The organism is Actinomycetospora sp. NBRC 106378 (assembly GCF_030269685.1).
Classification (GTDB): Bacteria; Actinomycetota; Actinomycetes; order Mycobacteriales; family Pseudonocardiaceae; genus Actinomycetospora.
This window is the reverse complement of record NZ_BSTT01000001.1, coordinates 1-54,963: the sequence shown is the minus strand read 5'-3', so window position 1 is coordinate 54,963 and position 54,963 is coordinate 1. Positions and strand designations below refer to the sequence as shown.

Here is a 54,963-nt window from a genome sequence, read left to right as displayed (position 1 = left end):
CCGGCGTGGCCCCGGCGGCGATCGCCCGCGCGTAGACCTCGTCGGTGTGCGCGGCGTCGCGCGTGACGGCGTAGCCCCCGAAGGTGCCGGGCCGGAGCGGCCACGCTCCACCGTCACTGCCCTCGCGCTCCTGGCCGAGCATGATCCCCCCGCCGGGCGGCCAGGCGAGCTCGGCGTGCTGGATCACGCCGTCGTCGCCGGCGTACACGACCGTCTCGGTGAAGCCGAACGCCGCGACGTAGAAGTCGACGAGGGCGCGCGCGTCGCGGGCGCGCAGGGTGGGCCAGACCTGGGGTGCGGGTGCGCTCATGCCGCCGACGATGTCCCCGGGACCGGCTCCGCGTCTTGGACGGATCCGACCAGCCCGCCGTGCACCTCCTCGGCGACCCAGCGCGTCGCGGAACACCCTGCGAACGCCCGGAACTCGCGGGCCAGGTGGGCCTGGTCGGCGTAGCCGTGGTCGGCGGCGACGCCCGCGAGGTCGAGGCGCCCGGCCCCGGCCCGCCGCGCGATCTCGCGCCGCACCCGGTGGAAGCGCGCCATCCGGCCCGCGACCGAGGGCCGCACCCCGAACTCGGCGGTGAAGCGGCGGGACAGGTGGTCGGGGCTCCACCCGACCTCGCGGGCCACCTCGCGGACCGGTCGTCCCTCCTGCACGCGGGCCCAGGCGCGACGCAGGTCGTCGGCGGTCCGGCGGCCGTCGTCGTGCGCGTGTCGCAGCCGCAGCAGGACGTCGTCGAGCGCGGCGAGGCGGGCGTCCCAGGTCGTGCCCGCGTCGACGCGTTCGCCCAGCTCCCCGCCGATCCGCCCGAGTACCTCCGCGGCCTCCACCGAGTGCCCGGCGAGCGCGGCGGCCGGGAGACCGAACAGGGCGCGCGCCGCGAGCGGGTCCACGGAGACCTGGATGCCGCGCTGGTGACCGGGGTGCACGATCGTGCCCGGGGTGTCGTGCAGCCCGGCGAGGCAGAGGCGGAAGTCCGTCGGGCCGCCGTCGGGACCGAGCATGCGCAGCGGCGCGTCGACGGTGACCACGAAGGTGAGGAACGGCGAGGGCAGGGCGCGGTGGATGCCCGCGGCGGTGTCCCGGATGTCGTAGACGTGGCGCGTGACGGACCTGCCCATCCGCACAGTGTGGCCGCAGGAGGGTGTGCCGAGCGCCACCATCGGGCAGGATCCTCGCATGATCTTCATTGCCGTGAAGTGGACGATCAAGCCCGAGTACGCGGACCGCTGGCCGGAGCTCTCGCGTGAGTTCACCGAGGCCTGCCGTCAGGAGCCGGGCAACATCTTCTTCGAGTGGAGCAGGTCGCTCGAGGAGGAGAACACCTACCAGCTGGTCGAGGCGTTCCAGGACGGCGCCGGCGAGGCGCACGTGAACTCCGACCACTTCAAGAAGTTCGTCGACGAGGCCCCGGACTACGTGGCCGAGACCCCCAAGATCATCAGCGTCCAGGGGGTCGACCAGGACGGCTGGGGCGAGATGGGCGAGGTGAAGCCGCGATAGGGGAGCTCGACCCGGTGGAGCTGACCGAGCTCAGCGGGATCAGCGACCTCGGCCTCGTCGACCTCGCGGCCGCGCTGCGGCGTCGCGAGGTGTCCTGCGTCGAGGTCGCGGAGGCGACCCTCGCGCGGATCGACCGGCTGAACCCGGCCGTGAACGCCGTCGTCGACCGCCGCGACCCCGATGCCGTCCTGGCCGAGGCCGCCGGGCTCGACGAGGAGGCGGCCGCGGGTCGGTGGCGCGGCGTGCTGCACGGAGTGCCGCAGGCGGTGAAGGACCTGGCCGAGGTCGCGGGGCAGCCGTTCACCGCGGGGTCGCCGGTGTTCCGCGACCGCGTCGGGGTGGTCGACGCCCCGCACGTCGCACGGATGCGGGCGGCCGGGGCGGTGTTCGTCGGGCGCACGAACACCCCGGAGATGGGGTTCGGCTCCCAGACCTACAACCCGGTGCACGGCGTCACCCGCAACCCGTGGGACCCGGCCCGCACGGTCGGCGGCTCGAGTGGCGGCGCCGCCGCCGCCCTCGCGTGCCGGATGCTGCCCGCGGCCGACGGCAGCGACTACATGGGCTCGCTGCGCAACCCCGCGGCCTGGTCGTCGGTGTACGGCCTGCGTCCCTCGCGTGGACGCGTGCCCGGCGTGTCGGGCTTCGTCGCGCAGCTCGGCGAGGCCGGTCCGATGGCCCGCTCCGTCGCCGACCTCGCGGCGCTGTTCGGGGTGATGACAGAGCAACCGAGCACGCCGATAGGGGATGCGCCCGTCGGTCCGCTCGACCGCGCCGACCCGCTGGACCTCACCGACCTGTGCCCGGCCGATCCGTCGAGGTTGCGCGTGGGGTGGCTCGGCGACCTGGGTGGTCGTCTGGCGTGCGAGGACGGGCTGCTGGACCTGGCGCGCCGCGGGTCCGTCGACGTGCTCGAAGGGCTGGGAGCGGCCGTCGAGGAGGTCGTCCCGCCGTTCGACCTCGACGCGCTGTGGGACGCGTTCCTGGTCTGGCGCGGGTGGAACGCGTGCGAGATGGCGCCGCTGCTGGAGCACCACCGGGGCGACCTGAAGCCCGAGCTCGTGTGGGAGATCGAGCAGGGCCTCGCGCTCACGGCGCTCCAGGTCCACCGGGCCGCCGCGGTCCGCACCGAGTGGTACCGCGCGGTCGTCGGGATGTTCGCGCGGTTCGACGTGCTCGTCGCGCCCGCCACCCAGGTGCACCCGTTCCCCGTCGAGGTGACCTGGCCGCGGGAGATCGCCGGCCGGACGATGGACACCTACCACCGTTGGATGGAGACGGTGGCGCCGTGGTCGATGGCGGGGGTCCCGGCGCTCGGCATGCCCGCCGGGTTCACGCCGGGTGGGCTGCCGGTCGGGGTCCAGCTGATCGGCCCACCGGGCGGGGACCGTCGGGTGCTCGAGGTCGCGCTGGCCCACGAGGCGGCCACGGGGTACGCCCGCGCCGTGCCGCCGGTCGTGTCCCGTTCCTCACGTCGGGTGTCAGTGGTGGGCCACGGCTGACCCCGGCGGGCGCCCGACGTCACACGGGCGCAACCTCCGGGCGTCGCGCAGCTGATCAGGTGTCCGACATGTCGGACACACCGGTGGGTGAGCAGTGGTCGACGACGCTGCGGGGAGCCCTCGGGCGCCGCGGCTTCCTCCTCGCGAGCGCCGGGGTCGCCGCGCTCGGGACGGCCGCGTGCTCGAGCGCGGCCCCCGCGCAGGCCCCGGGCGGCATCGCCGTCCTGCAGCCGCTCACCGGGTCGGTGCCGCCGAACTACGTGCCCGCCACGCCGCAGAACGTCCTCTGGGGCCGGCTGCCGACCCGCGGCACCCGTCCGGTGACGACCGTCGACAACGGGGCCACCGTCGTCGTCGACACGATCTCCCACGAGGGCGTCCTCGAGGACCAGGGCAAGGATCCGGTCGCGTACTTCACCGGGCAGGGCGTGGCCGCGGGGGACGTGCTCACCGACGCGGCGGCCGTGGCCCGGCAGACCCCGCACGACGGGCCCGGGCCGCACGTGATCACCGGACCGATCGCGGTCCGCGGCGCCGAGCCGGGCCACACGCTCGCCGTGGACGTCCTGGACCTCGCCCTGCGCGTGCCCTACGGCGTCGTCTCGAACCGCCACGGCAAGGGTGCGCTGCCCGGCGAGCTGCCCGAGCAGTGGGACGGCCGCCCGGAGTTCGCGCGCTGGTTCAACACCGGCGGCGAGGTCAGCGTCTTCACCCCCGCCTCCGCCGGGCCCACCGGTCTCGTGGGCACCCTCGGGCCGGCCACGTTCCCGCTGGCCCCGTTCCTCGGCGTCATGGGGGTCGCGCGGGACACCGACGCGCTCGTCGACTCGGTCCCGCCCACCGACGCCGGCGGCAACCTCGACGTCAACGACCTGGTCGTCGGCTCGCGGCTCTACCTGCCGGTCCGCGTCCCCGGCGCGCTGTTCTTCACCGGCGACCCGCACATGGCCCAGGGCGACGGGGAGGTCGCGCTGACCGCGATGGAGGGGTCGCTGCGGGCGACGCTGCGGCTCACCTCGATCCCGCCGGGCGGGCCCGCCCCGCGGGCGGCCTTCACCTTCCCGTTCGGCGAGACCCCGACGCACTGGGTGCCGATCGGCCTGTCCGACCCGGACGGTCCCGACGGCGGCGGCAACCAGACCTCGCTGGACCTCGCCATGCGCGACGCCGTGCGACGGGCCCTCGCCTTCCTCGTGTCCGACCGCGGCATGCCCGCCCCGATGGCCTACGCCTACCTCTCGGCGGCGGCCGACTTCCAGGTCTCCCAGGTCGTCGACCGCACCACCGGGGTGCACGCCCTCATCCGCAAGGCCGACTTCGGGGCGTGAGCGTGTCCCGTGCCTGACCTCAGGTGTCAGCGATGGGCCACGGCTGACACCGGGAGCTCCGCCTCGACCGGCCGCAGCAGGCGCGCCTGCCACGCGGCGTACGCGATGGTCACCGCCGCGACCGCGGCCGCCACGGCCAGCGCGACGGTGAACGCCGGGCCGGCCACCGCGGCGTCGACCCCGGCCGCGAGCGAGCCGCCGAGGGTCTCGCCGGGCACTCCGTCGGGGAGGCCCGCGCGGTAGACGGCCGCGGTGACGCTGCCGAGCACGGCGATCCCCAGCGCGCCGCCCAGCTCGAACCCGGTCTCGGAGATCGCCGAGGCGGCGCCGGTCCGGTCGGTGGGCGCGGAGGTCAGGACGAGGTCGGTGGTCAGGGTCTCCACCATCGCGACGGACAGGCCCGCCACCGTCATCCCGACGACGACCACGAGCGGTCCCGCCCCGACGGCGAGCAGGGCGAGCGCCGACCAGCCCACCGCGGCCACGGCGAGCCCGCCGACGACGAGGCGACGCACCGCGAACCGCCGGGCCAGGCGCGCCGCGACCAGGGCACCCGCCATGCCGGCGACGCTCCCGGGCAGCAGCCACAGCGACGCCTCGAGCGGCGACATCCCGACGACGAGCTGCAGGTACTGCGGCACCAGGACGAGCAGGCCGACCAGGGCGAACACGCACAGGGTGTTGGTCGCGACCGACACCGAGAACGCGCGGTGGGAGAACAGCGTGAGGTCGATCAACGGGTCGAGGAGGGTCCGCTGCCGGTGCACGAACACCCACCCGCAGGCGAGCCCGACGGCGGCGGCCAGCGCCCCCGTCGTCGTGGGCCCGTCGGTGGCGACGGACTTCACCGCGTAGACCACCGGCAGCATCGTCGCGAGCGCGAGGCCCGCGGAGAGCACGTCGAAGCGGCCCGGGTGCGGGTCACGGCTCTCCGGCAGCAGGACGGGGCCGACGGCGAGCAGGGCGAGACAGACCGGCACGTTGACCAGGAAGACCGAGCCCCACCAGAAGTGCTCGAGCAGCCAGCCGCCGATCACCGGGCCCGCCGCCGCACCGCCGGAGAACATCGCGGCCCACACCCCGATGGCCCGGCGGCGGGCGTCCGCTTCCGGGAAGACGGTCTTGATCAGCGACAGCGTCGAGGGCATCAGCGTGGCGCCGCCCAGGCCGAGCAGGGCCCGCGCCGCGACCAGGGCGCCGGCCGTGGGCGCGAACGCCGCCGCGACCGACGCGACGCCGAAGGCGGCCGTCCCGATGAGCAGCAGGCGGCGCCGGCCGATGCGATCGCCGAGCGAGCCCGCGACGACGAGCAGGCCCGCGAGCACGAACGAGTAGACGTCGACGATCCACAGTTGCGTCGCCGCGCCCGGCCGCAGGTCCTCGCTGATGGCGGGGAGGGCGGCGCCGAGGACGGTCATGTCGAGGGTGATCAGCAGGACCGGGGCGGTGAGCACCCCCAGGGCGAGGGCTCGCCTGGGCATGGGACGACTCCTGTTGCTTGACAGTCCGGACGGTACAGTAACGAAACTGTACCAGCTGGACGGTGTACGGTCCGACCCATGCCCCGACCGTCCCAGCGGGACCGCATCGTCGACGCCTACGTCGACCACGTGGTGAGCGAGGGTCCCGAGACGGTGACGCTCGAGGCGGTCGCGGCCAGGGCGGGGGTCTCCAAGGGCGGGCTGCTCTACCACTTCGGGTCCAAGGAGGCCCTCCTCGGCGGGATGCTCGAGCGGGTCGCCGCCCTGACCGAGGCCGACATCGCGACCGCGCGGGCGGCGGCCGCGGCCGGCACCGAGACCGTGGCGCACTACTACCTGCGCACCTCGGCCGACGACCCGGCGAGCGACAGCGACTTCTTCCGCGCGATGGTGGCGGTGCTCAAGGTCGCGGGCACCGAGGAGGCGGCCGCGACGACGGCCCGCGCCTCGATCTCGGCGTGGCGGGAGGTGCTCGCCGAGGAGACCGGCGACGAGCTGACCGCCGACCTGATCGCCGCGGTCGGCGACGGCATCTACCTGCGGGCGATCGCGGGGGAGCGCTCCACGCCCCTGACCCGGGACTGGGAGACGACCCTCGAACGTCTCGGGGTCCGCGCCCCGTCGGAGCAGTCCCCCTGACCCCGCGTGTCCGACCCCACGGTGTGCTCATGGACCGCTGCGGGTCACTCTGGAGTCGTGCACTCGTTTGACGAGGACGATCAGCGTCCCGACTCCGCCCGCGCCGACGGCGGACGCGCCCCGGTCGACCGGGGCTTCGCCTCGCTCGTCGGGACGCTGCGGTCCTCGGACCCGCGCTTCGCCCGCCGCGTCTCCGAGCCGCACCGGCTGCGCAGCGGCCAGATCATGACGCTGGTGGCGTTCGTCGTGACCGTGCTGGTCGGCCTCGTCCCGCTGATCCTCGGGATCCACCTGCAGGCGACGGCGCTCCTCACGGTCGGCGCGATCGGCACCGCCTTCGCCCCGGTCGTGGTGCCGCCGGTCGTCGGCGTGATCCTCTCCCGGCTCCGCCCGCTCTGGTGATCAGCGCTTCACGGCGCGCGTGATCCAGTCGAGGAGTTCGTTCTCCACGTCGTCGCGGTCGACCTCGTTGAGGATCTCGTGGCGGTCGTTCGGCCACATCCGGAACGTCACGTCGGTCAGCCCGGCATGGGTGTAGCGGTCCGCGAGGGCCTGGGCGAGGACCACCGGCCCGCCGACCGGGTCGTGCTCGCCGACCGCGATGTAGATCGGCAGGTCCTTCTGCATGGCGTCGAGGCGCTGCGGGTCGGCGACCCCGCGGCCGCCCGCGAACATGCCCGCGCCGCCCGCCGGGTCCAGGCCGAACCCGCACCACGGGTCGGCGACGTAGGCGTCGACCTGCGACTCGTCCCGCGAGAGCCAGTCGTAGTCGGTGCGCGCGGGTGCGAACGGCGCGTTGAAGGCCGAGAGGTCGATCGGCCCGCTCGTGTCGATGGCCGCCTCCAGCTGGTCGAGCAGTGACGTGCCGGTGAGCACGGCCGCGTCGACCTCCGCGGAGTGGTCCAGCAGCCACTGCTGCACCGCGAACGACCCCATGCTGTGACCGAGGAGCACCACCGGCACGCCGGGTGCGTCCTCGCGGCCGCGCTCGAGCAGGCGCCCGATGTCGGCGACCAGCTCGTCCCACCCGCCCTCGCCCAGGACGCCGGGCTCGGTGCCGTTGGCCTCGGCGGTCGCGCCGTGCCCGCGGTGGTCCTGCCCCTGCACGAGGAAGCCGAGCCCCGAGAGCCGGTCGGCCAGGTGCTGGTAGCGGCGCACGTGCTCGCCCATCCCGTGCGTGAGCTGCACGACGCCGCGGGCCTCGCCCTTCGGGAGCCAGCGGAAGGTGGCCAGGGTGTGGCCGCCCGCGGAGGGCACGTCGATGCGGGTGGGCTCGGTCATGCGGCTGGCTCCTCGTCCTCGGGCAGGTCAGCGGGTCAGGAGTCTGTCCCGCCCGAGGGCCGAGCGCCAGCGGTGGCTACGAGGAGGTCGTGGTCGGACCGGTCGTGCCCTGCTGGACCGACTGCTGGCTGGTCCCGTGCGGGCCGCCCGGGCCGCCGGGGCCACCGCCGAGCAGCGGTCCGGTGAGCGTCGAGACGCCCACCCCGAGCAGGAACGCGACGACGCCGATCGCGACCGCGATCCTCGCGCTGACGGTGCGTGCGGTCTTCTTGACGACGGGTGCGGGGGCAGGAGCCGCGTCGGCGGGGGCGCCGTACACGGCGTGGGTGCGGACGGTGTCGGGGTCGGTGCCGCCGACGGGCGTACGGGGAACGTGGGTCGACGTGGCGTCGTACCAAGCGGGGGAGTCCGGTGCGGTCATGATCAGCAGCGTGCGGCCCGGCCCTGGTCGGGTCGTGTGACGTCCCTGTGATCCCGGTGTGGGTCCCGGCGTCCGGTTCCGGTGCGGGGCGCGACGCGGAGCCGACGGACCCGTCGTCAGGAAGGGCGGTCCCGGCGGCGCCACCACGGCCGACGGCCCGGGGCCGGTACGGGGGAGGGCTCCGGGGTCCACGCGGCCCGGGCGGCCCGCCAGCGCTCGACGACGGCGTCCGCCGACGGGCGCCGGATCGGGACGCGGGGTCCGGCGGGGAAGCGCAGGAACGCCACGACGCGGCGGTCGAGGTCGGCGACGACGGCGCGGACGGCCGCCTCGTCGGCGAGGTCGCGCACGTCGTCGTCGAGCCGCTCGATGTCCTTGCGCAGCCGCAGCGACGGGGGCAGCAGCGCCTCGGTCGGCACGCCCTCGGCCCGCATCTTCGAGCGGACCCACCAGTGCTCGTCGTCGCGCGCGGGGAGGTCGAGGGGCTTCCCCGCCCCGGGCAGGTCGTCGAACGCGCCCTCCGCGGTGGCGCGGCGGATCTGCTCGTCGATCAGCGACTCGTAGCGCTCCCAGTACGTCTCGCCCGGCTCGCCCCGCACGCCTCCACGGTGCCCGAGCCGGGCGGGCCCCGCTACCGGGCGGTGAGCACCACCGTCTGCACGGCCCACGCGTTCAGCGGTGCCGAGGAGGTGAGCGAGACCGGGGCGGCCGCGTCGTCCGAGAGCGCCGGGCGGGCGACCAGGGCGGTGGTCGCCTTGACGACGTCGTCGGCCTTGACCGTCCACGCGTCGCTCAGCGGCTCCGGCGGCACGATGTCGGCGACGCCGGTGCCGGCGACGAAGTAGAGGACCTGGGTGGAGCTGTCCGCGGGCGCCGGGGCGGCGGTGACGGTCGTCCCGGAGCCGGTGGTCTCGCCGGGCACGGTGACCCCGGTGATGTTCGACCAGGCGCCGATGCCGCCGAGCAGCGTCGCCGGGGTGTCCGACGTGAACGTGACGGGGCCGGTGGCGTCCGTCGCGGTCGAGGTGAACAGCGACACCGAGCCGGCGCCGCCGGGCAGCGCGGTGGTCCGCAGCGCGGTCCAGCCCGCGGGCGCCTGCACCTGGCCCGCCCCGGACCGGAAGACCTGGGCGACCAGGGTGTCGCCCTCCTCCACGCCGGCCGGGGTGGACAGCGTCACCTGGGTCGCGGCGTCGGCCGTGGTGTAGCCGACGGCGCGGGAGAGCGGCAGCCACGGCACGGTCGCGGTGACGACGAGCCCGGCGACCAGGGCGATCGCGGCGAGCAGGCCGGCGCCACCCCAGAGGGCGGGCGCGGGCAACGAGCGGGCCGAGACGACGCCCACCACCACGAGCAGGCCCGCGAGTCCGGCGCTGAGGCCGAGCAGCGTCGCGGTCGACTCGGTGCGGAAGCCGCGCACCCCGAACTCCGCGACGGCGATCGCGATCCCCACCAGTCCGAGCACGGCCCCGAGGGCGACGACGGCGTTCTGCACGCCCGGGGGCAGCGTGACGGTCGCGACCACCACGGCGGCGACGACGACGAGGACGGCTGCGGCCGCCCACGCGACGGCGCTCCCGAGCGCCCCGGCGGCCACCACCGCCAGTACGGCGACCACGACGGCCACGCCGATCGCGACGGTCTTGCGCACGTCCACCCACTCCTCCCGGGGGCCCTGCGGGCCCTGCTCCGTCCGGCGGCACCTCGTCGACCGCTCCGACACCCTGTCGTTCCGGGAGGTTCCACCGTTTCGGACGCGCGGGGGTCCTCCCGGAGGGTCGAATCAGGTCACGGTTGCATCACGAAATCGTGAACAAGGGAGTGCGGTTCGATGGCGCACGCCCGATCCGGTAACGCAGGGTACCGAGTTTTCGTCACTCGTCCGTGGTGTGCCACCTGCGGCGATCCGCCCGGCCGCCGCTCCCCGGAAGCGGTTCCGGCATGGAGGTTCCCGACGTCAAGTGGTCGCGTCGGTGATCACTGCGGTCACCGGCGGCGTTACGGAACGTGGCTCTGCGGCGATGCCCCCTCCGAACCGACGTCGAAGTGGAGGCGGTAGTGCTGCGGGGCTATGCACGGGTGGCGTCGGCGACGGACGACGCCTCGGACCAGGTCGAGCGTCTGCGCGCCGCCGGGGTCGCCGCGGAGCGGATCCGCATCGACACCTCGGTGGGGACCCGCGGGGCGCGCCCGGAGCTCGAGGCGGTGCTCGGTGACCTGCGCGACGGCGACGTCCTCGTGGTCACCGGTCTCGACCGGCTCGCCTCGTCGGTCCTGCACCTCGTCCAGGTCGGGCAGCGGCTCCTGGCCGTCGGTGCTCACCTGCGCTCCCTGGAGGAGGACGTCGACACCACGTCCGACGGCGACACGGGGGTCCTCCCCACCCTCGACCTGCTCGCCGGGCTCCAGCGCACCCTCGTCTCCGCCAGCACCCGCGCGGGGCTCGACGCCGCCCGCGCCCGGGGCCGCCGGGGGGGCCGCCCGCCACGGCTGACCGCGGAGGCCGCCGCCCGGGCCCAGCGGCTCTACGACGAGGGCCGCTCGGTCACCGAGATCGCCGAGACCCTCGACGTCCCGCGCACCACCGTCTACGGCCACCTGCGCCGCCCGTCCTGACGACGGCGGACCTCACGCCGGGCGTACGCGCGCGGGCGTGTGCTGCGGCGGTGATCGTCCCGGGCGCGGGTCTGCCGCCGCTGACCGCCGCCCGCCTGCTCACCAGCTGGACCGCGGCCCCGGGCGTCCTCGGTGGCGTCGCGGTCCTCGGCGGGGGCTACGGCCTCGGCGTGCGGCGCCTCGGCGGGCCCTGGCCGGCGCGGCGCACCGTCGCGTTCGGGGCGGGTGTGCTCCTGCTGGGCGTCATCGGCTGCAGCGCGATCGCGGTCTACGACGACACGCTGTTCTGGACCCGGGCGCTCCAGGGCGTCGTCCTGCTCGTGGTCGCCCCCATGCTCCTCGCCGCCGGGGCCCCGCTGACCCTCGCGCGGGACACGCTCCCCGCACCCGCCGTCGCGACCCTCGGCCGGCTGCGGCGGTCGGGACCCGCGCGGGCGCTGTGCGCGCCCGGCATCGCGACGCTGGCCCTCGTCGCCCCACCGTTCGTGCTGTACCTGACGGGGCTCTACCCGCTGGAGCTGGAGAGCGCCGCCGTGAGCGGGCTCGTGGCCCTCGGGCTGCTCGCGGCCGGGCTGCTGTACGCGGTGAGCCGGCTGCAGATCGATCCGGTCCCGCGCACCACCCACCACGGCCTGACGCTCGGCATCGCCATCGCCGAGGTGGTCACCGACGGGGTGCTCGGGCTGGTGCTCTGGCTCGGGCCGCTGCTGGCCGTCGCGCACTACACGGGCGTCGACCGGACCTGGGGCCCGAGCCCGCGCGACGACCAGGCCATCGGCGCGGGCGTGTGGTGGATCGGCGGGGACCTCGCCGGCCTGCCGTTCCTCGCCGCGATCGCCGCCCGGTTCGCCGCGTCCGATGCCTCGGAGGCACGCCGGATCGACGCGGAGCTCGACGCCCAGGAGGCGGCGGGCGAGCGCGGCTCGGGGCTGTGGTGGGAGCAGCCCGGCCGGTGAGCTCTGTCCGGATGCTGCCCGGGCACGCAGGTCGGGCACGTCCCGCCGTCGGGACGGATCCTGGCGGAGGCTGAGCGGCGTGACCGCCGTCCCCGGCCGCCCGCGGCGCAGCCCCCTCGCCCCCCACGTCGTCACGCTGCGACGCACGGTGGCGGCGACGCTGCGGCGCCCGCTGGCGTCGTACTACCTCGTCGTCGGGCTGACCGTGGTGCTCGCGGGCCTGGGTCTCGTGATGGTGCTCTCGGCGTCGTCGATCGACTCGTTGACGCGTACCGGCAGCCCGTACGGCGTGTTCGTCCACCAGCTCGTCTACTGCGCCGTCGGCGGGGTCGCCTTCTGGCTGACCGGCCGCGTCCCGGTGCGGCGCTGGCGGGTGGCGAGCCCGTGGCTGCTCGGGGTGTCCCTGCTCGCGCTGGTCGCCGTGCTGGTGCCGGGCCTCGGGTCGTCGGTGGCCGGGGCGCAGAAGTGGTTCGTGGTCGGGGGCCTGTCCCTGCAGCCCAGCGAGCCCGCGAAGCTCGCGCTCGTGCTGTGGGGCGCGCACGTGCTGGTCTCGCAGCGCCGCGTCGCCGGGGTCCGGCGGCTGCTCCCCGTGGTCCCGGTCGGGGTCCTGACGGCGGGTCTGGTCGTCGTCGAGCCCGACCTCGGGTCGGCGCTGGGCATCGTCGTCGTGCTGTTCGCGCTGCTGTGGTTCGCCGGTGTGCCGGGACGCCTGCTCGGGCTGCTGGGGGCGGGTGCGCTCGGCGCGGTGGCGGTGCTCGCCGTGACCGCGAGCTACCGGCTGGCGCGCCTCACGTCGTTCCTCGGCAGCGGCGACGACTCGCTCGGCGCGGGTTACCAGTCGCAGCAGGCCCTGTACTCCCTGGCCGACGGCGGGCTGCTCGGCGACGGGCTCGGACAGGGCGCGGCGCAGTGGAGCTACCTGCCCAACGCCTCCAACGACTTCGTCTTCGCGATCCTCGGCGAGGAGCTCGGCCTCGTCGGCGCCTGCGCCGTGCTCGGCCTGTTCGGCCTGCTGGCGTGGGTGGGCCTGCGGATCGCGGCGCGGACGGTGGACCCGTGGAACCGGGTGGTGGTCGCGACGCTGACGGTCTGGCTCGTGGCGCAGGCCGTCATCAACATCGGTTACGTGCTGGGCCTGCTGCCGGTCACCGGGATCACCCTGCCCCTGATCTCGGCCGGCGGGACCTCGGTCATCGTCAGCATGGTCTCCCTCGGGCTGCTGGCGTCCGCCGCCCGCGACGAGCCCGAGGCCCGGGTGGCGCTGCGGCGTTAGGGTCCTCGGAGATCACTTCAGGAGGCAGACGTGGAGATCCTGGCCGGCGTGGACGGCGTGCGAGGGGCGATCGGGCGCGAGCTCGGCCCGGGGGAGTGGTTCACCGTCGACCAGTCCCGGGTGGACGGCTTCGCCGACGACACCGAGGACCACCAGTGGATCCACGTGGACCCGGAGAAGGCGAGGTCCAGCCCGTTCGGCGGCACGATCGCCCACGGGTTCCTCACGCTGTCGCTGCTGCCGCACCTCGCGAACTCCGCCCGCCGCCTCGACGGGGTGCGCATGGGCGTGAACTACGGGCTGAACAAGGTGCGCTTCCCGTCGCCCGTGCGGGTCGGCAGCCGGGTGCGGGCGAGGGTCACCATCGCCGAGGCCGAGGACCTGCCGGACAACGGGGTGCAGGTGGTCTCGACGGTCACCGTCGAGATCGAGGGCATGCCCAAGCCCGCGTGCATCGCCGAGTGGGTCACGCGCGCGTACTTCTGATGCCCGCCCGCCCGAGGATCCACCTCAACGCCTTCGCCATGATGTGCGCGGGCCACCAGTCGCCGGGGCTCTGGCAGCACCCGGCCGACGAGGGGTTCCGCTACACCGACCTCGACCACTGGACGTCCCTGGCGCGCCTGCTCGACGACGCCGGGTTCGACGCGCTCTTCCTCGCCGACGTGCTCGGGGTCTACGACGTGGCGGGCGGCTCGCGCGACGCGGCCGTCCGCGCCGGCATCCAGATCCCGCTCGGCGACCCGATGATGCCGGTCTCGGCCATGGCGGCGGTGACGTCGTCGTTGGGCTTCGGCGTGACGGTCTCCACGTCCTACGAGCACCCGTACGCCCTCGCGCGACGCTTCACCACGCTCGACCACCTGACGAAGGGCCGCGTCGGCTGGAACGTCGTCACCGGCTACCTGGCCAGCGCCGCGGCGAACCTGGGCCTCGGTGCGCAGGTCGCCCACGACCAGCGCTACGAGCAGGCCGACGAGTACCTCGAGGTGTGCCGGCGGCTCTGGGAGGAGTCGTGGGAGGACGACGCCGTCGTCCGCTCCGGCGGGACCTACACCGACCCGGCGAAGGTGCACGACATCGCCTTCCACGGCCGCTGGTACGACGTCCCCGGCCCCTTCCTCTGCGAGCCCTCCCCGCAGCGCTCGCCGGTGATCTTCCAGGCGGGCGCCTCGCCGCGCGGGCTGGCGTTCGCGGGTCGGCACGCGGAGGCGGTGTTCATCTCCGGGCCGTCCACGACGGTGCTCGCCGGCCAGGTCGACCGGCTCCGGTCGGCGGTGTCCGACGCCGGCCGGGACCCGGCCTCGGTCACGGTGTTCTGCCAGCTCGCCCCGGTGGTGGCCGCGACCTCCGCGGAGGCCGACGCGCTGTACGCGGAGTACCTCGCGTCGTTCTCCCTCGAGGGCGCGCTGGCCCTGTTCGCGGGCTGGACGGGGCTCGACCTCACCGGCATCGACCCCGACCAGCCGCTGCGCTACGTCGAGTCCGACGCCGGCCGGTCCGCCCTCGCCTCGTTCACCACCGACGACCCGACCCGCGAGTGGACCGTCGGCGAGGTCGCCCGCCACCTCGCCGTCGGCGGGCGGGGCCCGGTCGCCGTGGGCTCCGGTGCCGAGGTGGCCGACCAGATGGAGCACTGGGTCGACGAGACCGGCGCGGACGGGTTCAACCTCGCCTACGCCGTCGTGCCCGGGACGTTCGAGCAGGTCGCACACCACGTGGTCCCCGAGCTGCGGCGCCGGGGCCGGATGCCGGCGGTCCCCGTCGGCGGGACCCTCCGGGAGCGTCTGGCCCTGCGCTGACGCCCCCACCCTCGTGCCAGGAAAGCGTCGTTGCTGTCGCCCAGTGGCAGGAACGCCGCGTTCCCGACGGCGGGTGGGGCCGGGTCCTTGGGCGCACGCCGGGTGAGGCGCCCAGGGCGGGGGCCGGCGCTACGGGGGTGGCGACGCCTGCCAGTGGAGCACACAGTCCGGCTGGGTCGGTGCTCGGTGGTGGCGACCCCTGGGCGTGGCGCACACAGTCCGGCGGGGCCGGTGCTCGGTGGTGGCGACCCCTGCGCGTCGCGCACACACCTGCCGGCCCTGTCGCGGGTTCCGGCGATCGCCCGATGCCTTGTCGTTCTGATCCAGCGCGACAGGGAGAACGTGGTCGCGCGGATGACCACGACAAGCTGCACGGAATCGGCGCAGGAAGGGACGAGAGGGCACTCCGGCGGCGTTGGGCCCGCTCCTGTCGTGTGCGTGGCGCGCAGGGGTCGGACGAGTCGGTGGCCGGAGGGACCCGAGTGTGTGCGTGGCGCGTAGGGGTCGGACGAGTCGGTAGCCGGGCCGACCGGACTGTGTGCGGGACGCGCAGAATCCTCACGGGTCGCCCGGCCGACCGGCAGGTGCACACCGACGTGCCCGGTCCGGCGCGCGCCGGGAGCCGGGCACCACCCGTCGTCAGGAACGCGCGGCCTTGCCCAGTGCACCGCGCGCGATGATCACCTGCTGGATCTGGCTCGTGCCCTCGTAGATGCGGAAGAGCCGGACGTCCCGGTAGATGCGTTCGACCGGGACGCCGCGCATGTAGCCCGACCCGCCGTGGACCTGCACCGCGCGGTCGGCGATCCGCCCGACCGCCTCGGAGCAGAAGTACTTCGCGGTGGACGGGCCGGTGACCTTGTCGGACCCGTCGTCGTAGGCCTTCGCCGCCTCGCGGACCAGGGCGCGGCCGGCGTGCCAGTCGGTCACGGAGTCGGCGACGAGGCCCTGGACGAGCTGGTAGGTCGCGATCGCGTGCCCGCCCTGCTCGCGCTGGGTGGCGAACTCGACGGTCTCGTGCACGAGGCGCGCGGCCATCCCCATGCAGAGCGCCGCGATGTGCAGCCGGCCGTGCGCGAGGCACTTCAGCGCGGTGACGTACCCGCGGTGCAGACCCTCCTCGCCGCCGACGAGGTTCTCGGCGGGCACCCGGACGTCGTCGAGGTAGACCTCGCAGGTCCACGACCCGCGCTGGCCCATCTTCGCGTCGTGCTCGGAGAAGCTCACCCCGGGCGAGGAGGTCGGGACGAGGAAGGTGGAGATGCCACGGGCGGGCGCGGCGTCCGGGTCGGTGCGGGCGAACACCATGAGGACGTCGGCGAACGGCGCGTTGGTGATCCAGCGCTTCGCGCCGGAGATGACCCAGGAGTCGCCGTCGCGGACCGCCTTCGTGGTCAGCGAGGACGGGTCGGACCCGGCGTCGGGCTCGGTCAGCGCGAACGAGGCGACCACCTCGCCGGACGCGAGCCGCGGCAGCCACTCGGCCTGCTGCTCGGGCGACCCACCGGTGAGCAGGACCTGCCCGGCGATGCCATTGTTGGTGCCGAACAGCGAACGCAGCGACGGGGTGGTCCAGCCGAGCTCCATCGCGAGCTCGACCTCCTCGGCCATCGACAGCCCGATCCCGCCGTGCTCCTCGGGGATCGCGAAGCCGTAGAGGCCCATGGCCTTGCACGCCTCGCGGAGCTCGGCGGGGACCTCGTCGGTCTCCTCGATCTCGTCCTCGCGCGGCACGACCTGCTCGCGCACGAACTCGCGGACCGAGGTCAGGACGTCGGCGAAGTCGGACGGGTCCACGGCGGGGGCCTCCTGGGGGAACGACGGTGTCTACGGCATTCTCTCCCGCGCTCAGCCCGTCCGCGTGGTCGAGCTCCGTTGCGCTACGTCTCCGCAGGCCGCACGACCAGGTCGGTGATGTGCGCGTCACGACCGGCCGTGACCGCCGTCAGCACCGTCGCCGCCACCGACTCCGGCCGCAGGTACCGCGAGCCCTCGTAGGTGCCGCCCTCGTGCGCGACCACCGCGCGCTGCATGTCGGTGTCCACCCGCCCGGGGTGCACCGAGCAGACGCGCAGGTCGGGTTCCTCGCCGCGCAGCGCGTCGGCGAACGCGCGCAGGGCGAACTTCGACGCCGCGTACGAGCCCCAGCCGGGCCGCGCGGTGAGTCCCGCGCCGGAGTTCACGCACACCACGGTGCCGCGGGCCGCCCGCAGCGCCGGGAGCAGCAGGCGGGTCAGTTCGGCGACCGCGACGACGTTCACCTCGAACTGGCGCCGCCAGGTCGCGACGTCGAGCTCGGCGACGGTCCCGAGCAGGCCCACCCCGGCCGAGTGCACCAGGACGTCCAGCTCGTCGACGCGTTCGGTGGCCCCGGCGAGGGCGTCGGGGTCGGTGAGGTCCACCGGCCACGGCAGGGCGCGGTCACCCAGGCGGGCGGCGACCGCGCCGAGCGCCGTCGCGTCGCGGCCACCCAGCAGCAGGTCGTGGGTGGGCGCGAGGGCCGCCGCGACGGCCGCGCCGATACCGCGCGAGGCGCCCGTGACCAGGGCGAGAGGACGTTGCGGGATCACGGGAGAACCCTAACGACGCGGTTCACACCCCGATCCGGACGTTCCACCCCACCGTGTACGGCACGGCGCGGGCGCGTCACGAGGGGTGCCGGACGGCGTTGTGCCTGGCATCGCTCCGGAGACGGAGGGTGACGAGCAACGGCGTGGCGTTTCGTTCCCCAGCTGGCCCGCGCTCCGCTCGTCGGGAACTACCCCGAACGGTTCCCAGTGCGGTACCCGGCGCCTCGCCCCACGAGGCGCCGGGTCACCCCACCGGTCACCGCACGACGACGACCGTGTCGCCGACGGCGAGCGTCCGGAAAAACTGCCGGGCCACCGAGTCGGACAGGTGGATGCAGCCCGCCGACTGCCGCGACAGGCTCCCGGTGTGGAAGGCGATCCCGCCGTTGAAGAACACCGACCACGGCATCGGGGCGTCGTCGAACTCGCTGGAGCGGTGGTCCGCGTCCTTCCACGTCACGTGGAAGGTGCCGGTCGGGGTGCGCTCGCCGGGCCGCCCGGAGGTGATCGGGGCGCTCGCCACGACCTTCCCGTCCTGCACCAGCCAGGCCCGCTTCGCGGAGAGCGACACGCACGCGCCGTCGCCGGAGATCGAGCACGGCATCGGGTGGGCGGAGGACGACGACGGGCGGCTCGTGCCCGCGGTCCGGGCGCGGGAGGTGGCGGTGGCCTTCGTGGCCGCAGGCCGCGTCGGCGTCGTCACCGGGAGCGTCGTGACCCCGGCGGTCACGGGGGACACGGCGAGCGGTGCAGCGGCGACCGGTGCGGCCGCCGTGGCGACGGCCGCGGGCGACGCGGTCCCGACGTCGGCGAGCCCCAGCCCCGTACTGACTCCGATGGCGCCCAGCACGACGACCGCCGACCCGGCCATCCCGACCCTGGTCATCCGCATCGCGTTCCCCCGACCTCGCTCGAACCGTTGTGCTGTCGAGATCGCTCGGCTGGGCCACCCGTGTTAGCGCACTCCCCCGAAGGGATGATCGCCGTGCGTCCGACGAGGGTGCCGTAGAGCGAGTTACGGTCGTTAGGGTCGTGTGGTGACCGATCTGGTGGTGGTGGGAGCGTCGCTGGCGGGACTGCGGGCGGTCGAGGCCGTGCGGGGCGACGGGTTCGCGGGGTCGATCGCCCTGGTCGGCGCGGAGGAACACCTGCCCTACGACCGCCCGCCGCTGTCGAAGGAGCACCTCGGCGACGAGGACCCCCGCAGCCCCACGTACCGCGAGCGGGAGAAGCTCGAGGAGCTCGAGGTCGAGCTCGTGCTGGGTGCTCCGGCCGAGGCGCTCGACGTCGAGAACCGGACCGTGACGGTCGGCGGACGCGACATCGCGTACTCCGGGCTCGTGATCGCGACCGGGGCCGACGCCCGTCCGCTCCCCGCCTCGGTGTGCGCGCCGGACCTCGCGGGCGTGGTGACCCTGCGGACCCTCGACGACTCGCTGCACCTGCGCGAGCTGCTGCGCCGGGGGACGCCGCGCGTGACGGTGGTCGGGGCGGGCTTCATCGGGTCCGAGATCGCTGCGGTCGCCCGCACGCGGGGCCTCGAGGTGACGATCGTCGAGGCGCTGCCCGTGCCGCTGGTGCGCGGCGTGGGCGAGCGGATGGGCCGGGCGCTGACCGCGATCCACGAGCGGCACGGCACCACGGTGCTCACCGGCGTCTCGGTGGAACGGGTGACGGGGGAGGGGCACGTCGAGTCGGTCGTGCTCGGCGACGGCACCGAGATCCCCACCGACGTCCTCGTCGTCGGGATCGGCGCGGCGCCGAACACCGCCTGGCTGGAGTCGTCGTCGTTGACGGTCGACAACGGGATCGTCGCGGACGCGACGCTCGCGGCCGCACCCGGCGTCTACGCCGCCGGCGACGTCGTCCGGTGGCCCAACGCGCTCTTCGACGACGTGGTGAGCGGCCCGATGCGCCTCGAGCACTGGACCTCGGCCTCCGAGCAGGGTGCGCTCGCCGCCCGCAACGCGGTCGACCCGTCGGCCGCGAAGCCCTACGAGACCGTCCCGTACTTCTGGTCGGACTGGTACTCCAGCCGCATCCAGTTCGTCGGGGTCTCGCGGGCCGGCGACGGCCACCCCGAGGTGGAGACCGAGATCGTCATGGGGTCGGAGGACGACGGCGCCTTCGTCGCGCTCTACCGCAGCGGCGAGCGGCTCGTGGGGGCGCTCGCCGTCGACAAGCGCGCCGAGGTCATGCAGTACCGCCGGCTCATCCTCAACCGGGCGAGCTGGTCGGAGGGGCTGGAGAAGGCCGAGGAGCGCCGGCAGCGCGCGGCGAGGAAGGCCGCCGCGTCGTGAGGACGCCCGGCGTCGACCACCTGGTGCTCGCCACGGAGTCGCTGGAGCACGGCGTGCCCTGGCTGACCGACCGGCTGGGTGCCGGCCCGGCGGGCGCCGGGCGGCACCACCGCTACGGCACCCACAACGCGCTGTGGAACCTCGACGACGGCACGTACCTGGAACTGATCGCGGTCGACCCGGACGCGCCCGCGCCCGGCCGACCACGCTGGTTCGCGCTGGACCGGTTCGCGGGCCCGCCGCGGCTCGTGCACTGGGTCCTGCGGCTCGCCACGCTGCCGCCCTTCGCCGCGGAGCACGGCCGCACGTTGCGGCTGTCCCGCGACGAGCTCTCCTGGTCGGTCACGGTTCCCGACGACGGGTCGTTGCCGGTCGACGGGTCCGGCGTCTGGCCGTCGCTGATCGCCTGGGACGGCGGGCACCCGTCATCGGGACTGGCCGGCGCCGGGCTCGCGCTGTCCCGCCTCGTGCTCTCGACGCCGTCGGCGGGCGCCCTGCGCTCCCGCCTGGTCGAGGCGGGGCTCACCGGCCTCCTCGGCCACCGCATCACCGTGACACCGGGTCCGGTGGCGCTGCGGGCCGAGCTCACGACCCCGGGCGGGCCGGTCACGCTCTGAGGAGCCCGACGACGGCCGCGCCGACCAGCCCGCCGCTGGTGAGCGTGAACGAGACGACGCTGAGGACCTGGAACCACGTCCGCGTCGCCGCGCGGGGGGACCAGGCGAGCGGGAGGAAGAGCGTCGGGTTCAGCCAGGTCCCGATCACGATCGCGACGGCGAGCCACGTCGGCAGGCCGGGCACCGCGAGGCCGACGGCGATCAGGATGATCCCCATGATCACGTAGTCGAGGTGGGCCTGGAGGATGCGCCGGGGCTTGCGGACCCCGACCCGCTCCACGAGCTGCGGGGTGATCATGGTGGCCGCCACCGCCCAGCCCAGCACCGCGCCGAAGGCGAGCTCCACCAGACCGATGCGCGTCAGCACGTCCACATCGGTGATCCTGTCCTAGGTCAGAGGATCCCGTCGAGCAGTGCACGCAGGCCGACGAGGAAGACGCGGTCGAGATCGAACGCGTACGGCCCGGCCCGGCGGACCGCCGGTCCCGCCAGGCGCGCTATCCCCCGCGCCGTCGCCGGGTCGTGGTCGACGAACCAGTCGGCGTCGACGCCGGTGTCGGCCTCGGCGTCCCGTTCGGCCGCGAGCGTCAGAGCCATGCCGCGCACGTAGCCCGCGAGCACCATGTACAGGTCGAAACGACGCTCGGGGCCGGCCACGACGTGCTCCAGCGTCGACAGGTCCCACTCGGCGATCGCGAGCAGGGCGGGCACCGGCTGCGGACGGTGCAGCGAGATCGCGCGCGCCACCCACGGGTGCCGGGAGTAGACCGCCCACTGCCGACGGGCGGAGAGCTCGAGGCGCGTCCGCCAGTCGGCGTCCGGGGCCACCACCGGCCACGGCTCGGCGGCGAACACGTCGTCGAGCATGGCCATGACCAGGCCGTCCTTGCCGTGCACGAGTCCGTGGACGGTCATCGTCGGGACCCCGAGCTCAGCCGCCAGCCGACGCATCGACACGGCCGCCAGACCGTCCGCGTCGGCCAGCTCCACCGCGAGCGCCACGGCGTCCTCCCGGGCCGGGCCCGACCCCCGCGGCCGGACCCGTCGTCGGGACGGGGACGGGGTGGCGACCACCGTGCCCACCCGCGGGACGGACTCGACCAGCCCCTCCTCGCGCAGCAGCGCGAGCGCCCGCGACGCGGTGGCCGAGGCGACCCCGTACTCGGCGACGATCGCCCGGACGGAGGGGAGCCGGTCGCCGGGGGCGAGGTCCGCGGCCCGGGCCCGCAGTGCCTCCGCGACGCGGTGGGAGGGGAGATCGCTGTCCTGCGACACGGTGGTGCTCCTCGCCGTCGGACGGGCACGGTCACCGCTGTTCGTACACCGTCCACGAGGAGCTCGTCATGCACGTTCTCGTCTCCGGCGCCGGCATCGCCGGCTCGGCCCTCGCCCACCTGATGCTCGCCCGTGGCCACCGCGTCACCGTCGTCGAGGTCGCCCCACGACCGCGTCCCGGCGGCCAGGCCGTCGACGTCCGTGGTCCCGCCCTCGACGTGATGGACCGGATGGGTCTCGGCGACCGGCTCCGCGCCGCCCGGACCGACATGCGCGGCATGTCCGTCGTCGCGACCGACGGCACCGAGCTGATGCGGTCCACCACCACGACCCTGACCGGCGGTCCGCTCGACTCGCCCGACGTCGAGATCCTCCGCGACGACCTCGCCGCGATGCTCGCCGACGTCGCGGCAGGCGCCGAGTGGTGCTTCGGCGACCGGGTCGCGGAGATCGGGCCGGACCACGTGCGCCTCGCGGGCGGGCGGGTGCTGGAGCCCGACGTCGTGGTCGGCGCCGACGGCCTGCACTCCGGGGTCGGGCGCCTGGCGGGGATCGTCGACGCGTCGTGCCTGCGCCCGCTCGGCAGCCACCTCGCCGTCTACACGATGCCGAACGTGTTCGGGCTGGACCGCTGGCAGGTGTTCTGCCGCTGCCCGGCCGCGATGATCGGGCTCTACACGGCGCGCGACAACCGCGAGGTGCGGGTGAACCTCGGGTTCGAGGGAGCGGCCGACTACGACCACCGGGACCTCCCGACCCAGAAGGCGCTGCTCGCCGACGTGTTCGCGGACCACGGCTGGTGGGTGCCGCGCATGCTCGAGGGCCTCGCGGACGCCGAGGACTTCTACCTCGCGCCGATGACGCAGGTGGTCGCGCCGCGGTGGTCGGTCGGACGCACCGTGCTGCTCGGCGACGCGGCCTGGTGCACCACACCGCTGTCCGGGCAGGGGACGACGCTGGCGCTGGTCGGGGCGCACCTGCTCGCGCACGAGCTGGACACCCGCCCGGTCGCGGCGGCGTTCGCGGCCTACGAGGACCGGATGCGACCGGTGGCCGAGGCCGACCAGCGGCTCGCGATCGACAACGCCGCGCGCGTGGCGGACATGATGGACGACCCCGGGCAGGCGGCCGCGGGCGAGGCGTGGTCGGCGACCTCCGCGGCCACGACCCTGGTGCTGCCGTGAGTGCGCTCAGAGGCCGTGCGCCGTGCGGATGTGGTCGAAGATCAGGCTGGTCACGGTGCCCGCGACGTCGCGGTGGGAGTTGAGGGTGTCGACGAGGTCGCGCAGCGCTCCGGTCCCCGCCGTCGCGACGTGGAGCAGGTAGTCGTCGGCGCCCGCGACGAAGTAGACGTCGCGCACGGCGGGGAGGTGGCGGACGAACGCGGTGAACTCGCCCAGCCGGTCGCGGGAGTCGCTCTGCAGGCGCACCGAGATCATGGCCTGGAGCGGGAGCCCGACGGCGGACGGGTCGACGTCGGCGTGGAACCCGCGGATCACGCCGCGCTCGCGCAGGGCCCGGACCCGGGCGAGGCACGTGGACGCCGCGATGCCCACCGCCTCCGCGAGCGCGGCGTTCGTGGTGCGGGCATCGGCCACGAGCCGGGTCAGCAGGGCGCGATCGATCCGGTCGATCCCCCGCAGATCGTTCGGCGACGGCCCTGGCCGGACGTCGAAATCGTCGGGAAGTTCGTCCACGCGGCCAGGTTACAGAACCTTCTTCACGATTCTACCCAGGAAACAGCAGGACGTTCACACTGGGAGCCGAGGACGGACGGCGAGACGGAGGACGGTCATGAAGGTCGCGGTGCCCACCGAGGTCAAGGACAACGAGTTCCGGGTGGCCCTGACGCCCGGGGGTGTGCGTGAGCTGGTCGCCCACGGGCACGAGGTCCTCGTGCAGGAGGGCGCGGGTGTCGGCTCGGCCTTCGGCGACGACGAGTACAAGGAGGCGGGCGCCCGCCTCGTCGCCGACGCCGACGCGGTGTGGGGCGAGGCCGAGATGGTCGTCAAGGTCAAGGAGCCGGTCGCCCCGGAGTACCACCGCCTCCGTGACGACCTGACGCTGTTCACCTACCTGCACCTCGCCGCGTCCCGGGAGTGCACGCAGGCCCTGCTCGACGCGGGCACCACGGCGATCGCCTACGAGACCGTCACCCGTGACGGCGGACTGCCGCTGCTCGCGCCGATGAGCGAGGTCGCGGGCCGGCTCGCCCCGCAGGTCGGCGCGTACCACCTGATGCGCTCGCACGGCGGTCGCGGGCTGCTGCTCGGCGGCGTCCCCGGGGCGCCGGCGGCGCACGTCGTCGTCATCGGCGGCGGGGTGTCCGGCGCGGCCGCGATCCAGATGGCCGTCGGCATGCACGCGCGGGTCACCGTGCTCGACACGAACCTCGACACGCTGCGCGCCCTCGACGCCCGCTACGCCGGGCGCGTGCAGACGCTCTACTCGAACACCGACAACCTGGAGCGTGCGGTCCTCGACGCCGACCTCGTGGTCGGCGCGGTGCTCATCCCCGGCGCGCGGGCCCCGAAGCTCGTCGGCAACGACCTGGTCCGGCGGATGAAGGCGGGCGCGGTGCTCGTCGACATCGCGATCGACCAGGGCGGGTGCTTCGAGGACTCGCACCCGACCACGCACTCCGACCCGACGTTCGCCGTGCACGACACGCTCTTCTACTGCGTGGCGAACATGCCGGGCGCGGTGCCGAACACCTCGACGCACGCCCTGACCCACGCCACCACGCCGTTCGTGCTCGCGCTGGCCGACCGGGGCTGGCGCCAGGCGAGCGCCGACGACGCCGGGCTCGCCGCGGGCCTCGCGACCCACGCGGGTGAGCTCTACAGCCGCACCGTCGGCGAGGCGCACGAGCTGCCGGTGTCGTCGCTCGCCTGACGCGGACGCGGCACGAGCCCCAGACGGGCCCGGGCGTGCTCCACGGAGCGCTCCCGGGCGGCCCGCAGGGCCGCCGTCCGGGCCGGGCGGTCGGCCTCGGGGGCGCGCCGGTGGTGGGCGTCGGTCATACCGCGCAGTGCCGCGGCGAGAGCGCAGGCCGCGTCGACCGAGGCGAGGTCGAACACCGTGACGATCCCCGCGGCGCGCACCGTGAGTCGCCCGAGACGACCGCCCTCGGCGCGCTCGCGGACGGTCGCGTCGACCTCGAGGGCGCCGTAGCCGACGACCGTGTGGAACCGGCCGTCGCGCAGCACCACGCGGTCGGGGAGGAACGCGATCTCCCGGTCCGTCCCGGCGAAGGTCGGGACGGGCACGTCCGCGCGCAGGTGGCGGGGCCCGTCGCACCGGCGCACGACGGGGACGTGCACCCCGTGCGGGGCGACCTCCCAGACGGCGGGCTCCCACGAGGTGGAAGCGCAGCGCAGCCGGTCCCAGACGCCGACCAGCTGTTCGTGGCGGGCCGAGCGGTCGGTGTCGGGCAGCTCGTGCGTCGCCAGCACGGTGCGTCGGAGGCGGTCGCGCCGCCGGGCCACGGCGGTGACCGCGGCGAGGACCGCGAGGGTCACGACGACGGCGGGGACGGAGAGGTCGGTCCCCGCCGCCACGGCGGCGACCGCGACCACGAGGAGGAGCCCCGCGGTCACGACGACGGGCGTGCGCGGCCGGGTCCCGGCCGCGGCGTCGAGCTGGTGGCGCAGGGCGTCGACGTCGGCCTCGCGGAGCCCCTCCGGGGTGCTCGCCAGGTAGTGGGCGCCGCCGGCCTCGAGGCAGGCGTGGTGGCGGGCGATCAACACGGTCGGCCTCCGCGGCTCGGGGATCGTGACCGTATGTCGCCGTTCGGAGGCATCTCGTTACGTCAAGTGACATCACTCGATCGGCTGTCTAGCGTAACGGGACCCTCCACCCCCGGGTGTCATCCACGCGCCCGAACTGGATGTCGAGCAGGGCGTCGCGCAGCGCCAGGGTGTGCGGGCCCGGCGTCCCGGCGCCGACGGTGAACGCGCCGGCGGAGGAGCGGAAGGCGACGATCGGGCTGATCACCGCCGCCGTCCCCGTCGCGAAGACCTCCGTGACGGTGCCGTCGGCGCACCCGGCGCGCAGCTCCTCGACCGAGACCGGTCGCTCCACCGGCACGAGGCCGTGGTCGGGAGCGAGCTCGAGGACGCTGCGACGGGTGACACCGTCGAGGATGGTGCCCAGCGGCGGGGTGACGAGCTCGCCGTCCGCGGTCACGAGCACCACGTTCATCGTCCCCGACTCCTCGAGCCAGCGGTGCTCGCGGGCGTCGAGGAAGAGGACCTGGTCGCAGTCGTGGGCGCGGGCGAGCGACTGGGCGGCGAGCCCGGCGGCGTAGTTGCCGCCGCACTTCGCGTCGCCCGTCCCGCCCGGGGCGGCCCGCGAGAGCTCGTCGGAGATCCAGAGGGTCAGGCCGGCGTCGCGCCCGGCGAACAGCGGCCCGGCGGGGGAGGCGGTGACGAGGAAGCGGGCCTCCTCGGCGGCCCGGACCCCGAGGAACGCCTCGGTGGCGACGGTGAACGGGCGCAGGTAGAGCGAGGCGGGCGGGTCGGGCACCCAGGCCTCGTCCGCGCGCACGAGGGCGGTGACGGCGTCGACGAACGCCTCCTCCGGCAGCACCGGCAGGGCGAGCCGGCGGGCCGAGCGGGCGAAGCGGACGGCGTTGAGGTCCGGCCGGAACAGGGCCACCGACCCGTCGGGCTGCCGGTAGGCCTTCAGCCCCTCGAAGATCTCCTGGGCGTAGTGCAGCACCGCCGCCGCCGGGTGCAGCGACAGCGGCTCCGACGCGCGCACCCCGGTGTCGTGCCACCCCTGCCCGACCGTCCACGTCGCCGTCGCCACGTGGTCGGTGAACACCCGCCCGAAGCCCGGGTCGGCGAGCAGGGCCGCGCGCTGCTCGGCGGGCGTCGGGTGCGGCGTCGGCCGGTGGGAGAAGCCCAGCCGCGTCTCGGAGGTCGTCACCCGGGTGACGGTGACAGGGCGGCGTCGCGGGTGCCACTGGCACGTCGCGGGTAGTGGCAGGACGTGGGCAGCGTGGGCACCGACGACGAGCGCGATCGCGGCGCGCAGATCGACCGGTGGCTCGTCGGGAAGGCCCGGGAGGGCGACCCGCAGGCCTACGAGGAACTGATCCGCCGGCACCGCGACCGGATCTACCGGATCGCACTGCGGATCACCGGCGATGCCGCCGACGCCGACGACGTGACCCAGGAGGTCGTCATCCAGCTCTGGACGGCGCTCGCCGGGTTCGCCGGGACCTCGGCGTTCACGACGTGGCTCTATCGCGTGGTGGTCAACCGCAGCCTCGACCACCGGCGCCGCCACCGACCGACCCAGGAGCCGCGGGAGACCGACCTGGCCCCGGTGGCCGGGCCGGAGCGCTCGGTGGTCGCGGGCGAGGAGGTGCGTGCCGGGCTCGAGGCGATCGCGCGCCTGCCCGAGAACCAGCGCGTCCCGCTCGTGCTCTGTCAGATCGAGGGCCTGTCCTACGCGCAGGCCGCCGCGATCACCAAGACCTCCGAGGCGACCGTGCGCGGTCGGCTCGCCCGCGCGCGCGCCACCCTGCTCGCCGAGATGAGGAGCTGGTCATGACCGGGATCCCGACCACCTTGCCCTGTGGTCGCCCCACTGCCCCGCTGGTCGAGCAGGTCGCCGAGGGCCGGGCCGACCAGCTCGACGCCCACCAGCGCGACTGCCCGCACTGCCGCGCGGCGCTCGGGGAGTACGTGCGGCTCTGGGCGCCCGTCGCGGCGGTCGCGGCCGACCGTCCCCAGGCCCCGCCGTCGCTCATGGCGGCGGCGCTGCGCGCCGTGCGCGGCCCGGGCGACGAGTCCGAGTACGGCCGCATCGAGTCCCCGCAGGGCCACACGCGGGTCGCGGCCCGGGTCGTGGTCGCGCTCGCGCGCCACCTGGCCGCGCAGGTCCCCGGGGTGGAGGTGGCGCTCGGCGGGCTCGTGGCCGACGGCCACGGCGCGGGCGGCGAGGTGGTGCCCGACGTCGAGGCCGGGGTCGCGGGCGGGTCGACGGCCGTGCGGATCACGCTCGCCGCCGCCTACGGGCAGGACCTGCAGGCGCTGGGCGACCGGATCCGCCTCGTCGTGGCGAGCGGGATCCGCGAGGCGACCGGACTCGAACCCGTGGACGTGATGGTGCACGTCGACGACGTCTTCCTCTGAGCCCGCGCGGATGGCAGACCCGCCGACCAGACGCTACGTTGCAGGTTCAACGAACGGGGTGCCATGGTCGGGACGGTCGAGGTGCGTCGCGCCGCGGATCGCGGCGTGCTGCCCGGGGTGCCGGGTGTCGACTCCCGCCACTCGTTCTCCTTCGGCGCGCAGCTCGAGCCCGGCAACACCCACCACGGCGTGCTGCTCGCCCACCACGAGGACCGGATCGCGCCGGGCGCGGGGTACGACGACCACCCGCACCGCGACACCGAGATCGTCACCTGGGTCCTGGGTGGCACGCTGGTCCACGCCGACGATGCCGGACGGACCGCGCACGTGACGCCGGGGTCGGTCCAGCGGCTCTCGGCGGGCCGCGGGGTGGTCCACCGCGAGCGCAACGCGGCCGACGACGAGCTGCACCTCGTGCAGTCCTGGCTGCTGCCCGACGAGTCCGGCGTCGAGCCGGTCCACGAGGTCGTCGACGTCTCGGCGCACCTGCACGACGGCGGGTGGGTGCCGGTGGCGGGCCCCGCCGACCGGTCCGTCGGGGTCGGACTGGGCATCGCCGACGCCGTCCTGCACGCCGCCCGGCCGCCCGCCGGGCGGGAGCTGGCCCTGCCCGCCGGGCGCTACCTGCACGTCTTCGTCGCCCGCGGACGGGTCGGACTCTCCGGGTCCGACCTGTCCGCCGGGGACACCGCCCGCGTCGTCGAGCCGACGGCGAGCGGGTTGCACGCCCACACCGACGCCGAGGTCCTGGTCTGGGCGATGGGATCCGACCTCAGGGGAGAGACAGACCGATGACCACCACCGAATCGCAGACGCCCGAGCCGACGCGCGACGAGTACGACCGCGAGGACAAGTCGTCGCTCATCACCGCCGAGCAGCGCCGCGAGCTCGAGGAGATCCGGGACCGCGTCCGTGCGGAGTTCCTGTTCTCCAAGGAGAAGCGGCCGAAGAGCTACGGCCAGGGCGTGCACCACGTGGCCCTGATCTGCCGGGACGTGCGCACCACGACGGAGTGGTACCAGAACGTCGCCGGCTTCCCGGTGACCGTGCTCTTCGAGAACCGCGACCTGGCGGGCTCGACGCACTTCTTCTTCGACGTCGGCAACGGCAACCACCTGGCGTTCTTCGACCTGCCCGGCGTCGACCCGGGGCCCTACCAGGAGGTCCTCGGCGGGCTGCACCACCTGTGCCTGTCGGTCTCCGAGGAGCACTGGCACGAGATCAAGGGTCGGCTCGACGAGCGGGGCATCGAGTACATGCTCGAGTCCGGGACGTCGATCTACACCTTCGACCCCGACGGCGCCCGCATCGAGTTCATCCACGACCCGCTCGGTCGCATGTACGGGCACGACACGATGTAGGGGTGGCATCCACCGACGAGCGGGCGGCGATCGTGCGCGCCCTGCAGCGGCTCACGGCGTCCTCGCGGCACCTGGCCGACGCGTTCGCCGCGCGGCAGGGGCTGCACCCCACCGACCTCGAGGCGCTCCTGCACGTGATGCAGGGCGAGGCCGAGGGCACTCCGCTGACGGCGGGTGCCCTCGGTGAGGCCCTCGCACTGACCTCCGGGTCGGTGACCGGTGTGGTCGATCGGCTCGTCGCCGCCGGACACGTCGAGCGCCGCCGCGACGAGACGGACCGACGACGGGTCCTGCTGTTCCACGCGCCGGACGCCCGCGCCGTCGCGGCCGAGTTCTTCGGGCCGATCGGCAGCCTGTCCGACGCGGTCATGGACACCTTCGACGACGCCGAGCTGGCGACCGTGCGCCGGTACCTGGAGGCGATGACCGGCGCGGTCACGGCCGCGTTGCGGAGCTAGCGGACGATCTGCACCTGGTCACCGGGCGCGAGGGTGTCGAAGAACTGCTGCGACACCGCGCGTGTGAGGTGGATGCAGCCGTTGGACGCCACCGCGGGGCTGCCCGCGTGGAAGGCGTACCCCGGCTTGAAGAACACCGAATTGGGCATCGGGGCGTCGAACGCCTTGCTCCAGTAGTTCTTCACCTTGTTCTGCACGGTGAACGTGCCGGTGGGCGTGGACGCACCGGACTTCCCACCGCGGGCCGCGAACGGCCCGGCCGTGACGTGGCCCGCGCCGTCGGTGAGCCAGGCCTGGCGGCTGGACAGGTCCATGCAGGCCCTGGCCGTGACGGCGCAGGGTGTCCCCGGGGTGGTGGCCGCCGGCGCGGCGGGGGCGGCCTCGGCGCTGCCGAGTCCGAGCCCGAGCGCCGCGAGCGCGGCGGCGGCGGTGACCCCGAGTCGGGCGGTCCAGCGGGCGGTCCTGCTCCGGTCGGCACTCGAGCCGGTCACGACGATCATCTCCTCGCACGGTGTTCTCGTCGGCAGGATTCCCCGTGCGATTGCGCCGCCATTCCGGTCGATTTTCCGCAAACCGTCGTGATCGAATCGTTGTCGATCACGCGCTCATTCCGTCATCCGCAACCGATGGCGCAGGATGCGGGCGCGGCGGCGGGCGAGTACGCCCGCCGCGGCCAGACCGAGCAGCCAGCACAGGACGCCGACCCCGAGGGGGCCGCCACCACCCCAGGCGCCCACGGCCCGGTCGGCCACGCGCAGGGCCGGCTCGAGGCCGAGCACGGCGATCCAGGGCGCCCCGACGCAGATCGACCAGCGCACCCAGGTCCGGGGGAGGGCGAGGCGCGCCCGCCACGGGAGCGGGCGGTAGGGCAGCAGGACCGACAGCACCGAGCCGACGCCGAGCCAGCAGAAGACCGCGCCCACGTCCGCGAGCGAGGCCCGGCCGAGGTCGGGCGCGCGGGTGGCGAGCAGCTGGGCCACGAGCGTGACCCCGAGCGCGACCGGCACGATCACGGTGGCCAGGGCGAGGTTGCGGACGGCGAGGATGCGGGCGACGCCGTGTCCGGCGTCGAGCAGGGCGTGGACCTCCTCGCCGTCCGCGCCGAGCTGGTTGGTGTTGACGACATCGGCCATCATCCACACCACCACCAGCACGCCGACGTGCGCGGCCGCGAAGACCTCGGGCCGCGACGGGTGCCACTGCGACCAGGCGATCCAGCCGACCGCCAGCAGCAGGTTGGCCGCGAGGCCGACGAGGCGGGTGCGGCGGCGGCCGAAGGTGGCGACGACCTGGGCGAGGACCTCGGCGCCGAAGGGCACGGCGAGGGGTGACATCGCCGGCCACATCGGCACCGCGAGCCGTCGTCGGGACATCGGCCACCCCCTGCCGTGCGGTTTCCCCGCCAGGAGCGGGGCAACCCTGCAGGTCAGGACGCGATCGCGTGACGTCCGGAGTCCTCTGCGGCGGGCAGGTGGTGGCGGACGACGGCGACGTTCACGTCGTCCAGGTCGCCCTCGTCGAGCCCGCGCCGTCGGCGGTCGGCGTCGAGCAGTGCCGTCGGCCCGTCGAAGGGGCCGTAGGAGTCCAGTGCCCCGGTCGCGGGGTCGGCCACGATGACGACGTACGCGTCGCACGCGTCCAGGCGGTCCTCGAGGGCCTCGGGGTCGGCGAGGACGTCGGCCACGAGGTCGTGCAGGGTGGACACGGTGTCGCGGAGGCGGTCGGGGGCGTGGTCGTCCACGGCGGAATCTCCTCGGTGTCGTCGGCGGCGAATTCCCGGACACCTGACGACCCCGACATCGTTCGGCATCCTGACGATCTGCGACTGCAGGTTAATCGGCACCCCCGGTACCGCCCCAACGGTGGCTCTCCACATCACGACCGGGTCACGGCCCGATCTCGACACGCTTCGTGAGAGTGACGCTGATGTGGGTGACGAGTGGCGCGCGATCGGGTCTGCGCGCCGTGGCAGGTGGTACGGACCGGTGTCCGTCAGAGGTGTTGCGGGTACCCGAAACGGTGAGGTGCGGATCACAGCGCAGTGGAACACCGTTGTATACACAGCGCGACGACCTGTCACGAAGGGTGTTGAGATCATCGGTGCCCGGACGAGAAATGCCCCCGGTGTCGCCGTCGTGGAGCTCAGAGCCCGAGGGTCTTCCCGATGATGTCGCGCTGGATCTCGCTGGTGCCGCCGTACACCGTGGAGACCACGGAGAGGCGCAGCAGCCGCTCCATCCCGTACTCCGTGGCGTAGCCGTACCCGCCGAGCATCTGCATGCCCTCCAGCGAGAGGTGCTTGGCGAGCTCGGTGGCCTTGAGCTTCGCCATCGACGCCTCCTTCGGGAACAGCGCCGTCGGGTTCGCGTCGATCGTGGCCGCCGTGTCGTGCACCAGGAGCTTCGTCGCGGCGAGCTCGGTGGCGTTGTCGGCGATCCGGTGGCGCAGTGCCTGGAAGCTGCCGACCGGTCGGCCGAACTGCTGCCGCTCCTTGACGTAGGCGAGCGTGTCGTCGAACGCGCGCCGTGCGAGCCCGAGCATGAGCCCGGCGAGGATCATGCGCTCCAGGTTCAGGCCGGCCATCAGCTGGCGCCAGCCCTGGCCCTCGGTGCCCACCACGGCGTCGGCCGGCAGGTGGCAGTTCGTGAAGTAGAGGTCGTTGACCTCCTTGCCGCCCATGGTCTCGATGCCGTGGATCTCGAGCCCGTCGACGTCGGTCGGCACCACGAACATCGTGAGGCCGTCGTGCTTGCCGCCCTCGGTGGACGTGCGCGCGACCAGCAGGATGTGCGAGGCGATGTGCGCGTTCGAGCACCAGGTCTTCTGGCCCTCGATCAGCCAGCCGTCCTCGGTCTTGGTGGCCTTGCAGGTCAGGCCGCCCACGTCGGAGCCCGCGCCGGGCTCGGACATCGAGATCGCCAGGACGTCGCCCCGCGCGGTACCCCCGAGCAGGGTCCGCTTCTGCTCCTCGGAGCCGAACTTCTGGATCGCGGCGGCCGTGATGATCGTCGTGCCGAAGCCGCCGATGGGGAGCCGGTGGTAGCTGGTCTCCTCGAGGAAGACGAGGAGGTCGGTCATGGACCCGTCGGCGCCGCCGTACTCCTCGGGCAGGGAGATCCCGAGCCAGCCCAGGTCGGCGATCTTGCGATAGACCTCGTCGGAGTGCGGGCCCTCGACCGTGAGCCGGTCCAGCGCGGCCTTGTCCGGGACCTCGCGCCGGGCGAACTCGGCGATCGCGCCGGCGAACGCGGTCTGCTCCTCGGTGAGCGTGACGGGCATCTGCGGGGTCCTTCCCGACGGCGGACGTGGTTCCGGTCGATCCTGACTGTTTCCGTTCCCGCCGTCGAGACCCGAGTTCCGCCTAGACCTCCGGATAGCGGCTGTAGCCGGGGAAGTTGCCGTAGAGCGACTCGCCCTCCGGCCCCACCGACACCGCGTGGACCAGCAGTTCCCCGCCGACGAAGGCGCCCTTCCAGGAGGCGCCCCGGCCGCCGAACGGCTCGTCCTTGTCGCCGCGGGACCGGAGCCGGTTGATCCCGACCTTGAACGCCTGCACCTGCTCCGCCATGCGGGCCGCGGAGTCGGTGTCGTCGCAGGCGATCGAGGCCACGAGCGCGCCGTTCGAGGCGTTCATCTGGGCGAGCAGCTCGGCCTCGGTGTCGACGACGGTGATCGAGTCGATCGGCCCGAACGGCTCCTCGTGCATGAGCCGTGACGCGCCCGGCGGGGCCAACAGGGTGACCGGCGCGTGGTAGGCCGAGGTGTCCTGGTCGGGCAGGAACTCGCCGCGCTCCACGCCCGCGCGGTGGAGCGGGATCGCGCCGTGGCGCAGCGCCTCGCGCACCGAGTCGTCGAGCTCCTTGGCCTTCGCGGCGGAGATGAGCGGCCCGAAGTCGAGGGCCGGCAGCTCGCCGTCGGACGAGGCGAGCGGGTGGCCGAACCGGATGCCCTGCACCACGGGGAGGTAGGTGGCGAGGAAGGCGTCGACCAGCTCGCGCTGCACGACGAACCGCGGGTAGGCGGTGCAGCGCTGCTTGGCGTACTCGAAGCCCTTCTTCAGCAGGCCCGCGAGCGTCTCCCAGTCGGAGAACTCCCAGACGCCGAAGGTGTTGAGGCCCTCCTGCTCGAGCATGTGGCGCTTGCCGGTGTCGGCGAGCTGGGCGGCCACCTTCCCGCCGTTGGAGCGGCCGCCGACGAACGCCAGCGCGCCGATCTCGGGGGAGCGGATGAGGGCGTCGGACAGTGACGACCCGTCGCCGGAGAGCAGCGTGACCGGCAGGCCCTCGCGGACCATGATCGCGTGGGCCACCGTCAGGCAGACCGCGCCGCCCTGCGTGGGGGTCTTCGCGACGACGGCGTTGCCTGCGAGGAGCTGCACCAGCTCGGCGTGCACGAGGACGCTCATCGGGTAGTTCCAGCTCGCGATGTTGCTGACCGGGCCCTCGAGCGGGGTCCGCGTCGCGGGCCTGCCGTCGCTGTCGCGGGAGAGCATCCCCTCGATCTGCTCGACGTACCAGCCCCCGCCCTCGAGGCAGCGGTCCACGTCCGCGCACGCGGCCTTCCACGGCTTGCCGATCTCCCAGGCGAGCAGCAGGGCGAGGTCGTCGCGGACGGCCTCCATGCCGTCGATGGCGGCGGTGACCCGACGTCGGCGCTCGTCGAGGTCGACCGACCCCCACTCGCGGTGGGCCCGCGCCGCGGCCCGCACCGCGTCCTGGGCGGTCTCCGGGTCGACCTTGAGCATGGTGCCGAGCGTGGTGCCGTCGACGGGCGTGGTCTGCGCCGCGGCGGTGCCGACCGCGCGCCACTCGCCGTCGATCAGGTTCGCCGGGCCGTCGTCGGCGAACGCCTCCGGTGCCGCCGCGCGCGCCCGTTCGCGCACCGCCGCCCACCGCGCGTGCTCGGGGACCGTCAGTTCCGCCATGTCGGATCCTCTCGTCGCTCGCGGCCCATGGTGACCACGGTCACGCCGTGATCGGAACCGCCTCCGGGTGCAGGGTGACGGGGACCGATCGGTCCGCTACCGTCGTGGCATGCCTCGAACCCCTGCGCCCGGCACCCGGGAGCGCATCCTGGGCACCGCCTCGCGGCTCTTCTACGCGCACGGGGTCCGTGGCGTCGGGATGAACCGGATCATCACCGAGGCCGGGACCGGCAAGAACCTGCTCTACGTGCACTTCCCCACCAAGGACGACCTCGTGGCCGCCTACCTCGGCCGCACCCGCGAGTGGCGGGCGGAGTCGGCGCGGCGGGCCCTCGCCGCGGCGGGCGAGGGCCCGCGCGAGCAGCTCGTGGCGATCGTCGCCGAGGTCGCCCGGATCGCCGACCGCTCGGACTTCCGTGGGTGCGCCTTCCGCAACTACCTCGCCGAGTTCCCCGACGACGAGGCGCCCGCGCCGGCGGCCGTCGCCCGGGAGCACCTCGCCGAGTCGCGCGCGACCATCGAGCGCCTCGCCGGTGAGCTCGGGGTCGACGACCCGGCGGGCCTCGCCGAGCAGCTCTGGCTCCTCGTCGACGGCCTCTACGTCCAGGCCACCTACCGCGACCGCGACGAGCGCCGCCGCGGTGCCGACGCCGCGGTCGCCCTGGCCCGCCGGCTCGTCGGCTCGACCTGACCTACCCGCCGTCGGAAAGCCGGCGGCGTCCGCACCCCCGGACCGATCGGTCCGTCACCTCGTCCGCCCGGAAGGACCCGCGATGCCCCCGAGACCCGGCCTCGTCCTGCTCATCGCCTCGGCCGCGGCGTTCCTGTCGAGCCTCGACCTGTTCATCGTCAACATCGCGTTCCCCGACATCCGGGCCGACTTCCCGGGCACCGACCTCGGCCAGATGTCGTGGATCCTCAACGGCTACACCGTCGTGTTCGCGGCGTTCCTGGCGCTGGCCGGGCGCCTGGCCGACCGCTACGGGCACAAGTGCATCTTCCTGGTCGGGCTCGCCGTCTTCACGGTGGCCTCGGCGGCGTGCGCGGTCGCCCCCACCGTCTGGCTCATCGTCGCGGCCCGCGCGGTGCAGGCCGTGGGCGCGGCCTTCGTGATGCCGACGTCGCTGTCGCTGCTGCTCGCCGCCTACCCGGCCGAGCGGCGCAGCCACGCGGTGGGGGCGTGGGCCTCGATCGGCGCGGTCGCCGCGGCGTTGGGCCCGCCGCTGGGTGGCCTGCTGGTCGAGGCGTCCTGGCACTGGGTGTTCCTGGTGAACGTGCCGGTGGGACTCGTGGCGCTCGTGGCCGGGATGCGGGTGCTGCGGGAGTCCGACGTCGCCCGCACGGGCCGGCCCGACCTGCTCGGGGCGCTCGCGCTGATCGTCGGGGTCGGCGCGCTGGCCTACGCCCTGGTACGGGCCCCCGAGAGCGGGTGGTCCTCGACGCCGGTGGTGGCGGGCTTCGTCGTCGCCGTCCTGGGCCTCGTCGCGGTGGTGTCCCGGTCGCGGCGGCACCCGGTCCCCGCGCTCGACCTCGCCGTGGTCCGGGTCCCCGCCGTCGGGCTCGGGGCGCTGACGATGATCGCGTTCACGACGGCGTTCGCCGGGATGCTCGTGGTCAACGTCCTCTACCTGACCGGGACCTGGGGCTGGTCGGCGCCGCTCGCGGGGATCGCGCTGAGCCCGGGGCCCGCCGTCGTCGTCGTGGTCTCCCGGCTGGCCGGGCACCTGTCGGCGCGGATCGGGATCGGGGCCACGGCGGCGCTCGGCGCCGTCTCGTTCGGCGCGGGGCCGCTCTGGTGGCTGACCCACCTCGGCCTCACGCCCGACTACGCCGCCGGCATGCTCCCCGGCCAGCTCCTCACCGGCCTCGGCGTCGGGCTGATCCTGCCGACCCTCTCCTCCGTGGTGGGGTCGGCGCTGCCCGCGGCGCAGTGGGGGTCGGGCTCGTCGCTCATCAACACCGCGCGGCAGGTCGGCTCGGTGCTCGGGGTGGCGCTCCTGGTCTCGGTGATCGGCGTGCGCACCACGGGGCTGCCGTCGGAGTTCGGCTCGGTCCGCGCCGGGTGGTGGCTGCTCGTCACCGCGGCCGGCGTGGCGGTGGTGCTCGGGCTCGTCCTCGCGGTCGCCGGGCGACCTGCTCGTACCCCGGGTCCCGTGCCCGTTCCCGACGACGGGGCCGGTCCGGTTCCCGACGACGGGACCGGTCCGGTTCTCGACGGCGGGGCCGGTCCGGTCGTGCGCGGGGTGGTGCGCGACGCCGAGGGGCGCCCGGTCGCCGGGGCGGTCACGACCGTCATCGACGCGGGCGGCGCCCAGCTCGGCCGCACCGAGACCGACTCGGACGGCGCCTTCTCCGCGTCGGTCGACGGGGTCGCTCACGTGATCGTGCTGGTCAACGACCCGGCCCACCAGCCGTCCGCGCGGCGCGTCGCGGTGGGCGAGCACGTCGAGCTCGCCCTCGTGCGACGGGCCGCCGTCGCGCCCGTCGCCTGATCCCCGTCCGTCCGTCCGGAGGAGTCCCATGTCCCGCACCGTCACCACCCACGAGGTCGAACGGCACGACGTCGTCCTCCCCTCGGGGTTCGACGAGGCCGTCGCCACCTTCGAGCGGCTGGTGCCGCCGGTCGATCTCCCCGCGCTCGAGGCGGCCGGCACGTGGGACGAGGCGGCAGCCCTGACCGCGTCGGCGTCGTACGGCTTCCTCGTCTACTGGCGGGTCGACGTGGGCGCGGCCATGTCCGGCTCGGCGTTCACCGGCCGGGCCGTGGCCTATCTCGTCGGCAACCACGTGACGGCCGAGCGGATGGCCCGCCACGACCCGCAGGTGATGCTGCACGCGCCGCTCCGGATGCTGATCCACGACGACGCGGAGGGGGCGGCCCACCTCGTCGTCGACCGGCCGAGCAGCTACTTCGGGAGCTACGGCGACCCGGCGATCGCCGAGGTCGGGGGCGAGCTCGACGGTGCGGTCGAACGGCTGCTCGAGGCGCTGAAGGCCTGAGTGGCCGTGACTGTCGGGGGTCGCTGCTAGCTTGCGAACATGAGTTCGAACGAGGCGGTGGACGCGGTCAGCGAGGAGCTGACCGCGCTGCTCACCCGCCTCGGCGAACTCGCCGAACTACCCACCGACCCGGCCGGCGACGGCGCCACCCAGATCGACCGGATCGCGGTCCTGGAACAAGTGCGCTCGGCGGTGGCGGCGGCGCAGCACACCGCGATGGTCGCGTTCGGGCGTGCCCAGGTCGAAGCGCAGCTCGAGCAGATCGCCACCGGCCGGTTGGACCCGGAGAAACTCGGGCGCGGCATCGCCGACCAGATCGCGCTCGCCGCGCACGTCTCCCCGCACGTCGCCGACCGACGCCTGAACGCCGCGGGGGCTCTCGCGTCGGACCTGCCCTGCACCCGCGCCCTGCTCGCCGCCGGGCGGATCAGCGAGTGGTTGGCCGAACAGATCGTCTCGTTGACCTCCCACCTCGACCCCGAGACCCGCCGCCTGGTCGACAAGCAGACCGCCGAGGCCGGGCTCGACGAACTGGGCCGCAAAGCCGCCGTCGCGGCGGTGAACAAACTCGCCTACGAGGCCGACCCCATCGGATTCACCGCCCGCGGGCGCACCGCCCGCAAGGACCGGCGGGTCACCCTGCGCCCCGCGCCGGACACCATGGCCGTGCTCTCCGGGCTGCTGCCCGTCGAGCAGGGCGTCGCCTGCATCGCCGCCCTGCGGAAGTACGCCGACTCGTTGATCGCCACCGGGGACACCGACGACCGCACCCGCGACCAGATCATCGCCGACACCCTCGTCGAACGACTGACCGGGCAGATCTACGCCGAGGACGTCAACGTCGAGGTCGGGATCGTGCTCCCGCTCGACGCCCTCACCGACCCGGACAGCCCGAAGACCGCCGAACTGGTCGGGCACGGGCCGCTGCCGTCCGGGATCGTCTCCGACCTGCTGCGCCACACCGGCGGGCACCGCTGGTGGCGGCGACTGTTCGCCCACCCCGCCCACGGCACCCTCGTCGGCGGCGACCCCCGACGCCGCCTGTTCGACGGTTTCCTCGCCACCCTGATCGCGCTCCGCGACCACGGGATGTGCCGCGACCCCCTATCGGCGTGCTCCCTTGAATTTGCGACAAGCCCCGCTCCGCCACACCGACCACATCAAAGGCCGCAAAGCCGGCGGGCCGACCAGCAGAAAGGGGAGCACGCCGATAGGGGCCGCGGGACCTGCGTGCGCGGCAACCACCTCAAAGAGATGCCCGGCTGGATCACCCTCCTGCTCCACGACGGCCTCGGCGACCAACCCCACACCGTGCAGACCACCACCCCGACCGGCCACACCTACACCAGCCGAGCCGGACCATGACTCCGTCAGGCAATGCGGAACACCGGCCAGCCGATCTCGGTCCGCCAGGCGGTCTCGTCGTCGGTGTCGCGCGGCCCGACGACGTACGTCTCGTGGACCGGGCCGTCCACGACGAGGGCGTGCTCGGCGAGGTGGCGGCCCAGTGCCCCGTAGGTCACGTCGATGTCGGCGTGCGGTCCGTGGTGCACGGTCAGTGCGAGGTCCCGCGCGGGCAGTTCCAGCGGCGCGACCCGGCCCGAGCGGACCGGGCCCGACGTCGGGGCGAAGACGGTCATCGTGCCGTGGCCGGCGGTGAAGAGCTCGTTGTCGTACCGCCCGCCCACCGGTCCGGTCACCGTCACGCCGGCGGCGTCGACGGCCCCGTCGATCTCGGCCATCGCGTCGGCGTACCAGTCCAGGACGTCGTCGCGCGCGACCGCGCCGCTGACGGCCGTGACCGTGGTGGCCGGCACCCACCGTCGTTCGACCTGCAGTCGGGGCGGGTCCGGGGCGAGGAGGCGCTGCAGGGTGCCGACCGCCGCGGAGGTCGTCGCGAGACGACGCTCGAGCCGCACGAGGTGCTCGGCGATCAGGGCGGCCCGCTCCTCCACCGAGGCCCCGAGCAGCCGGGCGATCTCGGCGACGGGCATGTCGAGGTCGCGGAACCGGCGGATGACCTGGGCGGTCGGGATCTGCTCCACGGCGTAGTACCGGTACCCCGACGACGGGTCGATGCGCCGGGGCAGGAGCACCCCGGCGTCGTGGTAGTGGCGCAGCGTCTTCACGCTCAGGTGCGTCACGGTGGCGAACTCGCCGATGGAGAGCAGCGCGGTCACGACGAGGAGCCTGCACCCTCCGGCCGGGGGAGAGTCGCCGGGGACGTGACGACCGTCACGGGCGCTCGACCCTCCGGTGACCGGAGACCCGAGCGTGGTCGCCATGACCGACCAGGAACTCACCGGGCGCCGCGCCGTCGTCACCGGCGCCACCGGGGCGACGGGAGCCGCCGTCGTCGCCCGTCTCGTCGCTGCGGGGGCCTCGGTGCTCGGAGTGGCGCGGAACCCGCCGGTCGAGCACCCCGGCGACGCCGAGGCGTTCGTGGCGGCCGACCTCACCGCGGCCGACGGCGCCCGCCGGGTCGCCGGGCGCGTGGGCCCCGTGGACGTCCTCGTCCACGTCGTCGGCGGCTCGACGGCGCCGTCGGGTGGGTTCGCCGCGCTCGACGACGCGGTCTGGCAGCGCGAACTGGACCTGAACCTGCTCGCCGCCGTCCGGCTCGACCGGGTGCTCGTCCCGCGGATGGTGGCGGCGGGCACGGGCGCGGTGGTGCACGTCAGCTCCATCCAGCGGGCGATGCCGCTGCCCGAGGCGACCCTCGGCTACGCCGCGGCCAAGGCGGCGCTCACCGCGTACAGCAAGGGCCTCGCGACCGAGGTCGCGCCGCGCGGTGTCCGGGTCACCTCCGTCGCCCCGGGCTTCATCGCCACGCCGGCGGCCGAGTCTCTGGTGACACGGCTGGCCGACGGCCTCGACGGCGACCGCGACGCCGCCCTCGCGCACCTGACCGCCTCGCTGGGCGGCATCCCACTCGGCCGCCCCAGCCGCCCGGCCGAGGTCGCCGAGCTCGTCGCCTTCCTCGTGAGCGACCGGGCCTCGGCGATCACCGGCTCCGAACACCGCATCGACGGCGGCACCGTCCGCACCGTCTGACCCCGAAGGGACTCCTCGTGGATCTCGTCCGTCACTACCTCGCCCGCGCCGCGGCGTCCGACCTCGACGCCTACGTCGCCCAGTTCACCGACGACGCCGTCGTCGAGGACGAGGACCGGCTCCACCACGGCCGCACGGCGATCCGGGCTTGGCGCGCGGGGACACCTCGGGTGGACCAGCGCCTCCGCACCGTCGAGGAGACGGCCGAGGGATACCGCGCCGACGTCGAGGTGTCCGGTGACTTCCCTGGCAGCCCGGTGACGCTCACCTACCGCTTCGACGTCGCGCAGGAGGGGATCCGACGGCTCACGATCCGTCCGGCGTGAGGGTGCGGCGCATCCGCGACTCCAGGACCGTCGGGTCGCTCGGTAGCGGCCCGCGCTGACCGGTCGGGTGGAAGCCGAGCCGGTCGTAGAACCGGCGGGCGCGGTCGTTGCCGTCGACGACCCACAGGGCGAGGGCGGCCGCGCCGTCGTCCCGGGCCCAGCCGACGACGGCGTCGACCAGTCGCCCGGCCGTCCCGTCCCCGCGGTGCGCCGGCTCCACCCACATCCCCACCAGGTGCCGCGCGTCGACCTCGTCCGGGTCGCCGATCCCGACCGCCACGCCGACCACCCGGTCCCCGTGCCACGCGAGGAACCAGGCCGCCGTCGTCACCCGCTCGACCCACCCGTCGTCGGGAACGGCCTCCTCGCGGGCGAGGGTGGTGGCGAAGGCGCCTGGGGCGTCGGCGAGCGCCCGGAGCCGGATCGCCCGCGCGTCCCGCCACTCGCCCGCGACGGCGCGCCGGATCGCGATCACGCCGCCCATCCTGCGGGAGGCGGGCGCTCACCGACGACGGACACGTCGGGGTGAGAATGGGAACCGGCACGACCTGCCGGACGACCGGAACGTCGGCGGCAACGTGTGAGGTGGAGGAGAGACGACCATGGCCGAGGGCAGGCACCGCGGGAGCACGGCGACGGCGGGCCCGGCGGACCCGACGACGCCGCTGGTGGGCGCGACGCCACCGACGCCACCGACGCCGGCGGACGACGTCGACGACGGGTTCGACGACGCGTTCGACGACGGCGCCGGGCCGGTCCGCGGGACCGGGTGGGTGCTGCTGGTGGGCGGCCTCGTCGGCCTGGTCGTGTCGATCGTGCTGCTCATCGAGAAGCTCGACCTGCTCGCGAACCCCGACTACGTGCCGAGCTGCTCGATCGACCCGGTGCTCTCCTGCGGCACGATCATGAAGACCTGGCAGGCGTCGCTGCTCGGCTTCCCCAACCCGGTGATCGGGCTCGTGGCGTTCCCGCTGGTCGTCGTCACCGGCACGCTCGTCCTGGCGAAGGTCGAGCTGCCGCGCTGGTACTGGCAGGCGTTCCAGGTGGGGGCGCTCGCGGGCGTCGCGTTCGTGCACTGGCTGATCGCGCAGTCGCTCGTCGTGATCCACGCGCTGTGCCCCTACTGCATGGTCGCCTGGGTCGCGGTGCTGGCGATCTTCTGGTTCACGACGATGCACAACCTGCGCGAGGGCAACCTCGGCGGCGACCCGAGCGGCCCGACCCTCGTCCGCCGGCACGGGTGGGGCCTCGCGGCGTGGTACCTGGTGATCGTCGCGGCCGTCGTCGCGAGCTTCCCGGCCTACTTCGGCGCGATGGTGGGCCTCGCCTGAGAGTCGCTGGTCCGACCGGAGCAGCCGGCCGACCGCTCGTCGTCGGCCCGCCTCCGGTGATCGAGCTCCGGGCGGGCGGTGACTCAGGGATCGCGGTTCCCGACGACGGGCCTGTCTAGCTTTCCGGCGTGACCGTCACCGACGCCCCCGTCACCACCGAGCTCGCCGTCACGGGCATGACCTGTGGCGCCTGCGTGGCGCGGATCGAGCGCCGTCTCGGGAAGCTCCCCGGGGTCGAGGCGCAGGTCAACCTCGCGACCGGTCGGGCCCGCGTGACGCATCCCGGGGACGTGGACGTGCTCGTGCGGACGGTCGAGAAGCTGGGGTTCGGGGCGTCGGTGGTGGGCGTCCCCGTTCTGACCGAAGGGCACCTTCGCTCGGTAGAGCCGCCCGTGGGCGCCCCTCGCCAGTCCGCCCCGGCCGGCGCCGACCCGACCGAAGGGGCCCTTCGCTCGATAGATCCGACCGACGGGGCCCTTCGCTCGAGCGGGGAGCCGACCGAGACCGGCGCACCCGACGACGATCCCGAGGTCGCCGACCTCCGGCAGCGCGCGCTCGTGTGCCTCGCCCTCTCGGTCCCGGTCATCGCCGTCGCCATGGTCTACGCCTGGCAGTTCCGGTACTGGCAGTGGTTCTCGCTGGTGCTGGCCGCGCCGGTCGTGTTCTGGGGCGGCTGGCGCTTCCACCGGGCGGCCGTGAAGCACCTGCGGCACGGGTCCCTGACGATGGACACGCTCGTCTCGGTCGGCGTGCTCGCGGCCTTCGGGTGGTCGGTCTACACGCTGTTCCTCGGCGACGCCGGACTCGGCGGCGTGCGGCACCGCATCTCGATCATCCCCGGGCCGGACCCCTTCGGCGGCACCCGCACGATCTACCTCGAGACCGCGGTCGCGATCGTCACCGCCGTGCTCGTCGGCCGCTGGATCGAGCTGCGCGGCCGCCGGAGGGCCCTGGCCGAGGGCGGTGCCGGCGCCGACACGCACGCCGCGCCCGACGCCCGCCTGCTGGTGGGGGAGCGGGCGCTGCAGGTGCCGGTCGGCACCGTCGCGGCCGGTGACCACGTCGCGGTGCTGCCGGGCGAGACGGTGCCGGTGGACGGCGTCGTCGAGCACGGCACCGCGACCCTCGACGTCGCCGCGATGACCGGCGAGTCCGTCCCGGTCGACGCGGGGTCCGGCACGCGCGTCCTCGCCGGCACCGTCGTCGTCACCGGTCGCGTCGCGGTCCGCGCCACCGGGGTCGGCGAGGACACCCAGTGGGCGCGTCTCACCCGCCGCGTGCAGGACGCCCAGCTCGGCAAGGCCTCCGTGCAGCGCCTCGCCGACTCGATCGCCGGCCGCTTCGTCCCCGTCGTGATGGTCCTGGCGCTCTACACGCTCGGCTTCTGGTGGTTCGCCGACGCCGACCCGGCCTTCGCGGTCGCCGCCGCCATGGCCGTCCTCGTCGTCGCCTGCCCGTGCGCGCTCGGCCTCGCCACCCCGACCGCCCTCGCCGTCGCCTCCGGCCGGGGCCGCCAGCTCGGCATCCTCCTGCGCGGCCCGCAGGTCCTCGAGACCACCCGGAGGATCGACACGGTCGTCCTCGACAAGACCGGCACCGTCACCACCGGCCGCATGTCCCTCCGCTCCTGCGTCCCGACGTCGGGTGTGGTGGCCGCCGACGTCTGGCGCCGGGTCGCGGCGCTCGAGGCGGAGGTCGACCACCCCGTGGCCCGGGCCCTGGTCGAGGCGGCGCACGGTGCCGCCGGTACCGCGACCGACGTCGAGGTGCTCGACGGTCTCGGCGTGCGAGGCACCGTCGACGGCAGCCCCGCCGTCGTCGGGCGCCGCCGCCTCGTCGGGGACCTCCCCGCCGACCTCGAGGCCGCCTTCGTCGACGCCGAGGCGACGGGCTCGACGGCGGTCGTGCTCGCCTGGGCGGACACGCCGGACGGGGAGCCGGTGCCTCGCGCCGTGCTCGTCGTCGGCGACACCGTCCGGGAGACCTCGGCCGAGGCCGTCGCCCGGATGCGGGCGATGAAGCTCCGCCCGATGCTTCTCACCGGCGACAACCCGGCCGCGGCGCACGCCGTGGCCCGCGAGGTCGGCATCGCGCCCGAGGACGTGATCGCCGAGGTGCTGCCCACCGAGAAGGCGGACGTGGTCGACCGGCTCCGCGCCGAGGGGCGGACCGTCGCGATGGTCGGCGACGGGGTGAACGACGCCGCCGCCCTCGCCCGCGCCGATCTCGGCCTCGCCATGGGCACCGGGTCGGCGCTGGCCGTCGACGCCGGGGACCTGACGCTGGTCGGGGACGACCTGCGCTCGGTCACCGACGCCCTGCGCCTGGCCCGTCGCACGCTCGCGACGATCCGCGGGAACCTGTTCTGGGCCTTCGCCTACAACGTGGCCGCGCTCCCGCTCGCCGTCTTCGGGCTGCTCAACCCGATGATCGCCGGCGCCGCGATGGGGCTGTCGAGCGTCTTCGTCGTCGGGAACAGCCTGCGGCTGCGCCGGTTCCGGCCGAACCGCTGACCTACAGCGGCGGGGCGACCGCGTCCAGACGCGCGTCCCCGGGGCCCAGGATCTTCCCGTCCATCACGAGCGTGGGGGTGCCGAAGCTGCCGGTCTTCGGCTGACGCAGGGCCGGGTCCTTCGCCACGCGGGCGAAGGTGGCCGTGATCGCCGGCGCGTACTTCGCACTGCGGACGCAGTCGGCGTAGCCCGGGCCGGCCTTGAGCCGTTGACCGAGGTCGACGAGTTGGTCGACCGTGTAGGCCGTGCCGCCCTCCTCGGGCTGGGCGGTGTAGAGGCTGACGTGCAGGTCCGGGAAGATCCCGTTCTCCGCGCCGCAGATCATCGCGTTGCCGGCGAGCGTCGAGTAGCCCTCCGGCTCGGAGCGCTGGTCGAGCATGTTCACCAGGTGGTAGCGGACCCGCAGCTTCCCCTCGGCCACCACCTTGGCGATCCGCGCGCCGCCCCGGGCCTCGAAGGACTGGCACGCCGGGCAGAGCGCGTCCTCGTAGACGTCGAGGGTGTGCGGCGCGGAGCGGCCGGCCACCACGACGCCGTCGTCGATCGTCGTGGCGAACGACGTGCCCGCCCGCGAGATGGGGATCGAACCGGCGGGCGTCGCCGGATCGACCGGTCCGCTCGACGCGCTGTGCTGCGTGAGCACCACGCCGCCGATCACCACGGCCAGGACGGCCACCACGACGATGCCGACGATCATCGGCATCCGCGACCTCCGCCGCCGCTCCTCGACCCCCGCGCGCTCGCTCATACGCGTGTCAACGACCGCCCGGGCGTTCCGGCGCAGGGGTCGGGGACGGCGGGTCCGACGCGCGGTCGGGCCGCTGCGGTCAGCGGCGGCTGCGGGCCAGGTCGGCGAGCATGGCGTTGTAGGCGGTGAGCTCGGCGTCGCCGTCCCGGTCGGCGCGCCGGTCGTGCCGTTCGCCCTCGACGCGGTCGTGCCGCGACCACTGGATCAGCAGCGCGATGATCACGACGACGAGCGGGACCTCGCCCGCCGCCCACGCGATGCCGCCGCCGAGGGACTGGTCGCGCAGCAGGTCCGGCACCCACGGCAACGCGAGGTCGGCGTAGAAGCGCTGCCCGATCACGGTGTCCGCGCCCAGCAGGGCGACGCCGAAGAAGGCGTGGAACGGCATCGAGGCGAGCAGCAGGGCCAGCCGGGCCACGTGCGGGAGCGGCCGCGGGGAGCGGTCGACCCCGATGATCGGCCAGAAGAACAGGTAGCCGGTCGCCATGAAGTGCAGGTACATGAGCTGGTGGGCCCAGTGGTACGGCAGCGCGGCGGCGTAGATCGGCGAGAAGTACAGCGCGTAGAACGAGCCGACGAACACGACCAGCGAGACCACGGGGTGGGTCAGGACGCGGGACACCGGCGAGGCGACGAGCGAGAGCAGCCAGTCCCGGGGCCCCGGCGGTTCCTCGCCGGCCGGGAGCGCCCGCAGCGCGAGCGTGACCGGGCCGCCCAGCACGAACAGGATCGGCACGAGCATCGAGAGCAGCATGTGGGCGCCCATGTGCACGCTGAACATCGCCATCGCGTACTCGCCGAAGCCGCTCGTCGTCGTCCACCCGAGCAGCGCGCACCCGCCCAGCCACGCGGCGGTGCGTCCGGGGGGCCACGCGTCGCCGCGGCGGCGCAGGCGCAGCACGCCGGCGAGGTAGAGCCCGGCCAGGGCCAGCGCCAGCACGTCGAGGAGCACGCTCACGCGACCGGGGGCGAGCATCGTCAGCACGCTCGGGGCGCCCGGCAGCTCGAACCCGAGGAGCGTCTGCTGCGCACTCGCGGGGCGCAGCAGGCCGGGCGGCAGCCCGGCGGCGAGCAGGCCGGTGACGGCCGTGCCCGCGGCCAGCACGGCCGCCGTCGGGAGGAACCGGCCGCGCAGGTGCAGGAGGAACGCGACGAGGACCAGCAGGAGCTGGGCGGCCGCGAGCGCGCCGTAGAGGGTGGTCCAGCCGTCGCGGACGAGGTAGACCGCGACGACGGCGAGGCCTCCCAGGGCGACCGGGCCGCAGACGAGGCCCGCGCGGCGGGCCCGGCGGCGGACGACGTCGGGGTACGGGCGGCCGGCGGCCAGGTGGGCGCCCGCCGTCGCGGTGACGCCGAGCCACGCGGCGAGGGCGAGGGCAGCGAGGGCGGCGGCGTCGGTCGCGATGTCGTGCCCTTCGCCGACGCTGGCGACGACCCCGGTGGCGACCGGGGCGACGACCGCGAGCGCCGCGGGGGCGAGTGCTCCCACGGCCGCGCGCCAGGAGAACGTCACCCGGCACATGACGGCGACCACGGCCGCGGCCACGGCGCTGACGAGGAAGCCGGCCGGCTCCTCGAGGGCGCTCAGCGAGGCGAGGAAGGCGTCGGGCACGGAGAGGACCCGCGGGTCGCCGCCGGTGCCGACGATCACGGTGAGCGGCACGAGCGCGGACGCGGCCAGGGCCCACGCCGCGGCGGCGAGGCCGGCCCGGCGGACGGCGACGTAGGCGCGGGCGGACAGCCGGATGCCGTCCCGGCCCGGGAGCACCGCCACCGCCGCGACCAGCCCGCCGACGGTGAACCCGGCGGCGAGCGCCAGGGCCATCCGCACCAGGGGCGTCGCGATCCGCAGGCCCTCGTCCGGCGTCGAGACCCCGAGGGCGCGGAACGGCGCCTCCCCGACACCCCGGACGGTGAGGACCACCGCGACGACGGCGACGGCGAGACCCGCACCTGCCGTCAGGAACCGACGTGCCACGACCGGCGACCTCCTCGTACGACAGACTGTCGTACCAGTGTCCACCAGGTGGGCAGGGGTTCACAGCGCGGCACCGGTCCCGCGAAGCTGAGAACACCTGAACGCCTCGTACGGTCGCAGGCAGGCAACCGCTGGGAGGACCGCCGTGGTGGAAGGTTGGGCGGGCGTCGCGATCGCGACGCTCTTCGTCCTGACGACGGCGCTGTGCGGGCTCTCGCTCGGTGCCCACGGAGCGCGGCGCAGCGGCCGGCTCGCGCTGGCGGAGGCGAACCACGTCGCGATGGGCGTGGCGATGATCGTCATGGCGGCGCCGGCGACGGCCGAGCTCGTGCCGTCCGGCGTCGGGGTCCTCGTGTTCGGCGTGGCCGCGGCGGGCTGGTTCGGCGTCCTGCTGACCGCGCGGCTGCTCGGCGAACCCCTCGGGTCGATCATCGGGCGCGACCGCTGCACCGGTCACCCCGTGCACCTGCTGCTGGTGAACGCGGCGATGGTCGCGATGTACGTGGCGATGCTGCCCGGCGGTGCCCACGGGGGGCATGCCAGTGGGTCCGGGATGTCGGCGATGCCGGGCATGGAGGCCCCCGCCCCGGCACCGGGGATCACGCCGCTGACGGTGGTGGCGGGGCTGCTGGCTCTCTACCTCGTGGCGCACGCGGTGGCGACGGCGGTGGTGGTCACGCGCCGCGCGACGCCCGGGGCGTGCCCGGAGGACGCGGAGGACGCGGAGGACGCGGAGGACGCGGAGGACGCGGAGGACGCGGACGGGGCCGTCGCGGTGCGCGTGCGTCCTGTCCGGGTCCTCGCGCACGGTCGCGTGCAGCTCGTCGGGCAGGCCGGGATGGGCCTGGCGATGGCCGCGATGCTGCTACTCGGGGTCTGACGGGCCGTACACCACGAGCGTCAGGTCGGGGCGCTCGGCGGGGTGCAGGGCGGTGTGGGTCAGCGTCACCACCGTGCCGTCGGGCCGTCGGACGCGCTTGCGGCCCGACCGGTCGTCGCGCACGTCCTGACGGGTCCACCACGCGGCGGCCTCGGGCGAGGTCTCCCGCAGCTGCGCGACCACCGCGGCGACGCGGCCGTCGTCGGGATGGCGGGCGCTCGCCGAGCGCAGCCGCGCGAGGACACCGAGCGCGACCTCCTCGCGGTCGACGAGGACCTCGTCGGCGGTCGGGTCGGTGAACACCCACAGGGCGACGTTGGGGGCGATGCCGCGGAGGAGCGTCCGGGCCGCGGTGTTGAGGGCGAGCACGTCGAAGCTGGCGGCGGTGACGTAGGCGGGCCGGGGGGCGAGCGCGTCGACGAGGTCGGCGAGGGCGGGGTCGACCCGCTCCGGACCGGTCGGCGGGGCGTCGGGGACGAGCCCGGCGAGGCGGAAGAGGTGGTCGCGCTCCTCGTCGGTGAGCCCGAGCGTGCCGGCGATCGCACCCAGCACCTGCGCGGACGGGCGGACGGGCCTGCCCTGCTCCAGGAACGTGTACCAGCTCGTGCTGACGCCGGAGACCAGCGCGACCTCCTCGCGGCGCATCCCGGGGGTGCGCCGGCGGCCGCCGGCGGGGAGCCCGACGTCGTCGGGGGAGCGGTGTTCGCGGCGGTGGCGGAGGAAGGCGCCGAGCTCGCCGGAGACGGAGCGCAGCGGAACTCGACCGTCGGGGACGGTGGTCACGGGTACCTCCGGTACCAGGATGAGCAGGAGCTGGATACCAGGCTAACTCGCGCACAGGATCGGACCCATGCGCGCATGGATGCTCGACGGGCCCGGTGCCACCCTCCGCCTCGCCGAGGCGGCGGAGCCGGAGCTGCGACCGGACGGGGTGCTGCTCGAGGTGCTCGCCGCCCACGTCCCGGCCTACACCGACGTGGTCACCCAGGCCGGTCCGCGGGGCGGGGTGCCGACGCCGCTGGTGCTGGGCGTCGGCGGTATCGCGCGGGTGCTGGCGGTCGGGGCGGACGTGTTCGGCTTCGCGGTCGGCGACGTCGTGGCGCACGTCGGCCTGCTCGGCTCCGACGACGTGGTCGCCCCCGAGGAGTTCCTCACGGGATGGACGGGGATCGGGGGCCGCGGCGTCCGGACGCCGACGATCGCGGCGATGCAGGACCGCTGGCGCGACGGGACCTTCGCCGAGCGCGTCCTCGTCCCCGCGGACGCGCTCGTCCGGTTGCCCGGGGCGACCGGCGCGCCCCGCGAGGCGCTGCTGGGCTGGTTCGCCATCGCGGCCGAGGCCCTCGACCGGGCCGGCCTCGAAGCGGGGCACGAGGTGGCGGTGCTCGGCGCGACCGGCCAGCTCGGGACGGCCGGGGTGCACCTGGCCCTCGCGCGGGGCGCGTCGCGCGTGGTGGCGGTCGGTCGGAACCCGGCGCAGCTGGAGCGGCTCGCGGCGATCGACGCGCGTGTGCGGCCGGTCCCCTTGGCAGATCGGGAGCCGACGACGGCGGCGATCGGTGAGGTCGACGTCGTGCTCGACGCGCTCGGACCGGTGCCGAGCGCGGACCCGACCCTCGCCGGGCTGGACGCCGTGCGCCCCGGCGGCGCGATGGTCCTGGTCGGCGGGGTGCGGCAGGACCTGGCGATCCCGTACGGCGTGCTGATGCGGCGGCGGCTGCGACTGGTCGGGTCCTGGATGTTCCGGCGCGAGACCCTGCTGCGCGTCTGGCGGCAGGCGGCGGCGGGCGTGCTGGACCTGTCGTCGCCTGCGGTGGAGGTCGTCGGGCTGGACGACCCGGCCGGGGCCCTGGATCTCGCGGCCCGGACCGGCGGGTCGGGCTTCGTCGTCCTGGTGCCGGCCCGCGCGTCGTGATGCGCCGAACGGAGCAGCGGGCCAGAGTGGCGCCATGCGCGTCCAGTGGTTCGTACCAGTGGTCCTGACGGCGGCGGTGCTGGCCGGGTGCTCGACCGGCACCCCGCAGGCGGCCCCGCCCACCACCGTGACCGTGACGGCGCCGCCGTCCGCCACGTCCGCCGCCCCGACGACCGGGACCCCGACCAGCAGCGCCGCGCCGATGGCGGGGAAGTGCACGCTCACCGACGTGCGGGCGCAGGTCACGCTGACCACGGGGGAGGCGGGGCAGCGCCACACCACGGTCACCTGGACGAACGTGTCCGGCTCGACCTGCACGATGTTCGGGTTCGGCGGGGTCGACCTGGACGGACCGCCCCCGTCGCCGTACTCGCTGCCGCGCTCGTCGGTGGCGCCGCAGACGGTGCGCCTGGCGCCGGGGGAGAAGGCGCACACCGTGATCACGTGGCTCCCGGGCGACTGGACACCGACGAGGCTGGTGGTCACCCCGCCCGACGAGACGCACTCGCAGGTGCTCGACTGGCCCGGCGGCGGTGTGCTGCGCCAGGACGGGGCGACGCGGCCGGGGACCTACATCGGCCCGGTCGAGGCGGGCGCGAGCGCCTGACCGTCCGTGCGTGTCGCGCGCGCCGACTGACACCGGACTCCGGCACAGGTGCGGGAACCGGTGCCGCCGGCACCGGTCCCTTGAGGCCCGTCCGGCGATCGGCACGAGACCCGCGACCAGCTCGCCGAGCTCCCCGTCGTCGAGCACGTCGTACGCCGGCGCCGCCGCGACGTCGGTGAGGTGCTCGATCCGCTCGCGGAGGTCGCGGCCGGCCTCGGTGAACCCGCCGTCGGCGTCGACCAGTCCACGGACCCGCAGCCGCTCGACGGCGGCCTCGACGAGGGCCGGCGGCAGGTGGTGGAGCCGACTGAACTCCGCCGCCCGCTCGCCGAGGGCCAGGGCGGTGAGGACGTGCGCCTCGGGGCCGCCGATGCCGTGGGCCACGAGGACGGCGTTGTGGCCGTCGCCGCGGTGCTCGCGGAGCAGGGTGGCCGCGTGCCAGAGCCGGGCCACCGGTTCCGCGGGCACGGGCAGGGCCCGGAGGCCGGCGAAGAGGGGGCGGCCCTCGCTCGGCGCGCCGACGGCCGCACGGGTGGCGAGGTCGGCGACCCGTTCCGTGCCCGGGGCGTCCGCGAGGTCCCCGAGCCGTTCCCGCAGTGCGGCGGCGCAGGCCCGCTCGCGCACGGCGATCGCCTTCTGCGGTGTGACCGTCTCCCAGACCCTGGGGATGTGGCGGGCCACCTCGCCGTCGGCGAAGTTGTAGAACACCGCGTGCACCACCTCGGGCGGCGCGAGCCCGAGCGGCGCCGCCCGGCCGGCGAAGTAGCCGTCCCAGTAGCCCCGCATCCCGAGTGCCTGGAAGGCCCGGGTCGGCCCGGCCGAGAAGGCGATCGTGGCGACCGGCTCGATCAGCTCGAACAGGCGGTGGACCTCAGCGGATCGGTCGGTCATCGGATGCTCCTCACGCCGGTGGGACGGGGTGTCCGTCACCTCCCCGTCGAGCGAGGTCGCCGGTGTTCGACAGGCGCACCCCGGTCGGTTCCGGGAAGTGCGTCCCGAGCAGGAGGGCGTCCCGCTGGCGCGCCCGGGTGAGGAGCCGGTCGCGGGTGCGTCGGGCCTGTCCCGGGTCGACGTCCACGCAGCTGCCGACCTCGGGGTGCAGCAGCTGGACCGGGTGGTGCACGGCGTCGCCGCTGATCAGCGCGGTGTCACCACCCGATCGGATCTCGACCGACACGTGTCCGGGCGTGTGGCCCGGCGTCGGGACGAGGCGCACCGCCGAGGTCAGTGCGAGTCCGTCGTCGGGAACGTCCGGGGTGTCGAGCAGGCCGGCGTCGCGGACCGGCAGCACGGAGTCGGCGATCATCTGCGCGCGTGCCGGTTCGAGGTCGACCGAGGTCCAGTACGCCCACTCCGCGGCCGGGGTGAGGTGGCGGGCGCCGGGGAAGGTCGGAATCCACGCGCCGTCGACGAAGATCGTGTTCCAGCCGACATGGTCGGCGTGCACGTGGGTCATGACGACGAGGTCGACGGCGCCCGGCCCGAACCCGGCCGCCTCGGCGCCGGCGAGCCAGTCGGTGTCGAGGTCGTGCCAGGCCGGGTTCGCCCGTTGCTTGTGGTTGCCGACGGCGGTGTCGACGAGGATGCGCCGGCCTTCCGACTCCACGGCGAACGTGTGTGTCGCGAGCCGGAGCGACCCGTCGTCGTGCCGGAAGGCGGGGTCGAGCTCCGCCGCCTGCTCGGGCGTGACGTCGGGCAGCAGCCACGCCGCCGTGGGTGGCGGCAGGATCGCCTCGTCGATCCTGTGGACGACGACGTCACCGATCCGCCAACTGCGCATGGCTCGAGCTTAACGCGAACATCTATGCTTTAGTCGGACCGGTTACGGTCACGCCGTGAGCCTCGTGATCGACACCGGCGTCGAGATGACCACCCGCGACGGCGTCGTGCTCGTCGCCGACGTCTACCGGCCCGCGGCCGAGGGGTCCTGGCCGACCCTGCTGCACCGGACGCCCTACGACCGGACCGATCCCACGCTGGTCAGCGCCATCGTCGCCGACCCGCTCCGGCTCGCCCGGCAGGGCTTCGCCGTCGTGGTGCAGGACGTCCGGGGCCGGTTCGCCTCCGGCGGCGAGACCGACTTCGCCGTGCAGGAGGTCGACGACGGGTACGACGCCGTCGAGTGGGCCGCCGCGCAGCCGTGGAGCACCGGCGACGTCGGGATCTACGGCTCGTCGTACCACGCGATCGCGGCGCTCAACGCCGTCGCGGCGCGGCCGCCGCACCTACGGGCGGCGCTGGCCATGATCGGCGGGGCCGACATGGCGGCCACGTCCTGGCCGGGCGGCACGTTCGAGCTCGGCTTCCTCGCGCTCTACTCCCTCGGTCAGACCGTCGACACGCTGCGCCGGACCGGCCGGCTCGACCGGCTCGCGGACGTCCAGCGCGCCGCAACCGACCCGCTCGGCACGGTGTCGACGCTGCCGCTCACCGCGGTGCCGGTCCTCGACGACCCGACGGTCGCGCCCGCCTGGCACGATCGCCTCGCCCACGCCCCCGGCGACCCCTGGTGGCACCGGCACCCGAACGTCCACCGCGACCCGTCCCTGGTCGGGGTGCCGCTGCTGCAGGTCGCGGCCTACCGGGACTTCCTCTCCCCACCGATGTTCCGGCTCGCCGAGACCCTGGGTGATCCGCACCGGTTCGTCGCCGGGCCGTGGGCGCACGGCGGGGTCTACACCGGTCACACCGGGGCGCGGGTGCTGCCGGACACGGCCGGCGGGGTCGGGGCGTGGGGTCCGCTCATCGCCGCGTGGTTCGACCGGCACCTGCGGGGCGGCGAGGGCCGGCACCGGTTCCTCACCGACGACCCGGTGCACTACTACCTCGGCGGCGAGAACCGGTGGACGAGCGCCGCGAGCTGGCCGCCGCCGTCGTCGGGAACGCGCCTGGACCTCCTCGAGGAGCCGGCGAGTATCCGTGCCGACCCCCGCGACCCCGTCCCGACGACGGGTGGCGCGATGTCCGCGCCGCCGCTCGGCCCGGACGGCATCCAGGACCAGCGCGTGCTCGACGGGCGGGACGACGTGCTGGTGCTGGCGACGGAGCCGTTGGTCGACCCGCTGACCGTCGTCGGGCGGCCGCGCCTCGAGGTCGAGTTCTCGACGACGGCGGTGGACGCGGACGTCTGCGTCACGCTCGTCGACGTGGAGCCCGGCGGCTACGCCGTGCCGGTCGCGGAGGGGGCGGCGCGGCTACGTACTGCTCTGGGGCGGTTCGTGACCCCCGACGAGCGCGTGGCGGTCACCGTGGAGCTGCACGACACCGCGCACGTCTTCCGAGCCAGGCATCGTCTGCGGGTGCAGATCGCGGGCTCGTCCTTCCCACGTCGGAGCCGCAACCTGCACACGGCGACCGCTCCCGAGCAGGGCACGCTCGACGAGGCCGTCGTCGCGACGCACACAGTGCATGCGGCGACGCTGGTGTCCTGACCCGGCCGACGAGGCGCGAGACGTCACTCATCGGGCTGCCGAGGCGCCGGTGAGCCCTGTCGTAGCCGGGGACATGCTGGACACGCCGTACCGGGGAGATACCTGACAGGTCGGGGTGGCTGCGCTGTGGTGGGCCATGCCGCTGAGGGCGATGGTGAGCGTGGTGGAACAACGCCTCGAGGTGCTGCGCGAAGCCCAGCTACCTGGGCGGTCGGTGGCCCAGGTGTGTGCTCGACACGGCATCAGCCGGCAAACGTTCTACAACTGGAAAAAGGCCCACGACGCCGAGGGCCTGCCCGGGTTGCTGCCCGCCTCGCGGCGTCCGCACCGCAGTCCCCACCAGCTCGACCCGGTCCTCGAGGAGCGGATCTGGCGGCTGCGCAAGGAACACGGCTGGGGCCCGCGCAAGCTGCGTGACCGGCTACGTCTCGACGGGGACCTGTCCGCGCTGCCCTCGATCTCCACCGTGCAGCAGGTCCTGGCCCGCCACGGCGACGGGGCGCTGCGGGTCTCCCGCCCGCGTGGGACCCGCTACCGCTACGAGGGGCAGCGGTTCACCTATCCGCATCCCAACCAGCTCTGGCAGATCGACGGGGCGATGCACCACCTCGCCGACGGCACCCCGTTCTGGGCGGTCGACATCGTCGATGACCACTCCCGGTTCTGCGTGGGCATCGAGCTCGGCGAGGCGTTGACCTCCACCCTGGCCTGGGCCGCGATACGCAG

General features: G+C 74.6%; 58 protein-coding genes and 1 pseudogene (1 of these 59 only partly in view). 32 read left to right on the top strand and 27 right to left on the bottom strand.

Going from position 1 to position 54,963, the window contains the following annotated elements; genetic code table 11:
* On the bottom strand, positions 1-310 hold the 5' portion of the coding sequence (locus QSK00_RS00295; protein ID WP_285586295.1) for a VOC family protein. 110 nt of this gene lie to the left of the window's left edge; only the first 310 of its 420 coding nucleotides appear in the window; it begins with the start codon at positions 308-310; its stop codon lies off the left edge, out of view.
* Entirely contained in the window at positions 307-1,122 is an 816-nt protein-coding gene (locus QSK00_RS00290; RefSeq protein ID WP_285586293.1) for a helix-turn-helix domain-containing protein, read from the bottom strand. Before QSK00_RS00290 ends, QSK00_RS00295 begins: the two co-directional genes overlap by 4 nt.
* Positions 1,123-1,180: 58 nt before the next feature.
* Between QSK00_RS00290 and QSK00_RS00285 the strand changes: the two genes are divergently transcribed.
* The 3 genes from QSK00_RS00285 to QSK00_RS00275 all read left to right on the top strand — a co-directional run bounded on the left by QSK00_RS00285 (position 1,181) and on the right by QSK00_RS00275 (position 4,334).
* Positions 1,181-1,504, top strand: a complete 324-nt coding sequence (locus QSK00_RS00285) for a putative quinol monooxygenase (RefSeq protein ID WP_285586290.1) — start codon at positions 1,181-1,183, stop codon at positions 1,502-1,504.
* A gap of 14 nt (positions 1,505-1,518) precedes the next feature.
* Complete coding sequence (locus QSK00_RS00280) at positions 1,519-3,006, top strand: amidase (RefSeq protein ID WP_285586288.1); 1,488 nt, start codon at positions 1,519-1,521, stop codon at positions 3,004-3,006.
* 68 nt (positions 3,007-3,074) lie between these two features.
* The gene (locus tag QSK00_RS00275) at positions 3,075-4,334 is read left to right on the top strand and encodes an acetamidase/formamidase family protein (protein ID WP_285586287.1); all 1,260 of its coding nucleotides are present in this window, start codon (positions 3,075-3,077) and stop codon (positions 4,332-4,334) included.
* Positions 4,335-4,360: 26 nt separating this feature from the next.
* Here the strand turns inward: QSK00_RS00275 and QSK00_RS00270 are convergent, their stop codons facing one another.
* Positions 4,361-5,815, bottom strand: coding sequence for an MFS transporter (locus QSK00_RS00270; RefSeq protein ID WP_285586285.1), 1,455 nt, complete (start codon positions 5,813-5,815; stop codon positions 4,361-4,363).
* 78 nt (positions 5,816-5,893) lie between these two features.
* Here QSK00_RS00270 and QSK00_RS00265 point away from each other — a divergent pair, with 78 nt between their 5' ends.
* Complete coding sequence (locus QSK00_RS00265; RefSeq protein ID WP_285586284.1) at positions 5,894-6,454, top strand: TetR/AcrR family transcriptional regulator; 561 nt, start codon at positions 5,894-5,896, stop codon at positions 6,452-6,454.
* A gap of 57 nt (positions 6,455-6,511) precedes the next feature.
* On the top strand, positions 6,512-6,856 hold the full coding sequence (locus tag QSK00_RS00260) for a DUF3040 domain-containing protein (RefSeq protein ID WP_285586283.1): 345 nt from the start codon (positions 6,512-6,514) through the stop codon (positions 6,854-6,856).
* On the opposite strand, the gene QSK00_RS00255 is transcribed toward QSK00_RS00260, so the two are convergent.
* From QSK00_RS00255 to QSK00_RS00240, 4 genes are all read right to left on the bottom strand, one after another.
* Positions 6,857-7,735 carry an alpha/beta fold hydrolase gene (locus QSK00_RS00255; protein ID WP_285586281.1) on the bottom strand — a complete coding sequence of 293 codons (879 nt, stop codon included), beginning with the start codon at positions 7,733-7,735 and terminating at the stop codon, positions 6,857-6,859.
* Positions 7,736-7,811: 76 nt separating this feature from the next.
* Positions 7,812-8,156, bottom strand: coding sequence for a hypothetical protein (locus QSK00_RS00250; protein WP_285586279.1), 345 nt, complete (start codon positions 8,154-8,156; stop codon positions 7,812-7,814).
* Between the two features lie 116 nt (positions 8,157-8,272).
* Positions 8,273-8,755: a DnaJ family domain-containing protein gene (locus QSK00_RS00245; protein ID WP_285586277.1), complete on the bottom strand. Its 483-nt coding sequence runs from the start codon at positions 8,753-8,755 to the stop codon at positions 8,273-8,275.
* Between the two features lie 32 nt (positions 8,756-8,787).
* Positions 8,788-9,807: a hypothetical protein gene (locus tag QSK00_RS00240; protein WP_285586275.1), complete on the bottom strand. Its 1,020-nt coding sequence runs from the start codon at positions 9,805-9,807 to the stop codon at positions 8,788-8,790.
* A gap of 428 nt (positions 9,808-10,235) precedes the next feature.
* Here QSK00_RS00240 and QSK00_RS00235 point away from each other — a divergent pair, with 428 nt between their 5' ends.
* From QSK00_RS00235 to QSK00_RS00215, 5 genes are all read left to right on the top strand, one after another.
* Positions 10,236-10,772, top strand: coding sequence for a recombinase family protein (locus QSK00_RS00235; protein ID WP_285586273.1), 537 nt, complete (start codon positions 10,236-10,238; stop codon positions 10,770-10,772).
* A gap of 50 nt (positions 10,773-10,822) precedes the next feature.
* Positions 10,823-11,728 carry a cytochrome c oxidase assembly protein gene (locus tag QSK00_RS00230; RefSeq protein WP_285586270.1) on the top strand — a complete coding sequence of 302 codons (906 nt, stop codon included), beginning with the start codon at positions 10,823-10,825 and terminating at the stop codon, positions 11,726-11,728.
* 79 nt (positions 11,729-11,807) lie between these two features.
* Positions 11,808-13,001 carry a putative lipid II flippase FtsW gene (gene ftsW / locus QSK00_RS00225; protein WP_285586268.1) on the top strand — a complete coding sequence of 398 codons (1,194 nt, stop codon included), beginning with the start codon at positions 11,808-11,810 and terminating at the stop codon, positions 12,999-13,001.
* 30 nt (positions 13,002-13,031) lie between these two features.
* Entirely contained in the window at positions 13,032-13,487 is a 456-nt protein-coding gene (locus QSK00_RS00220; protein WP_285586265.1) for a MaoC family dehydratase, read from the top strand.
* Entirely contained in the window at positions 13,487-14,803 is a 1,317-nt protein-coding gene (locus QSK00_RS00215; protein ID WP_285586263.1) for an LLM class flavin-dependent oxidoreductase, read from the top strand. Before QSK00_RS00220 ends, QSK00_RS00215 begins: the two co-directional genes overlap by 1 nt.
* Positions 14,804-15,442: 639 nt before the next feature.
* On the opposite strand, the gene QSK00_RS00210 is transcribed toward QSK00_RS00215, so the two are convergent.
* The 3 genes from QSK00_RS00210 to QSK00_RS00200 all read right to left on the bottom strand — a co-directional run bounded on the left by QSK00_RS00210 (position 15,443) and on the right by QSK00_RS00200 (position 18,265).
* On the bottom strand, positions 15,443-16,600 hold the full coding sequence (locus QSK00_RS00210; protein ID WP_285586260.1) for an acyl-CoA dehydrogenase family protein: 1,158 nt from the start codon (positions 16,598-16,600) through the stop codon (positions 15,443-15,445).
* An 83-nt stretch (positions 16,601-16,683) separates the two neighbouring features.
* Complete coding sequence (locus tag QSK00_RS00205) at positions 16,684-17,370, bottom strand: SDR family oxidoreductase (protein ID WP_285587885.1); 687 nt, start codon at positions 17,368-17,370, stop codon at positions 16,684-16,686.
* A gap of 259 nt (positions 17,371-17,629) precedes the next feature.
* Complete coding sequence (locus QSK00_RS00200) at positions 17,630-18,265, bottom strand: L,D-transpeptidase (protein WP_285586258.1); 636 nt, start codon at positions 18,263-18,265, stop codon at positions 17,630-17,632.
* A 145-nt stretch (positions 18,266-18,410) separates the two neighbouring features.
* On the opposite strand from QSK00_RS00200, the gene QSK00_RS00195 reads away from it, so the two are divergent.
* Entirely contained in the window at positions 18,411-19,673 is a 1,263-nt protein-coding gene (locus tag QSK00_RS00195; RefSeq protein WP_285586256.1) for an NAD(P)/FAD-dependent oxidoreductase, read from the top strand.
* Complete coding sequence (locus tag QSK00_RS00190; RefSeq protein ID WP_285586254.1) at positions 19,670-20,290, top strand: VOC family protein; 621 nt, start codon at positions 19,670-19,672, stop codon at positions 20,288-20,290. The genes QSK00_RS00195 and QSK00_RS00190 overlap by 4 nt, the downstream gene beginning before the upstream one ends.
* On the opposite strand, the gene QSK00_RS00185 is transcribed toward QSK00_RS00190, so the two are convergent.
* Complete coding sequence (locus tag QSK00_RS00185; protein ID WP_285586252.1) at positions 20,280-20,663, bottom strand: hypothetical protein; 384 nt, start codon at positions 20,661-20,663, stop codon at positions 20,280-20,282. The two genes, QSK00_RS00190 and QSK00_RS00185, sit on opposite strands and share 11 nt — an antisense overlap.
* Positions 20,664-20,683: 20 nt before the next feature.
* A complete protein-coding gene (locus tag QSK00_RS00180) occupies positions 20,684-21,565 on the bottom strand; it encodes a GntR family transcriptional regulator (RefSeq protein WP_285586251.1) in 882 nt (293 codons plus the stop codon).
* 68 nt (positions 21,566-21,633) lie between these two features.
* Between QSK00_RS00180 and QSK00_RS00175 the strand changes: the two genes are divergently transcribed.
* Complete coding sequence (locus QSK00_RS00175; RefSeq protein WP_285586248.1) at positions 21,634-22,749, top strand: FAD-dependent monooxygenase; 1,116 nt, start codon at positions 21,634-21,636, stop codon at positions 22,747-22,749.
* 6 nt (positions 22,750-22,755) lie between these two features.
* On the opposite strand, the gene QSK00_RS00170 is transcribed toward QSK00_RS00175, so the two are convergent.
* Positions 22,756-23,262, bottom strand: coding sequence for an Lrp/AsnC family transcriptional regulator (locus QSK00_RS00170; protein ID WP_285586246.1), 507 nt, complete (start codon positions 23,260-23,262; stop codon positions 22,756-22,758).
* A gap of 97 nt (positions 23,263-23,359) precedes the next feature.
* Between QSK00_RS00170 and ald the strand changes: the two genes are divergently transcribed.
* Positions 23,360-24,460, top strand: a complete 1,101-nt coding sequence (gene ald, locus QSK00_RS00165) for an alanine dehydrogenase (protein WP_285586243.1) — start codon at positions 23,360-23,362, stop codon at positions 24,458-24,460.
* Here the strand turns inward: ald and QSK00_RS00160 are convergent.
* Positions 24,406-25,314 carry a hypothetical protein gene (locus tag QSK00_RS00160; protein WP_285586240.1) on the bottom strand — a complete coding sequence of 303 codons (909 nt, stop codon included), beginning with the start codon at positions 25,312-25,314 and terminating at the stop codon, positions 24,406-24,408. The two genes, ald and QSK00_RS00160, sit on opposite strands and share 55 nt — an antisense overlap.
* Before the next feature lie 88 nt (positions 25,315-25,402).
* A complete protein-coding gene (locus tag QSK00_RS00155) occupies positions 25,403-26,497 on the bottom strand; it encodes a branched-chain amino acid aminotransferase (protein ID WP_285586239.1) in 1,095 nt (364 codons plus the stop codon).
* 72 nt (positions 26,498-26,569) lie between these two features.
* Here QSK00_RS00155 and QSK00_RS00150 point away from each other — a divergent pair, with 72 nt between their 5' ends.
* The 5 genes from QSK00_RS00150 (at position 26,570) to QSK00_RS00130 (ending at position 29,530) form a co-directional block, all read left to right on the top strand.
* Complete coding sequence (locus tag QSK00_RS00150; RefSeq protein ID WP_285586238.1) at positions 26,570-27,127, top strand: RNA polymerase sigma factor; 558 nt, start codon at positions 26,570-26,572, stop codon at positions 27,125-27,127.
* The gene (locus QSK00_RS00145) at positions 27,124-27,711 is read left to right on the top strand and encodes an Asp23/Gls24 family envelope stress response protein (RefSeq protein WP_285586236.1); all 588 of its coding nucleotides are present in this window, start codon (positions 27,124-27,126) and stop codon (positions 27,709-27,711) included. The genes QSK00_RS00150 and QSK00_RS00145 overlap by 4 nt, the downstream gene beginning before the upstream one ends.
* Positions 27,712-27,774: 63 nt before the next feature.
* A complete protein-coding gene (locus QSK00_RS00140; protein ID WP_285586234.1) occupies positions 27,775-28,506 on the top strand; it encodes a pirin family protein in 732 nt (243 codons plus the stop codon).
* Positions 28,503-29,072: a VOC family protein gene (locus QSK00_RS00135; RefSeq protein ID WP_285586233.1), complete on the top strand. Its 570-nt coding sequence runs from the start codon at positions 28,503-28,505 to the stop codon at positions 29,070-29,072. Before QSK00_RS00140 ends, QSK00_RS00135 begins: the two co-directional genes overlap by 4 nt.
* Positions 29,073-29,074: 2 nt before the next feature.
* Positions 29,075-29,530 carry a MarR family winged helix-turn-helix transcriptional regulator gene (locus tag QSK00_RS00130; RefSeq protein ID WP_285586231.1) on the top strand — a complete coding sequence of 152 codons (456 nt, stop codon included), beginning with the start codon at positions 29,075-29,077 and terminating at the stop codon, positions 29,528-29,530.
* Here the strand turns inward: QSK00_RS00130 and QSK00_RS00125 are convergent.
* The 5 genes from QSK00_RS00125 to QSK00_RS00105 all read right to left on the bottom strand — a co-directional run bounded on the left by QSK00_RS00125 (position 29,527) and on the right by QSK00_RS00105 (position 34,454).
* On the bottom strand, positions 29,527-30,030 hold the full coding sequence (locus QSK00_RS00125; RefSeq protein WP_285586229.1) for a L,D-transpeptidase: 504 nt from the start codon (positions 30,028-30,030) through the stop codon (positions 29,527-29,529). The two genes, QSK00_RS00130 and QSK00_RS00125, sit on opposite strands and share 4 nt — an antisense overlap.
* A 105-nt stretch (positions 30,031-30,135) precedes the next feature.
* Positions 30,136-30,903: a hypothetical protein gene (locus QSK00_RS00120; RefSeq protein ID WP_285586226.1), complete on the bottom strand. Its 768-nt coding sequence runs from the start codon at positions 30,901-30,903 to the stop codon at positions 30,136-30,138.
* A 53-nt stretch (positions 30,904-30,956) separates the two neighbouring features.
* Positions 30,957-31,271 carry a hypothetical protein gene (locus QSK00_RS00115; protein WP_285586223.1) on the bottom strand — a complete coding sequence of 105 codons (315 nt, stop codon included), beginning with the start codon at positions 31,269-31,271 and terminating at the stop codon, positions 30,957-30,959.
* A 401-nt stretch (positions 31,272-31,672) separates the two neighbouring features.
* Positions 31,673-32,809 (bottom strand): acyl-CoA dehydrogenase family protein, encoded by a 1,137-nt coding sequence (locus QSK00_RS00110; RefSeq protein ID WP_285586220.1) that lies wholly within the window; start codon positions 32,807-32,809, stop codon positions 31,673-31,675.
* Positions 32,810-32,891: 82 nt separating this feature from the next.
* Complete coding sequence (locus QSK00_RS00105) at positions 32,892-34,454, bottom strand: aldehyde dehydrogenase family protein (protein WP_285586218.1); 1,563 nt, start codon at positions 34,452-34,454, stop codon at positions 32,892-32,894.
* 109 nt (positions 34,455-34,563) lie between these two features.
* Here QSK00_RS00105 and QSK00_RS00100 point away from each other — a divergent pair, with 109 nt between their 5' ends.
* The 4 genes from QSK00_RS00100 to QSK00_RS00085 all read left to right on the top strand — a co-directional run bounded on the left by QSK00_RS00100 (position 34,564) and on the right by QSK00_RS00085 (position 38,819).
* Entirely contained in the window at positions 34,564-35,145 is a 582-nt protein-coding gene (locus QSK00_RS00100; RefSeq protein ID WP_285586215.1) for a TetR/AcrR family transcriptional regulator, read from the top strand.
* An 82-nt stretch (positions 35,146-35,227) separates the two neighbouring features.
* On the top strand, positions 35,228-36,946 hold the full coding sequence (locus tag QSK00_RS00095) for an MFS transporter (protein WP_285586214.1): 1,719 nt from the start codon (positions 35,228-35,230) through the stop codon (positions 36,944-36,946).
* 28 nt (positions 36,947-36,974) lie between these two features.
* Positions 36,975-37,454 carry a DUF302 domain-containing protein gene (locus QSK00_RS00090; RefSeq protein ID WP_285586211.1) on the top strand — a complete coding sequence of 160 codons (480 nt, stop codon included), beginning with the start codon at positions 36,975-36,977 and terminating at the stop codon, positions 37,452-37,454.
* Between the two features lie 39 nt (positions 37,455-37,493).
* On the top strand, positions 37,494-38,819 hold the full coding sequence (locus QSK00_RS00085; RefSeq protein WP_285586209.1) for a DUF222 domain-containing protein: 1,326 nt from the start codon (positions 37,494-37,496) through the stop codon (positions 38,817-38,819).
* A 5-nt stretch (positions 38,820-38,824) separates the two neighbouring features.
* Here the strand turns inward: QSK00_RS00085 and QSK00_RS00080 are convergent, their stop codons facing one another.
* Positions 38,825-39,634, bottom strand: coding sequence for a MerR family transcriptional regulator (locus tag QSK00_RS00080; protein ID WP_285586207.1), 810 nt, complete (start codon positions 39,632-39,634; stop codon positions 38,825-38,827).
* 103 nt (positions 39,635-39,737) lie between these two features.
* Between QSK00_RS00080 and QSK00_RS00075 the strand changes: the two genes are divergently transcribed.
* On the top strand, positions 39,738-40,508 hold the full coding sequence (locus QSK00_RS00075; RefSeq protein ID WP_285586205.1) for an SDR family oxidoreductase: 771 nt from the start codon (positions 39,738-39,740) through the stop codon (positions 40,506-40,508).
* A 17-nt stretch (positions 40,509-40,525) separates the two neighbouring features.
* On the top strand, positions 40,526-40,834 hold the full coding sequence (locus QSK00_RS00070) for a nuclear transport factor 2 family protein (protein WP_285586204.1): 309 nt from the start codon (positions 40,526-40,528) through the stop codon (positions 40,832-40,834).
* Here the strand turns inward: QSK00_RS00070 and QSK00_RS00065 are convergent.
* Positions 40,815-41,309, bottom strand: coding sequence for a GNAT family N-acetyltransferase (locus tag QSK00_RS00065; RefSeq protein ID WP_285586202.1), 495 nt, complete (start codon positions 41,307-41,309; stop codon positions 40,815-40,817). The two genes, QSK00_RS00070 and QSK00_RS00065, sit on opposite strands and share 20 nt — an antisense overlap.
* 127 nt (positions 41,310-41,436) lie before the next feature.
* On the opposite strand from QSK00_RS00065, the gene QSK00_RS00060 reads away from it, so the two are divergent.
* Together QSK00_RS00060 and QSK00_RS00055 are read left to right on the top strand one after the other, a co-directional pair.
* Positions 41,437-42,165, top strand: coding sequence for a vitamin K epoxide reductase family protein (locus QSK00_RS00060; protein WP_285586200.1), 729 nt, complete (start codon positions 41,437-41,439; stop codon positions 42,163-42,165).
* A gap of 128 nt (positions 42,166-42,293) precedes the next feature.
* The gene (locus tag QSK00_RS00055) at positions 42,294-44,678 is read left to right on the top strand and encodes a heavy metal translocating P-type ATPase (protein ID WP_285586199.1); all 2,385 of its coding nucleotides are present in this window, start codon (positions 42,294-42,296) and stop codon (positions 44,676-44,678) included.
* Position 44,679: 1 nt separating this feature from the next.
* On the opposite strand, the gene QSK00_RS00050 is transcribed toward QSK00_RS00055, so the two are convergent.
* On the bottom strand, positions 44,680-45,426 hold the full coding sequence (locus QSK00_RS00050) for a DsbA family protein (protein ID WP_285586198.1): 747 nt from the start codon (positions 45,424-45,426) through the stop codon (positions 44,680-44,682).
* Positions 45,427-45,505: 79 nt separating this feature from the next.
* Positions 45,506-47,404: a cytochrome c oxidase assembly protein gene (locus QSK00_RS00045; RefSeq protein WP_285586196.1), complete on the bottom strand. Its 1,899-nt coding sequence runs from the start codon at positions 47,402-47,404 to the stop codon at positions 45,506-45,508.
* Positions 47,405-47,549: 145 nt separating this feature from the next.
* Here QSK00_RS00045 and QSK00_RS00040 point away from each other — a divergent pair, with 145 nt between their 5' ends.
* Positions 47,550-48,284 (top strand): DUF5134 domain-containing protein, encoded by a 735-nt coding sequence (locus QSK00_RS00040; RefSeq protein WP_285586195.1) that lies wholly within the window; start codon positions 47,550-47,552, stop codon positions 48,282-48,284.
* Here QSK00_RS00040 and QSK00_RS00035 read toward each other — a convergent pair.
* On the bottom strand, positions 48,270-49,067 hold the full coding sequence (locus QSK00_RS00035; protein ID WP_285586194.1) for a helix-turn-helix transcriptional regulator: 798 nt from the start codon (positions 49,065-49,067) through the stop codon (positions 48,270-48,272). The two genes, QSK00_RS00040 and QSK00_RS00035, sit on opposite strands and share 15 nt — an antisense overlap.
* A gap of 67 nt (positions 49,068-49,134) precedes the next feature.
* Between QSK00_RS00035 and QSK00_RS00030 the strand changes: the two genes are divergently transcribed.
* Together QSK00_RS00030 and QSK00_RS00025 are read left to right on the top strand one after the other, a co-directional pair.
* On the top strand, positions 49,135-50,199 hold the full coding sequence (locus QSK00_RS00030) for a zinc-binding dehydrogenase (RefSeq protein WP_285586192.1): 1,065 nt from the start codon (positions 49,135-49,137) through the stop codon (positions 50,197-50,199).
* A gap of 34 nt (positions 50,200-50,233) precedes the next feature.
* On the top strand, positions 50,234-50,806 hold the full coding sequence (locus tag QSK00_RS00025; RefSeq protein ID WP_285586190.1) for a DUF4232 domain-containing protein: 573 nt from the start codon (positions 50,234-50,236) through the stop codon (positions 50,804-50,806).
* A gap of 93 nt (positions 50,807-50,899) precedes the next feature.
* On the opposite strand, the pseudogene QSK00_RS30485 reads toward QSK00_RS00025, so the two are convergent.
* Positions 50,900-51,697: pseudogene (locus tag QSK00_RS30485) on the bottom strand (SCO6745 family protein); the annotation flags it as partial.
* 10 nt (positions 51,698-51,707) lie between these two features.
* On the bottom strand, positions 51,708-52,586 hold the full coding sequence (locus tag QSK00_RS00015; RefSeq protein WP_285586187.1) for an MBL fold metallo-hydrolase: 879 nt from the start codon (positions 52,584-52,586) through the stop codon (positions 51,708-51,710).
* A gap of 55 nt (positions 52,587-52,641) precedes the next feature.
* Between QSK00_RS00015 and QSK00_RS00010 the strand changes: the two genes are divergently transcribed.
* The gene (locus QSK00_RS00010) at positions 52,642-54,237 is read left to right on the top strand and encodes a CocE/NonD family hydrolase (protein ID WP_285586185.1); all 1,596 of its coding nucleotides are present in this window, start codon (positions 52,642-52,644) and stop codon (positions 54,235-54,237) included.
* A gap of 163 nt (positions 54,238-54,400) precedes the next feature.
* Positions 54,401-54,963 (top strand): helix-turn-helix domain-containing protein (locus tag QSK00_RS00005; protein WP_285586181.1); only part of this gene is annotated, 563 nt, incomplete at its 3' end.

What these genes read in the sequence shown, in the direction of transcription:
- QSK00_RS00105 (WP_285586218.1), bottom strand. Translation starts at nt 34,454, where the DNA reads ATGGCGGAACTGACGGTCCCCGAGCACGCGCGGTGGGCGGCGGTGCGC.
- QSK00_RS00200 (WP_285586258.1), bottom strand. Translation starts at nt 18,265, where the DNA reads ATGCGGATGACCAGGGTCGGGATGGCCGGGTCGGCGGTCGTCGTGCTG.
- QSK00_RS00050 (WP_285586198.1), bottom strand. Translation starts at nt 45,426, where the DNA reads ATGAGCGAGCGCGCGGGGGTCGAGGAGCGGCGGCGGAGGTCGCGGATG.
- QSK00_RS00030 (WP_285586192.1), top strand. Translation starts at nt 49,135, where the DNA reads ATGCGCGCATGGATGCTCGACGGGCCCGGTGCCACCCTCCGCCTCGCC.
- QSK00_RS00290 (WP_285586293.1), bottom strand. Translation starts at nt 1,122, where the DNA reads ATGGGCAGGTCCGTCACGCGCCACGTCTACGACATCCGGGACACCGCC.
- QSK00_RS00250 (WP_285586279.1), bottom strand. Translation starts at nt 8,156, where the DNA reads ATGACCGCACCGGACTCCCCCGCTTGGTACGACGCCACGTCGACCCAC.
- QSK00_RS00120 (WP_285586226.1), bottom strand. Translation starts at nt 30,903, where the DNA reads ATGTCCCGACGACGGCTCGCGGTGCCGATGTGGCCGGCGATGTCACCC.
- QSK00_RS00025 (WP_285586190.1), top strand. Translation starts at nt 50,234, where the DNA reads ATGCGCGTCCAGTGGTTCGTACCAGTGGTCCTGACGGCGGCGGTGCTG.
- QSK00_RS00100 (WP_285586215.1), top strand. Translation starts at nt 34,564, where the DNA reads ATGCCTCGAACCCCTGCGCCCGGCACCCGGGAGCGCATCCTGGGCACC.
- ald (WP_285586243.1), top strand. Translation starts at nt 23,360, where the DNA reads ATGAAGGTCGCGGTGCCCACCGAGGTCAAGGACAACGAGTTCCGGGTG.
- QSK00_RS00095 (WP_285586214.1), top strand. Translation starts at nt 35,228, where the DNA reads ATGCCCCCGAGACCCGGCCTCGTCCTGCTCATCGCCTCGGCCGCGGCG.
- QSK00_RS00215 (WP_285586263.1), top strand. Translation starts at nt 13,487, where the DNA reads ATGCCCGCCCGCCCGAGGATCCACCTCAACGCCTTCGCCATGATGTGC.
- QSK00_RS00255 (WP_285586281.1), bottom strand. Translation starts at nt 7,735, where the DNA reads ATGACCGAGCCCACCCGCATCGACGTGCCCTCCGCGGGCGGCCACACC.
- QSK00_RS00060 (WP_285586200.1), top strand. Translation starts at nt 41,437, where the DNA reads ATGGCCGAGGGCAGGCACCGCGGGAGCACGGCGACGGCGGGCCCGGCG.
- QSK00_RS00110 (WP_285586220.1), bottom strand. Translation starts at nt 32,809, where the DNA reads ATGCCCGTCACGCTCACCGAGGAGCAGACCGCGTTCGCCGGCGCGATC.
- QSK00_RS00015 (WP_285586187.1), bottom strand. Translation starts at nt 52,586, where the DNA reads ATGCGCAGTTGGCGGATCGGTGACGTCGTCGTCCACAGGATCGACGAG.
- QSK00_RS00075 (WP_285586205.1), top strand. Translation starts at nt 39,738, where the DNA reads ATGACCGACCAGGAACTCACCGGGCGCCGCGCCGTCGTCACCGGCGCC.
- QSK00_RS00265 (WP_285586284.1), top strand. Translation starts at nt 5,894, where the DNA reads ATGCCCCGACCGTCCCAGCGGGACCGCATCGTCGACGCCTACGTCGAC.
- QSK00_RS00145 (WP_285586236.1), top strand. Translation starts at nt 27,124, where the DNA reads ATGACCGGGATCCCGACCACCTTGCCCTGTGGTCGCCCCACTGCCCCG.
- QSK00_RS00270 (WP_285586285.1), bottom strand. Translation starts at nt 5,815, where the DNA reads ATGCCCAGGCGAGCCCTCGCCCTGGGGGTGCTCACCGCCCCGGTCCTG.
- QSK00_RS00285 (WP_285586290.1), top strand. Translation starts at nt 1,181, where the DNA reads ATGATCTTCATTGCCGTGAAGTGGACGATCAAGCCCGAGTACGCGGAC.
- QSK00_RS00135 (WP_285586233.1), top strand. Translation starts at nt 28,503, where the DNA reads ATGACCACCACCGAATCGCAGACGCCCGAGCCGACGCGCGACGAGTAC.
- QSK00_RS00090 (WP_285586211.1), top strand. Translation starts at nt 36,975, where the DNA reads ATGTCCCGCACCGTCACCACCCACGAGGTCGAACGGCACGACGTCGTC.
- QSK00_RS00275 (WP_285586287.1), top strand. Translation starts at nt 3,075, where the DNA reads ATGTCGGACACACCGGTGGGTGAGCAGTGGTCGACGACGCTGCGGGGA.
- QSK00_RS00085 (WP_285586209.1), top strand. Translation starts at nt 37,494, where the DNA reads ATGAGTTCGAACGAGGCGGTGGACGCGGTCAGCGAGGAGCTGACCGCG.
- QSK00_RS00125 (WP_285586229.1), bottom strand. Translation starts at nt 30,030, where the DNA reads ATGATCGTCGTGACCGGCTCGAGTGCCGACCGGAGCAGGACCGCCCGC.
- QSK00_RS00140 (WP_285586234.1), top strand. Translation starts at nt 27,775, where the DNA reads ATGGTCGGGACGGTCGAGGTGCGTCGCGCCGCGGATCGCGGCGTGCTG.
- QSK00_RS00175 (WP_285586248.1), top strand. Translation starts at nt 21,634, where the DNA reads ATGCACGTTCTCGTCTCCGGCGCCGGCATCGCCGGCTCGGCCCTCGCC.